At 53.5% G+C, this 57671-nt stretch carries 48 protein-coding genes, 2 tRNA genes and 1 pseudogene (1 of these 51 running past the window's edge); 18 read left to right on the top strand and 33 right to left on the bottom strand.

The genetic code is table 11. The features are described 5' to 3' along the window. The 4 genes from FKW31_RS11140 to FKW31_RS11125 all read right to left on the bottom strand — a co-directional run. A protein-coding gene (locus FKW31_RS11140) for an ATP-dependent Clp protease proteolytic subunit (protein ID WP_019088390.1) crosses the window boundary here: on the bottom strand, positions 1 to 487 show its 5' portion. Its footprint begins 176 nt before the window's first position; the window shows 487 of its 663 coding nt (coding positions 1–487); its start codon is at positions 485 to 487; its stop codon lies beyond the left edge, outside the window. A gap of 174 nt (positions 488 to 661) precedes the next feature. Continuing rightward, positions 662 to 1996: a trigger factor gene (gene tig / locus FKW31_RS11135; RefSeq protein ID WP_006116554.1), complete on the bottom strand. Its 1335-nt coding sequence runs from the start codon at positions 1994 to 1996 to the stop codon at positions 662 to 664. 88 nt (positions 1997 to 2084) lie between these two features. Continuing rightward, positions 2085 to 2169: transfer RNA gene (locus FKW31_RS11130), tRNA-Leu, on the bottom strand. 49 nt (positions 2170 to 2218) lie between these two features. Beyond that, positions 2219 to 3682, bottom strand: a complete 1464-nt coding sequence (locus FKW31_RS11125) for an NAD(P)H-hydrate dehydratase (protein WP_150178575.1) — start codon at positions 3680 to 3682, stop codon at positions 2219 to 2221. Between the two features lie 158 nt (positions 3683 to 3840). On the opposite strand from FKW31_RS11125, the gene FKW31_RS11120 reads away from it, so the two are divergent. From FKW31_RS11120 to FKW31_RS11110, 3 genes are all read left to right on the top strand, one after another. Then, positions 3841 to 4296, top strand: coding sequence for a membrane protein (locus tag FKW31_RS11120; protein WP_006116552.1), 456 nt, complete (start codon positions 3841 to 3843; stop codon positions 4294 to 4296). Between the two features lie 180 nt (positions 4297 to 4476). Further along, complete coding sequence (locus FKW31_RS11115; protein ID WP_150178574.1) at positions 4477 to 6390, top strand: DEAD/DEAH box helicase; 1914 nt, start codon at positions 4477 to 4479, stop codon at positions 6388 to 6390. A gap of 9 nt (positions 6391 to 6399) precedes the next feature. Continuing rightward, on the top strand, positions 6400 to 7698 hold the full coding sequence (locus FKW31_RS11110) for a class I SAM-dependent RNA methyltransferase (protein ID WP_150178573.1): 1299 nt from the start codon (positions 6400 to 6402) through the stop codon (positions 7696 to 7698). On the opposite strand, the gene FKW31_RS11105 is transcribed toward FKW31_RS11110, so the two are convergent. From FKW31_RS11105 to FKW31_RS11065, 9 genes are all read right to left on the bottom strand, one after another. Next, on the bottom strand, positions 7652 to 8020 hold the full coding sequence (locus FKW31_RS11105; RefSeq protein WP_063354259.1) for an iron-sulfur cluster assembly accessory protein: 369 nt from the start codon (positions 8018 to 8020) through the stop codon (positions 7652 to 7654). The genes FKW31_RS11110 and FKW31_RS11105 overlap by 47 nt on opposite strands. Positions 8021 to 8045: 25 nt before the next feature. Continuing rightward, entirely contained in the window at positions 8046 to 8534 is a 489-nt protein-coding gene (locus FKW31_RS11100; RefSeq protein WP_150178572.1) for an SUF system Fe-S cluster assembly protein, read from the bottom strand. Then, positions 8521 to 8973 (bottom strand): Fe-S cluster assembly sulfur transfer protein SufU, encoded by a 453-nt coding sequence (gene sufU / locus FKW31_RS11095; RefSeq protein WP_006116548.1) that lies wholly within the window; start codon positions 8971 to 8973, stop codon positions 8521 to 8523. Before sufU ends, FKW31_RS11100 begins: the two co-directional genes overlap by 14 nt. Then, complete coding sequence (locus tag FKW31_RS11090) at positions 8970 to 10217, bottom strand: aminotransferase class V-fold PLP-dependent enzyme (protein ID WP_150178571.1); 1248 nt, start codon at positions 10215 to 10217, stop codon at positions 8970 to 8972. The genes sufU and FKW31_RS11090 overlap by 4 nt, the downstream gene beginning before the upstream one ends. Then, positions 10217 to 11479, bottom strand: coding sequence for a Fe-S cluster assembly protein SufD (gene sufD / locus FKW31_RS11085; protein ID WP_193562073.1), 1263 nt, complete (start codon positions 11477 to 11479; stop codon positions 10217 to 10219). The genes FKW31_RS11090 and sufD overlap by 1 nt, the downstream gene beginning before the upstream one ends. A gap of 17 nt (positions 11480 to 11496) precedes the next feature. Then, the gene (sufC, locus tag FKW31_RS11080; RefSeq protein WP_006116545.1) at positions 11497 to 12267 is read right to left on the bottom strand and encodes a Fe-S cluster assembly ATPase SufC; all 771 of its coding nucleotides are present in this window, start codon (positions 12265 to 12267) and stop codon (positions 11497 to 11499) included. Between the two features lie 13 nt (positions 12268 to 12280). Beyond that, positions 12281 to 13771, bottom strand: coding sequence for a Fe-S cluster assembly protein SufB (gene sufB / locus FKW31_RS11075; protein WP_006116544.1), 1491 nt, complete (start codon positions 13769 to 13771; stop codon positions 12281 to 12283). 3 nt (positions 13772 to 13774) lie between these two features. Then, a complete protein-coding gene (locus FKW31_RS11070) occupies positions 13775 to 14239 on the bottom strand; it encodes an SUF system Fe-S cluster assembly regulator (protein ID WP_035352634.1) in 465 nt (154 codons plus the stop codon). 123 nt (positions 14240 to 14362) lie between these two features. Continuing rightward, the gene (locus FKW31_RS11065) at positions 14363 to 15727 is read right to left on the bottom strand and encodes a DUF445 domain-containing protein (protein WP_006116542.1); all 1365 of its coding nucleotides are present in this window, start codon (positions 15725 to 15727) and stop codon (positions 14363 to 14365) included. 104 nt (positions 15728 to 15831) lie between these two features. On the opposite strand from FKW31_RS11065, the gene FKW31_RS11060 reads away from it, so the two are divergent. Then, the gene (locus FKW31_RS11060; RefSeq protein WP_006116541.1) at positions 15832 to 18630 is read left to right on the top strand and encodes a phosphoenolpyruvate carboxylase; all 2799 of its coding nucleotides are present in this window, start codon (positions 15832 to 15834) and stop codon (positions 18628 to 18630) included. A gap of 46 nt (positions 18631 to 18676) precedes the next feature. Here FKW31_RS11060 and FKW31_RS11055 read toward each other — a convergent pair whose 3' ends face one another. The 5 genes from FKW31_RS11055 to FKW31_RS11030 form a co-directional block, all read right to left on the bottom strand. Continuing rightward, positions 18677 to 19702, bottom strand: a complete 1026-nt coding sequence (locus FKW31_RS11055; protein WP_150178569.1) for an alpha/beta fold hydrolase — start codon at positions 19700 to 19702, stop codon at positions 18677 to 18679. Between the two features lie 147 nt (positions 19703 to 19849). Beyond that, positions 19850 to 21937, bottom strand: coding sequence for an elongation factor G (fusA, locus tag FKW31_RS11050; protein WP_006116539.1), 2088 nt, complete (start codon positions 21935 to 21937; stop codon positions 19850 to 19852). Positions 21938 to 22165: 228 nt separating this feature from the next. Further along, the gene (gene rpmB, locus FKW31_RS11040; protein ID WP_003624085.1) at positions 22166 to 22471 is read right to left on the bottom strand and encodes a 50S ribosomal protein L28; all 306 of its coding nucleotides are present in this window, start codon (positions 22469 to 22471) and stop codon (positions 22166 to 22168) included. A gap of 117 nt (positions 22472 to 22588) precedes the next feature. Continuing rightward, entirely contained in the window at positions 22589 to 22882 is a 294-nt protein-coding gene (locus FKW31_RS11035) for a hypothetical protein (protein ID WP_035352632.1), read from the bottom strand. A 96-nt stretch (positions 22883 to 22978) separates the two neighbouring features. Beyond that, the gene (locus tag FKW31_RS11030) at positions 22979 to 24802 is read right to left on the bottom strand and encodes an ABC transporter ATP-binding protein/permease (protein WP_193561002.1); all 1824 of its coding nucleotides are present in this window, start codon (positions 24800 to 24802) and stop codon (positions 22979 to 22981) included. A 109-nt stretch (positions 24803 to 24911) separates the two neighbouring features. Between FKW31_RS11030 and FKW31_RS11025 the strand changes: the two genes are divergently transcribed. Then, positions 24912 to 25784, top strand: coding sequence for an NUDIX hydrolase family protein (locus tag FKW31_RS11025; RefSeq protein ID WP_035352626.1), 873 nt, complete (start codon positions 24912 to 24914; stop codon positions 25782 to 25784). Between the two features lie 4 nt (positions 25785 to 25788). Here FKW31_RS11025 and FKW31_RS11020 read toward each other — a convergent pair whose 3' ends face one another. Genes FKW31_RS11020 through FKW31_RS11010 form a run of 3 tightly spaced genes read right to left on the bottom strand, consistent with a single transcriptional unit; the run spans position 25789 to position 33348 of the window. Then, on the bottom strand, positions 25789 to 28779 hold the full coding sequence (locus FKW31_RS11020) for a [protein-PII] uridylyltransferase (protein ID WP_006116534.1): 2991 nt from the start codon (positions 28777 to 28779) through the stop codon (positions 25789 to 25791). Between the two features lie 5 nt (positions 28780 to 28784). Then, a complete protein-coding gene (gene mutS, locus FKW31_RS11015) occupies positions 28785 to 31433 on the bottom strand; it encodes a DNA mismatch repair protein MutS (protein WP_150178568.1) in 2649 nt (882 codons plus the stop codon). A gap of 40 nt (positions 31434 to 31473) precedes the next feature. Next, positions 31474 to 33348, bottom strand: a complete 1875-nt coding sequence (locus tag FKW31_RS11010; protein ID WP_150178567.1) for a tetratricopeptide repeat protein — start codon at positions 33346 to 33348, stop codon at positions 31474 to 31476. Positions 33349 to 33432: 84 nt separating this feature from the next. Here FKW31_RS11010 and FKW31_RS11005 point away from each other — a divergent pair, with 84 nt between their 5' ends. The 7 genes from FKW31_RS11005 to FKW31_RS10975 all read left to right on the top strand — a co-directional run bounded on the left by FKW31_RS11005 (position 33433) and on the right by FKW31_RS10975 (position 41652). After that, positions 33433 to 34938 carry a carboxypeptidase M32 gene (locus FKW31_RS11005; protein WP_150178566.1) on the top strand — a complete coding sequence of 502 codons (1506 nt, stop codon included), beginning with the start codon at positions 33433 to 33435 and terminating at the stop codon, positions 34936 to 34938. A gap of 143 nt (positions 34939 to 35081) precedes the next feature. Further along, the gene (locus FKW31_RS11000; RefSeq protein WP_150178565.1) at positions 35082 to 36233 is read left to right on the top strand and encodes an L-dopachrome tautomerase-related protein; all 1152 of its coding nucleotides are present in this window, start codon (positions 35082 to 35084) and stop codon (positions 36231 to 36233) included. Positions 36234 to 36300: 67 nt separating this feature from the next. After that, positions 36301 to 37701, top strand: coding sequence for a threonine synthase (gene thrC, locus FKW31_RS10995; RefSeq protein WP_150178564.1), 1401 nt, complete (start codon positions 36301 to 36303; stop codon positions 37699 to 37701). Between the two features lie 66 nt (positions 37702 to 37767). Continuing rightward, positions 37768 to 39033, top strand: coding sequence for a pitrilysin family protein (locus tag FKW31_RS10990; protein WP_035352617.1), 1266 nt, complete (start codon positions 37768 to 37770; stop codon positions 39031 to 39033). Further along, positions 39030 to 40370, top strand: coding sequence for a TldD/PmbA family protein (locus FKW31_RS10985; protein WP_006116527.1), 1341 nt, complete (start codon positions 39030 to 39032; stop codon positions 40368 to 40370). Before FKW31_RS10990 ends, FKW31_RS10985 begins: the two co-directional genes overlap by 4 nt. 28 nt (positions 40371 to 40398) lie before the next feature. Next, complete coding sequence (locus FKW31_RS10980; RefSeq protein ID WP_150178563.1) at positions 40399 to 41373, top strand: TIM44-like domain-containing protein; 975 nt, start codon at positions 40399 to 40401, stop codon at positions 41371 to 41373. Positions 41374 to 41460: 87 nt separating this feature from the next. Next, positions 41461 to 41652 (top strand): hypothetical protein, encoded by a 192-nt coding sequence (locus FKW31_RS10975; RefSeq protein ID WP_150178562.1) that lies wholly within the window; start codon positions 41461 to 41463, stop codon positions 41650 to 41652. A gap of 67 nt (positions 41653 to 41719) precedes the next feature. On the opposite strand, the gene FKW31_RS16565 is transcribed toward FKW31_RS10975, so the two are convergent. The 4 genes from FKW31_RS16565 to FKW31_RS10960 form a co-directional block, all read right to left on the bottom strand. Continuing rightward, positions 41720 to 41854, bottom strand: coding sequence for a hypothetical protein (locus tag FKW31_RS16565; RefSeq protein ID WP_255411703.1), 135 nt, complete (start codon positions 41852 to 41854; stop codon positions 41720 to 41722). A gap of 5 nt (positions 41855 to 41859) precedes the next feature. Further along, complete coding sequence (locus FKW31_RS10970; RefSeq protein ID WP_089179245.1) at positions 41860 to 42828, bottom strand: heme o synthase; 969 nt, start codon at positions 42826 to 42828, stop codon at positions 41860 to 41862. After that, on the bottom strand, positions 42825 to 44081 hold the full coding sequence (locus tag FKW31_RS10965) for a cbb3-type cytochrome c oxidase subunit I (RefSeq protein WP_150178561.1): 1257 nt from the start codon (positions 44079 to 44081) through the stop codon (positions 42825 to 42827). Before FKW31_RS10965 ends, FKW31_RS10970 begins: the two co-directional genes overlap by 4 nt. A 156-nt stretch (positions 44082 to 44237) precedes the next feature. Then, positions 44238 to 45035 (bottom strand): class I SAM-dependent methyltransferase, encoded by a 798-nt coding sequence (locus FKW31_RS10960; RefSeq protein ID WP_006116522.1) that lies wholly within the window; start codon positions 45033 to 45035, stop codon positions 44238 to 44240. A gap of 50 nt (positions 45036 to 45085) precedes the next feature. Here FKW31_RS10960 and FKW31_RS10955 point away from each other — a divergent pair, with 50 nt between their 5' ends. Next, positions 45086 to 45268 (top strand): hypothetical protein, encoded by a 183-nt coding sequence (locus FKW31_RS10955; RefSeq protein ID WP_006116521.1) that lies wholly within the window; start codon positions 45086 to 45088, stop codon positions 45266 to 45268. 3 nt (positions 45269 to 45271) lie between these two features. On the opposite strand, the gene gshB is transcribed toward FKW31_RS10955, so the two are convergent. The 4 genes from gshB to FKW31_RS10935 form a co-directional block, all read right to left on the bottom strand. Further along, entirely contained in the window at positions 45272 to 46267 is a 996-nt protein-coding gene (gshB, locus tag FKW31_RS10950) for a glutathione synthase (RefSeq protein WP_035352605.1), read from the bottom strand. 100 nt (positions 46268 to 46367) lie between these two features. After that, complete coding sequence (locus FKW31_RS10945) at positions 46368 to 47825, bottom strand: ArnT family glycosyltransferase (protein WP_370513057.1); 1458 nt, start codon at positions 47823 to 47825, stop codon at positions 46368 to 46370. 35 nt (positions 47826 to 47860) lie between these two features. Next, positions 47861 to 48982: a glycosyltransferase family 2 protein gene (locus FKW31_RS10940; RefSeq protein WP_089179250.1), complete on the bottom strand. Its 1122-nt coding sequence runs from the start codon at positions 48980 to 48982 to the stop codon at positions 47861 to 47863. Then, the gene (locus FKW31_RS10935) at positions 48979 to 49494 is read right to left on the bottom strand and encodes an Lrp/AsnC family transcriptional regulator (RefSeq protein WP_035352683.1); all 516 of its coding nucleotides are present in this window, start codon (positions 49492 to 49494) and stop codon (positions 48979 to 48981) included. The genes FKW31_RS10940 and FKW31_RS10935 overlap by 4 nt, the downstream gene beginning before the upstream one ends. Positions 49495 to 49674: 180 nt before the next feature. Here FKW31_RS10935 and trxB point away from each other — a divergent pair, with 180 nt between their 5' ends. The 4 genes from trxB (at position 49675) to FKW31_RS10915 (ending at position 53044) form a co-directional block, all read left to right on the top strand. After that, a complete protein-coding gene (gene trxB / locus FKW31_RS10930) occupies positions 49675 to 50622 on the top strand; it encodes a thioredoxin-disulfide reductase (RefSeq protein ID WP_006116517.1) in 948 nt (315 codons plus the stop codon). A gap of 116 nt (positions 50623 to 50738) precedes the next feature. Next, entirely contained in the window at positions 50739 to 51620 is an 882-nt protein-coding gene (locus tag FKW31_RS10925) for a LysR family transcriptional regulator (RefSeq protein ID WP_150178559.1), read from the top strand. Between the two features lie 458 nt (positions 51621 to 52078). Next, positions 52079 to 52582, top strand: coding sequence for a MucR family transcriptional regulator (locus FKW31_RS10920; protein ID WP_006116515.1), 504 nt, complete (start codon positions 52079 to 52081; stop codon positions 52580 to 52582). Between the two features lie 147 nt (positions 52583 to 52729). Then, positions 52730 to 53044 carry an integration host factor subunit beta gene (locus tag FKW31_RS10915; RefSeq protein WP_035352595.1) on the top strand — a complete coding sequence of 105 codons (315 nt, stop codon included), beginning with the start codon at positions 52730 to 52732 and terminating at the stop codon, positions 53042 to 53044. Here the strand turns inward: FKW31_RS10915 and FKW31_RS10910 are convergent. Together FKW31_RS10910 and murJ are read right to left on the bottom strand one after the other, a co-directional pair. Next, positions 53036 to 54298: a UdgX family uracil-DNA binding protein gene (locus FKW31_RS10910; RefSeq protein ID WP_150178558.1), complete on the bottom strand. Its 1263-nt coding sequence runs from the start codon at positions 54296 to 54298 to the stop codon at positions 53036 to 53038. The genes FKW31_RS10915 and FKW31_RS10910 overlap by 9 nt on opposite strands. Positions 54299 to 54326: 28 nt before the next feature. Beyond that, positions 54327 to 55877, bottom strand: a complete 1551-nt coding sequence (murJ, locus tag FKW31_RS10905; protein WP_150178557.1) for a murein biosynthesis integral membrane protein MurJ — start codon at positions 55875 to 55877, stop codon at positions 54327 to 54329. 174 nt (positions 55878 to 56051) lie between these two features. On the opposite strand from murJ, the gene FKW31_RS10900 reads away from it, so the two are divergent. Beyond that, the gene (locus FKW31_RS10900; protein ID WP_050793138.1) at positions 56052 to 57224 is read left to right on the top strand and encodes an AI-2E family transporter; all 1173 of its coding nucleotides are present in this window, start codon (positions 56052 to 56054) and stop codon (positions 57222 to 57224) included. A gap of 42 nt (positions 57225 to 57266) precedes the next feature. Here the strand turns inward: FKW31_RS10900 and FKW31_RS10895 are convergent. Together FKW31_RS10895 and FKW31_RS10890 are read right to left on the bottom strand one after the other, a co-directional pair. Continuing rightward, a tRNA-Pro gene (locus FKW31_RS10895) sits at positions 57267 to 57340 on the bottom strand. Between the two features lie 64 nt (positions 57341 to 57404). Then, a pseudogene (locus tag FKW31_RS10890) lies at positions 57405 to 57671 on the bottom strand (MerR family transcriptional regulator); the annotation flags it as partial.

The raw sequence follows: 57671 nt of genomic DNA, 5'->3' as shown, positions 1-57671 counted from the left end.
TCTGACGAATGATCAGAATTTCACGCGCCTGAATTTCGATATCACTTGCCTGACCCTGCGCGCCACCAGAAGGCTGATGCACCATAACACGCGCATTTGGCAGCGCGAAACGGCGCCCTTTTTCACCCCCAGCCAGCAACAAGGAGCCCATAGAAGCTGCCTGCCCGATGCACACTGTGCTTACGGGGCTGCGGATGTACTGCATGGTATCATAAATTGCCAAACCGGCAGAAACCACACCACCCGGGCTGTTGATGTAAAAAGAGATTTCCTTGTTCGGATTCACGCTTTCCAGATACAGAAGCTGCGCGGAAATCAAGGATGCAACCTGATCGTACACGGGACCAGTCAGGAAGATGATCCGCTCTTGAAGCAGGCGGGAATAGATATCAAACGCCCGCTCACCGCGAGAGGTCTGTTCGACCACCATCGGTACCAGCGCATTGCTGAAAATCTCAACGGGATCACGATCCCTCATACCACTCATTCCCGTATAAAAAACTGAATTAGCCCTTCCCGCCTTCCTGCGCAAACACAAGAAAGCTCAGGCACTCTGGTTCAAGATAGAGATAAAGTGGAAAGATGCCACCCCGGAAAAGAAAAACATGCCCAAAAAGAATGTCCCGCCAGTTCACACTGGCGGGACACGGCCTTTTTCTTATTAGATATTCGCTGGTGGAATATCTGAAAGTTCCTCTGGTGTGACCTCTTTATCCGTCACTTTAGCCAGTTCAATCAGGTAATCGACAACCTTGTTTTCAAAGATTGGCCCCCTGAGGGATTCTGCGGCCTGCGGATTCTTCTGGAAGAATTCGAACACCTGTTTTTCCTGACCTTGGTAGCGCATGGCTTCTGCCCGCACTGCCCGGCCCAATTCGTCCGGCGTAACCGTAATATTGTTCTTACGGCCAATTTCAGCCAGCAGCAGACCCAACTTTACGCGGCGTTCCGCAATTTTGCGGTAATCAGCGCGAAGGGTTTCTTCATCTTTGTTCTTGTCTTCGTCATCAAGCTGGCCAGACTTACGGTCTTCTTCAACGCGCGCCCAGATCTGGTTGAATTCTGCATCCACCATGCCTTCTGGCGCAGTGAAATCAGTTTTCTTTGCCAGTTCATCCAGCAGCTCACGTTTGATACGCAGACGAGAAAGCTGATCATATTCGCCTTCAATCTGCTTGCGAATCAGATCTTTGAGCTGATCAAGGCTTTCAAAGCCCATCTTCTTGGCCAGTTCATCATCAATCGGCGCATCAACTGGCTTCTTGATCTGCTTGGCTTTGATATCGAAGGTTGCTTCTTTGCCTGCCAGCTCGGTTGCGCCGTAATCTGCGGGGAAAGTTACCGTAATAACTTTTTCTTCACCCGGCTTCATGCCTTCGATCTGCTCAGCAAACCCAGGAATAAAGCCTTCACCGCCGATTTCAACGTTCACATCTTCAGCGGAACCGCCTTCGAAGGGAACACCGTCGCGCTTACCAACAAAATCGATAGCTACCACATCACCTTTGGCAACGGGGCGAACTTCTTCCACCACTTCAAAAGTGCGGCCGCGCTTAGCGATATCTTCCAGCACCTTGTTGATGGCTTCATCGCTTACGTTCGCCTTCAGGCGTGTCAGCGTGAGATCAGACAGGTCTGGCACAGCGATTTCTGGCAGAAGCTCTGCTTCAACTGTGAATTCCAGATCTTTTCCATCATCGGCCTGACCCGAAACCAGATCTACCTTAGGCTGACCAGCAGGACGGATACCGCGTTCGTCAAAAACGTTACGCAGAGCATCAGATACCGTCTGTTCCAGCACTTCTGCCCACACGCTTTCGCCGTAACGCTGCTTGGCCAGAGAAACAGGCACCTTACCCGGACGGAAGCCCGGCAGATTTAGGTTTGCTGCAACTTCCTTCAGCCGCGCATCACGCTTGCTGGCAATTTCCGCCGCTGGAACTGTTACGGTAAAACCACGCTTCAGCCCTTCGGAAAGGGTCTCGGTAACCTGCATCGGTCAGGCCTTCCTTTCGGTACAAAACTCAAACACCCGCTACGCAAAGGCCGTCGCGGACCAGGACGGGAGCATGACTAAAATAAATTGGTACGGGTGGAGGGACTTGAACCCCCACGACTTGCGTCACCAGAACCTAAATCTGGCGTGTCTACCAATTCCACCACACCCGCTCACAATGCTCACCGTCACGAGTTGGGTGGACTTAACCCAAACATTCGCTCACGGCAAGATGCCGATGTGCGAGTTCACCCTCTGTTTCTGCATATGAGCTGCTTTTTCTCGCGCAGCGCCCAAATGAAGGTCCAAATCTTCCGCCACAGGCCACGGTCCGGCTTGCCGCCCAGCCTCCCCATGCAGCCACACGCCAGCACATGCAGCCTCCCACGCTGGCATACCAGCAGCCAGCAGGGCTGAAACAACACCAGAAAGTGTATCCCCTGAACCCGCTGTGCCTAAAGCTGGAGTTGCATGGTCATTAATTGCAAGCCGTCCGTCTGGCGCTGCAATCATGGTGGAAGCCCCTTTTAGAACCACCACAGCCCCAATCTGCTGGGCCGCCTGCCGAATATGCTCTGGCGGATTACTGCCCACTGGGCCGAATACGCGGGTAAACTCCCCAACATGCGGCGTTATAACTGCAACGCCTTTAAGTTTTTCAGGGTCGCCCGCAGAAGCGCTTAAAGCACCGGCATCAGCCAGAACACTCTTTTCTGCCGCCAACAACACCGGCAGCGTGGCCTGCACTTCCGCCTCTGTTAAACCGGGGCCGCAAACCCACACGCAGCGGCGCTTGTCTTGCAACAATGTCGGCAACGGTGCCGCATCTACAATAAGGCCGGGCGCACCCAGTTTATAAGCCGCAGCACCCGCCCCAGCAGCCACACGCACCAAACCAGCACCGGCAGCGCGTGCACCGCCTGCACATAAGCGGGTTGCCCCCGGCATGGATTCGCCCGCGCAAATACTCACCACACCGCGCGTATATTTATGACTTTCAGGACCGGGAATCGGCAAATGCCACAAGCCGGGCTCATTCCGCCACGTTATTGGAGGCACCTGATCCAACGCAGTTTCTGGGATTCCGATATCTGCCAGAATCAACCGTCCCAGATATTCTCTGCCCGGATATAGTAAATGCCCCGGCTTGAACCGGCAGAACGTTACCGTCATGGCGGCCTGCGGTGCATATCCACGCACCAAGCCTGTCGCGCCATCCACACCTGAAGGCATATCAACAGCAACAATACGCCGCGCCGCTTGCAGAACTTCAAGAGGCAAACCCGTAACGTCTCTGCTCAATCCTGCACCGAAGATAGCATCAACCACCAAATCTGCCCGCGCAGATTCCTGTGCTGAAAATGGCACGCGAACACCTCGGAATCGGGCCGAGGCTTCTGCCGCAGCGCCGCCCAGCTTGGGCGCCACCATTTCCGCTACAGCCACAGGCCAACCTGCATCATGAAGATGCCGCGCAACCACGTATCCATCCCCCCCGTTATTGCCGGGGCCACACAGCACAAGCACGCGGGCTGGCTTTTCGTATCGGAAAATAGCGCGCGCCACCGCGCGACCAGCATTTTCCATCAATACGGAAACGGGCACAGTCTGCGCCGAAATATGGTCAATTTTCCCCATTTCATCAGGGGAATAAACGCTCAGAAGAGAAGGATATATTGCTGCCATACCGAGCCTCCACACATAGAGCAGACGATAATTTGTGCAAATATAGCCTCTTGCGCAGTGTCCGTCCCCTTGGCAATCAGGCAGCAGACAAGCGTTGGACGATACCCCCTTCCCCGCCCCGCGCCTTTTTCCTGCATTAACGCCAAGCGGAGTTCAGCATGCCCCATTCCATTCTCTGGAGCCTTGTTCTCACCCTCCACCTTGTCAGCATCATCTTGTGGATTGGTGGTGGTGCCTATGCCGTTATTATTTTGCGCCCGAGCCTGCGCTTACTGGATGCAACGCAGCGCAATTCTGTGCATTTGCAGACATTGGCCCGCTTTTTTAAGGTTTTAACGCACGTTATCCCCACAGCACTGATTACCGGCTGGCTGCTGATTATTCATGAAGGTGGGTTTGCAAACGCACCATGGACAACCAACCTCATGCAGCTTTTGGGCATTATCATGGCTGTGCTGTTTGTTATGATGTACACAGGGCCTTACCAGAAAGCACGGCGCTCCATCCGCCCGCAGCCTTCTGTGTTCGACTCCATCCGCTCCCGCGTGCTGCTTATTGTTGCGTTGGGCGTGCTGGCAGTGCTTTCTGCCTGCCTTGGCCATCCTTTTGCCTAAGAAACACAGTAACATTCTGCCAAAAACTTGATTTCAGGCCAAAACAGCTTTATCGGAACAAACGCCTGACCGGGTAGATACGTGAATCGGTGCCTCAGTCACTTTAGTTGAGGCACCCCGATACGGGCAGGCTCTTCAGCCAGTGCTGACAACAGACAGACCTACGGTTCCGAGAGCAGATTGACAGCTAAAACGCCCGCCTCCCCCCGCAAGACAGCAACACGTAGCCGCAAAAAAACGGCTACCCCTGCCCCTGTGAGCGCAGCAGACGCCGCAGAAGATACGGGCACGGCAACCGAAGCTCCCGCTGAAAAAGCGGTTGCAGCCGAGGCAAAACCTGCCCCCAAAAAACGTGTTGTAAGACGCCGGAAGCCAAAAGTAGAAAAAGCTGAAGAACCAGCTCCAATCGCCCCAGAACAGGCCGAAGCAACCCTAGCAACAGAAGTTCCCGCTCCCGTAGAAGCCGCGGCTTCTGCTGTTGAGGTTGTTGAGCAAGCGCCTGAAGTTGCGCCGGAACCCCCTGCGGAAAAGCAGCCTGCTCCAAAAGCCAAAGCAGAAGAAAACGCCACTCCAGAACTGGTTCCTGCTGAAAAAACCGCAGAAATTACCGTTGAAGCCGCAGAAGATACGGACTCCATCACATTTGCTGATCTGGAACTCTCCGAGCCTCTCCTACGTGCTATTTCGGACATGGGCTACACACACCCTACCCCCATTCAGGCTCAGGCTATTCCGGCCATTCTGATGGCGCGGGATGTTATGGGCGTTGCACAGACAGGAACGGGTAAGACTGCGTCCTTCACGCTACCCATGCTGGAGATTTTGGCGGATTCGCGGGCACGGGCCCGTATGCCGCGCTCCCTTATTCTGGAACCCACGCGTGAACTGGCGCTGCAGGTTGCAGAAAATTTTGTGAACTACGGCAAATACCTCAAGCTCAACCATGCTCTGCTGATTGGCGGAGAAAGCATGGCAGATCAGAAAGAAGTGCTGAACCGTGGTGTGGATGTGCTGATTGCCACCCCCGGCCGCCTGCTTGATCTGTTTGAACGCGGCGGTTTGATGCTGAACCACACCGGCATTCTGGTGATTGATGAAGCTGACCGTATGCTGGATATGGGCTTCATTCCCGATATTGAAAAAATTGTCGGGCTGTTGCCTCCTAACCGGCAAACACTGCTGTTCTCCGCCACTATGGCGCCGACCATCCGTAAGCTGGCAGATACCTTCCTGCATTCTCCCAAAGAAATTACGGTTGCACGGCAATCTTCTGTGGCCACAACCATTACAACCGGCATTGTGGTGGTGGATGAATACAGCAAGCGGGAAACGCTCCGCCAACTGTTGAAAGACCCTGCGCTACAGAATGCTATTGTGTTCTGCAATCGTAAGCGTGATGTGGATATTTTAACCAAATCGCTCGTGAAGCATGGCTTTTCAGCCGCCGCTTTACATGGCGATTTGCCCCAGTCCGTGCGCTTTTCCACGCTGGAAAAATTCAAGAACGATGAACTGAAAGTGCTTGTGTGCTCAGACGTAGCCGCACGTGGCATTGATATTGGCGGTCTTTCGCACGTCTTCAATTTTGATCTGCCCTTCCATGCAGAAGACTATGTGCACCGAATCGGACGTACTGGCCGTGCAGGGCGTGAAGGCCACGCCTACAGCATTGCAACGCCGTATGATAAAGCGCTGGCCGAAGCTATTGAAAAGCTGACAGGCAAAGAAATTCCGCGCATGGCGCTGGATGGTGTGAAGCAGCTTGAATGGTCTGATGAAAAGCGGCCACCGGCTGGGCGCGCACGCAAACCCCACACACCACAGCGTAATCGGGAACGTGAAAATCCAGCTCCTGCAGCACGCGAACAGCAGCAGCCTGAAGCCAAACTCCAGCAGACAGCACGCCCAGAACGTCAGCCTACGCGTAATACACGCCATCAGCGGGATGAAATTCCGCCCGCTCCCGGTGGTGATGTACAGGGCTTTGGCGATATGGTACCAGCGTTCATGCTGCTGCCACGCCGAAACTCTGTTAGGCCTGCCTCACCGGGCACAGATGCAACGGCTGAACGCGCCGCAGATACGCACGCCTGAACATAATCTGTGACTGAAACTTACGATACGGATGTTCTCTATCTGGCAACGCAGGGCGATGGTGCCGTGCGTACGCCAGATGGTTCTGTAGTTTACGTTCCGGAAACTCTTGCTGATGAGCATGTACGTCTGAATAAAAATTCAGATGGCAAGTGGCAGCTTGTTGAAGTTCTTCAACCTTCACCAGACCGGCAGATACCGCCCTGCTCCTTGTTTGAACGCTGCGGTGGCTGCACGCTCCAACATGTAAAGCCTGCTGCTATTTTGCAGTGGAAAATGGCTACTGTTCAACACGCTTTACAAAAGGCTGGGTTTAACAACCTTCCGGCATTTTCTGCCGAGCAGGTGCAGCCATACTCTCGCCGTAGAGCAGATCTGGCAGTAAGGCGTCAGCCTGATGGCATCATCATTGGGCTTCATGCGCGCAATAGCCACGCCGTTACAGACCTTACCACCTGTGTTGTGTTGCACCCCGACATTCTAGCGGCCCTACCCGCTTTTCGGGCCACACTCCGCAGCTTGAATGCCATTCGGCGTGAAGCCAATTTACATATCAATCTGCTGGATTCTGGGCTGGATGTTCTGTTGCAAACAGATGGGCCGCTAACTGCACCAGACCGCGTGCGTTTGGCGCAACTGGCTACAGAGCAGCGCATTCCGCGTATCAGTTGGCAGTTGATTAAAGATACAGGTCAGCCAGAAGTCGCGGCACAATCAGGCTCTGTTGTTCAGACAATTGCTTCTCACCAAATCACACCGCCACCTGGCACTTTTTTGCAGGCAACGGATGAAAGTGAGAAATATATTCAGGATGCCGTTGTAAAAAGCCTGCCCGCCAAGCTGAACCGCCGTGATATTATTACCGAGCTTTATGCTGGTTGTGGCACACTTACGTTTCCATTGGCAGAACATGCCCGCGTAAACGCTTACGAAGGCTACGCACCCGCTTTGGAAGCCCTGAAGAAAGCGACAGGCGGCACGCGAATCAGCACATTCTGTCGGGACCTAAACCATCAGCCGGTTTTGGCTAAGGAAATAGCAGCTTCCGCTGTGGTTGTGCTGGACCCCCCGCACGCAGGGGCAAAGTTGCAAATGCGCCAGATTGCTCAAGGGTTACCCACCCACATTATTTATGTAAGCTGTAACCCCGCCGCCTTGGCGCAGGATGCAAACCTGCTGGCCAAAGCTGGATATACGGTGGAAAATGTAACTGTAATTGACCAGTTTTTATGGTCTGCAGAAATTGAAGCCATTTGTAGCTTCAAACGTGAAAGCTCTCGCCGCAGCCGCAACGGCCTTTCTCGTTAGGGTTGGAAAACACAAACCCGGCCTCCAGATCACCTTCCTGATAATCCATTTCAGAACCAATCAGGTAAAGCGTAGCTTTGCGATCTACCAGCAAGGTTATGCCGTGATCTTTTACCACTTCATCACTCTCACCTGCTGTATCCACAAACTGCATGTCATATGCTTTGCCGGAGCAGCCTTTGGTGCTTACAGAAATACGTAGCAACTGGCCCGCATGTGCCGTGGCATATAAATGCTGCAACCGATCTGCCGCAGCTTGAGACACCCGCATAAGAGGAGGAAGTTCCCGCTTTGTGGGAGCAACAGCCGTTTTCTGAGACATTTTATACCCTCACCTTGTTTTCGGTTCAGAACATGTTCAGCGCGAGACGGGCTTCATCACTCATACGCGACATATCCCACGGTGGATCCCACACCACTTCCACTTCTGCAGATTTTACACCTGGCACTTTTTCCACTGCTTCTTTCACCTGCACAGGCAGTTCCTGCGCGCTGGGACAGTTGGGGGCTGTTAGTGTCATTTCAATACGCACGCGGCCATCATCATACAGATCGATTGCGTAAATCAGGCCAAGTTCATAGATGTTCACCGGAATTTCCGGGTCATGCACTGTCGCAATCGCCTCAATAACCGCATCTTCCGAAACTGCACCGGCAGACTGCGGTTTAGCGGGCTGTTCTGCCCCCTCATCCGGTGTCCAGCTTTCTACTTTTCCGGCTTCGTTTCCGGCAGGTGCATGATCAGTATGCAGCACATCGGCAGAAGCCTCTGCTGTTTTAGCTTCCTTTTCTACCCCTGGCAGAACGGGAGCATGCACGTCTTCAGACGTCGGCATGAGAAAGCGCCTCCTTTAACGCAATCCAAGGCAGTTCGGCACATCGTATCCGTGCCTTGTGAGACCGCAGAGGCTGGAAAACCTCTAACGGCCCTAATGAAGTATCCGCCGGTGCGGCAGGGGAACTTTGCCCCACCAGCATGGCAGAAAACCGACCAGATAGGCTGACAGCTTGCGCAACATCCAAACCAGAAACCTGCTGCGCCATTAAATCAGCCGCTGCTGCACAAATGGCGCATCCACGTGTGGTGTGGCGCACACTTTGGATATGGGTTGCATCCAGTGCGATATCCACCCGTGTTTTATCCCCACACATGGGATTTTTGCCTTCGCCCTGCACTGAAGGTGCTTCCAGCTTGCCCGCATATTGCGGAGCACGCGCGCGCTCTACAATCACGCGGTCATACAGGGCATCAGAATCTGGCACGGTTTGTGTCACACAAAAAATTCCCGGATACGCACCAACGTATCGGCAAGCGCGTCTATTTCTTCCTGCATGGTATAAATACCAAAGCTGGCACGTGCTGTGGCCGTTAGCCCCAAGCGACGCATAAGCGGCTCTGCACAATGGTGGCCCGCACGTACGGCAATACCGTTGCGATCCAGCAACGTGGCAATATCATGCGGGTGCACATCCGCCATGGTAAAGGAAATAACGCCTCCACGCTCTTTGGGCTGCCCAACAATGTTCAGCCCCGGAACAGTGCTCAGACGCTCCAACGCGTAGCTGGTTAAAGCCTGTTCATGCGCTGCAATGGCATCAAAACCAAACTTTTCCACCCAAGCAATTGCAGCACCAAGGCCTATAGCTTCAACAATCGCAGGCGTGCCCGCTTCAAACTTATGTGGAACATTCGCCCATGTGGATTTTTCAAATGTTACGGTGGAGATCATGTCCCCCCCGCCCATAAATGGCGGCATATCTTCCAGCAGCGCACGCCGCGCCCACAAAACACCAATGCCGGTTGGGCCATATAGCTTATGCCCGGTAAAGGTATAGAAATCTGCTCCCAAAGCCTGCACATCTGTGCGGTGGTGCACCACGGCCTGGCTGCCATCAAACAGCACCAGCGCACCGGCTGCATGCGCCATATCAGCAATCTGGCGCGCTGGTGTAATGGTGCCCAGCACGTTGGACATATGGGTAATAGCAACAAGTGCTACTTTGCCATCAGACAAAAGCTGGCCGAACGCATCCATATCCAGATCACCAGCATCGGTAATCGGGGCTATGCGCAATTCAATGCCCATACGGTCACGCAGCATCTGCCACGGCACTAGGTTGGCATGGTGTTCCATTTCGGAAATAACCACAGCCTGCCCCGGCGTAAGCAGAGAACCAAAGGAATACGCAACCAGATTAATAGCTTCTGTGCTGTTACGGGTAAAAACAATTTCTTCCCGCGAAGGTGCGTTGAGAAAGCCCGCAACCTGATCTCTAACAGCTTCATAAGCCTCGGTTGCACGTTCACTCAGCCAATACAGGCCACGGTGAATGTTGGCATACTGATGGTGCATGGTGTGCACCATAGCATTGATAACGGCATCCGGCTTTTGGGCCGAAGCGGCGCTATCCAGAAACACTAACGGGCGATCGTGCACTTTTTCCGACAGAATAGGAAACTGCTTACGAATAGCAGCCAGATCCAGCCCGGATGTGTCTATAATAGAAGGATGAGACATTACGCGGCCTTCCTTTCAGCAGAAAAACGGATTGCCAGCATGGCGCGGCAGTATTCCTGCGCTGTTTCATCTTCAATGAGGGAAAGCGCCTCATCCAGAAACGCTGCAATCAGGATCTGGCGGGCCTGTGTCTCTGGCACACCACGGCTACGCATATAAAACAGTTGGTCATCATCCAGCGCCCCCACGGTTGCCCCGTGGCTGCAACGCACATCATCCGCATAGATTTCAAGCTCAGGTTTTGCGTCAATTTCTGCGTTTTCAGAAAGCAGCAATGCCTGATTCATCTGGTAGCCATCGGTTTTCTGGGCAACCTGTTCAACCAGCACCTTGCCTTGGAAAACACCCCGCGCGTGGCCATCCAGCACATTCCGAACAGTCTGGCGGGAAGTGCAGTCCGAAGCTGCATGGGTGATAACGCTCGTGATATCCCCCACCTGATGTTCTGCAAGATTTTGCGCACCATTTACATGCAACTGAGCATGTGGTGCCTTCAACCGTGCATGCACTTCATGCCGAGACAACAAGCCACCCAAACCAAGGGCAAAGCTATTGTAAACGCCATGCCCAGCAACCTGTACATAGGTTGTGGCCAACGCTATGGCTTGCGGCCCTTCTGTCTGCAACGTGGTATGATAGAGTTTGGCTCTTTCTCCCACCGTTACTTCCATAACCGGATTATGGAAATACTGCCCAACACCTGCGCTGAGTGACAGCAAGGAAAGATGCGCACCTTCTTCCAACACCACGCTATGGCGTGGATGGAAAGAGATTACGGTATCGCCCGCTACGCCCAGAGAAATCAGGAGCACGCGCCCTGCATCTGCACCCTTTGCAACGTGCAATGTGGCACCGTCTTCCACCAAAGCCGTGTTCAGCGCCACAAGAGGATCTCTATCCGGACTGGCCTGCACATCTGATGCCAGATTGTTCTGGCTAAAAAAGGAAACATCCACACCTTCTGGCAGAAGGCTGAGATCTTTCACAAATCGGCCATTCACAAACACAATGCGTGGCACAGACTGCACCGTATCATGCTTGCCAAGCAGGTTATCCAACAGGCTTTTTGCCTGCGCTGCATCATATTGCGCTGGTGGAGCCTGAAACTCCTGCGCAGCTAATGGGCGCAGGCTGGTATATTTCCATGCCTCTATATGCCTGTCTGGCAAGCCGGTTCTGAGCAGTGCGCCAATGGCTGCTTGCCGCTCTACCCCTTCAACATCGTTCAGGCGTTGCGCGAACGAAGATAGAGGGCCGCTCATATCTTTGCTGATCGCGTTCACGCCGCCTCCGTCAGAAACTTGGTGTAGCCTTCCTGATCAATTCTCTTGGCCAGTTCTGGCCCACCAGAAAGAATAATCCGGCCTTTGGCCATAACGTGAATGCGGTCTGGCACCAGATAGTCCAGCAGCTTTTGATGATGCGTAATAACCAGTGCAGAGAAATCTGGTGAGCGCAAACGGTTCACCCCTTCCGCCACAATACGCAGGGCATCCACATCCAGCCCACTATCGGTTTCATCCAGAATGGCGAAAGAAGGCTGAAGAAGTGTCATCTGCAACACTTCATTGCGCTTTTTTTCACCACCAGAGAACCCAACGTTGACGTTACGCTTGAGCATATCCGGCGCCATGGAGAGAGACTTGGCAGCCTCACGCGCCATTTTTAGAAATGCAACGGCATCCAGTTCTTCCAACCCACGGGCACGGCGCACAGCATTTACCGCCGTGCGCAGGAAATTGGCGTTATTCACACCCGGCAATTCAATAGGAGACTGGAACGCCAGAAACAGGCCCGCAGCAGCACGTTCTTCCGGCTCCATAGCCAGCAGATCCTGCCCCTTGAAGGTAACAGATCCAGCCGTAACCTCGTAATCCTCACGCCCGGCCAGAACATAGGAAAGGGTAGATTTACCACACCCGTTCGGCCCCATAATGGCATGCACTTCACCCGGCGGAATGGTGAGATCCACACCACGGAGAATCTGCTTTTCCTGCCCATCGGCATCAATCCGGGCGCACAGACCGGAAATTTCCAAAAACTGGCTCATGTTCTGTACTCCCTTAGCCTACGCTGCCTTCAAGGCTGATCTGCAACAGTTTCTGTGCTTCCACAGCAAATTCCATGGGCAGTTCCTTAAGAACATCCCGGCAGAAACCATTTACAATCAACCCAACCGCATCTTCTTCAGACAGGCCGCGCTGGCGACAATAAAAAAGCTGATCTTCTGAAATCTTGGATGTTGTGGCTTCGTGCTCAATACGCGCTGCCATGTTCCGGCTTTCGATATACGGCACAGTATGCGCGCCGCATTCATCACCAATCAGCAGGCTATCACACTGGGTGAAGTTACGTGCGCCAGAAGCCTTGGGCTGCACACGCACCAGACCGCGATATGTGCTGTCTGAGCGCCCTGCGCTGATAGTTTTTGCAATGATGGTGGAGCGGGTATTGCGCCCGATATGAATCATCTTCGTGCCTGTATCTGCCTGCTGGCAGTTGTTGGTAACAGCCACGGAATAGAATTCACCCACAGATCCATCACCTTGCAAAATGCAGGATGGATACTTCCATGTAATGGCAGAACCTGTTTCCACCTGTGTCCATGAAATTTTGGAGCGAGCCCCACGGCACGCGCCACGCTTGGTCACAAAGTTGTAGATACCGCCGCGCCCTTCGGAATCACCGGGGTACCAGTTCTGCACCGTGGAATATTTGATGGAAGAATCTTCCATCGCCACCAGCTCCACCACTGCCGCATGTAGCTGATTTTCATCCCGCATAGGGGCTGTGCAACCTTCCAGATAGGAAACGGAAGCACCATCCTCCACCACAATCAGTGTGCGCTCAAACTGCCCTGTATTGCGCGCATTGATACGGAAGTAGGTGGAAAGCTCCATCGGGCAACGCACCCCTTTGGGCACGTACACAAAAGAGCCATCGGTAAATACTGCGGAGTTAAGGGCGGCATAGAAATTATCTGCCACCGGCACTACGCTACCCAGATATTTACGCACCAGTTCTGGATGTTCCTGCACGGCCTCAGAAATAGGGCAGAAGATCACCCCTGCTTCTTCCAAGGTTTTACGGAAAGTGGTGACAACGGAAACACTGTCAAACACCGCATCTACAGCAACAGGTGGACGCGCCGTTTCACCTTCGGGCAATTCCACACCTGCCAGCATAGCCTGCTCATGTAGGGGAATACCCAGTTTTTCGTAGGTTCTCAGAAGTTCCGGATCAACCTCATCCAGAGATTTCGGGCCTTCTTTCTTGCGCGGAGCGGCATAGTAATGTGCGTCCTGATAATCAATCGGCGGGTAAGAAACCTTGGCCCACGTAGGCTCCTTCATGGACTGCCATTTGCGGAATGCCGTCAGGCGCCATTCCAGAAGCCATTCTGGTTCGTTCTTACGCGCAGAAATCAGGCGGACGATGTCCTCATTCAACCCTTTTGGGGCGAGATCCATCTGAATATCTGTTTCAAAGCCCCACTTGTAAGTGGACTGGCCGAGCTTTTCGACCGCTTCGCGGGTTTCAGTAACTGCCGGCATGGTTCAGATCCCCTCACGTGGCATAGCAGCGCCGGGCTGCGTATTGGATCGTGGCATGTTTGAAAAACACGATGCCTTGCTGCGCATGCTTTCCAAGGAAATGCCCTCCAACGTGGTTCGTATGGCCTGATTAATGGTATCCCAGCTGCCACACAGACCGCACGACACGCCGGTATCACACTCTCCGCCATCTACACAGGCTGTAAGCGCAATCTTGCCATCTACGGCTGTAATAACACTGGCAACAGAAATATCTGCCAAATGTCTGGCAAGACGGTATCCGCCCTTTGCCCCACGCTGGGAAAGCACAAACCCATGCGCAGACAGCACCTTAAGCACCTTGGCCACTGTTGGCTCTGGCACCCCTGTAATGGCTGCAAGTGTTGGAGACGTTACAACGCCTTCCTGCTCACCCAGTTTTACCAAGATGACGATTGCATAATCCGCCAGGCGGGAAAGTTTCAGCATTATCTGCCCTTGACCCAATTAAAGACCTGAGCGGTCCTGTTTCGGATACATGGCGACACACTGCCCTTGCGTCAACCCAAAACAAGCGGACAAAAGCATCCAGCGCAAACGTGATCGGCTGCCTTATTGCGCGTTCAACCCAAATAGAAGCCGCAATACAGCAAAAAGCAGCGCCCCCACACCAAAGCCAACCAGGGTGCCGTTAAACCGGATAAACTGCAGATCCTTACCAACCCGAAGTTCCAGTTTTTCAGCTATTTCCACAGCATTCCAGCCAGAAACCACACGGGCAATAAACTCTGCCATACGTTCACGCATGAAAGGGAGCATCTTTAAAACAGTGCGGTTTACGCTATCCATAATCCGTTGCCGCATGTTCTGATCATAGCGCATCTGGGCAGCCATGCGTTCAAGCGCATCCTGCACCACGGATGCTATGCGGCCTTCTGGATCTTCCACATCTGCTTCCACCATACGCCGAAAGCGCAGCCAGATGTCTCCCCACCACCCCACAACACTTTCATGGGAAAGCACGCTCATAATGGTTTGGGAAAACTCTTTTCCCTTTTCAGGGTCTGTTTCTATGCGGTCAATCTGGCCACGCACCCAGTTGGTAAAGCCTTCACGCAGGCTAGAATTCTGTGGGTCGATTCGCTCAAGTTCCTTGGCCGCTGCCAACAAAACCTTGGTGGCAATAGATCCACCAATGGCCCAACCAAGCAAACGGCCGCCCTGTTCACGCACGCGCTCTTCAATCATCTGGCGCAGCGCGCCTTCTTTGGATTGTAACGCATCCTTGATCTGCTCAAGCAGAAAGGAGAGTACTTCCTGATGCTTGTCATCATCCACAAGGCTGCGCAGGGCACGCGCAATAATAGGTGCTAGATTACTGCCACCCAATAGCTTGGGCATAACACGGGCAACTGCATTGCTGGCGCGCCCATCTTCCAGCCTGTCCAGCATTTGGGGCAAAGAGCGTGTTATGGATTTTACCAAAGCATCCCGCGTGCCGGGATCATCCAGCATATCCGCCAAAAAAGCAGGAAGATCGACCTGCCCCAATACGCGCTCAACTTCCTTTTGGGTAAACACCTGCCCCGCAACAAACCGCCCCAGTGCGCGGCCAAGCCTATCCTTTTGTGCAGGTAAAATAGCGGTGTGCGGAATGGGCAAACCCATAGGCCGACGAAATAGCGCCACCACGGCAAACCAGTCTGCCAAGCCGCCTACAACGCCTGCCCGCGCCCCAGCCCGCAACATTTCCAGCCAGAATCCATCTCTTACCCATCCGGCGGCTGGTGCTGCATACCCCAACACCGTTACCCCAGCCATAAGGCCAACCAGCCCTGTAGCTGCATTTTTGTATCGCCGCAGTGTCTGGCGGGCAGCGAAATCCGCGTCCTGATGAGGTTGAGATGTCATATCCCACTCAATAGCACTGTGCGCAAACACCCCCAAGAGTGCGTGAGCTGGTTGCATACAAAACATAGACGTGAAAAGTTGTTCATCATTCTTTTCAAGCTATTTCGTTGTTATTTCGATTCATTCCGGCTTTATAACTGTTTTACTGCAGGAACCTTCAGGACGCCCTTATGACTATGGATAACACATCTTCTCTTTCCCGTTTGGACAGTATCCTTGCGTCCGCCACTGCTCGGCCAGATGTCGGCATAGCAGCTGAAGGCACAAATCCTGTTATGGGTATCGCGCTCCGACTGGGAGAAGCTTTTGCCAACAAGGAAATCTCACAGGCAGATATTGTAAGCCTGGTGCAAAAGCTCCGTGATGAAGCCTTTCTGGCGCGTGCCCGTAAACTGCACCGCTATGTAGGCGGTGCAACACTTGAAGCCACACAAGAAAAGCTTCGTAATGTTGCGCGTTCGGTAGCAGACACATGCCCTACTGGTTCTTTTACAGAGTATCAGGATCGCATTTCCGCCATTCAATTTGCAGCGGTTTTTACAGCACACCCTACTTTTGCCCTCAGCAACCCAGTGTACGCGGCTTTGGCAGAAAGTGCATCCCAAGCCATCCCCCCGCAGGAAGCACCGTTTTTTGAAACGCACAGACGTTCTACGCCTCCTACGCTGGAAGAAGAATTTACACTAGCTGCACAAGCCATCACCCGTGCGCGTGACGCCATGGATTTGTTAGCGACTGCTCTGCTGGAAGAAGCTGCCACCCGTTGGCCACAGGAATGGACAAGACTGAAGCCCTGCCCGGTTATTGCAACCAGTTGGGTTGGCTACGATACCGATGGCCGCACAGATATTGGATGGTGGGATACTCTACGCCTACGCCTACGTATGAAACTGTTCCAGTTGATGCGGTTGGAAAGCCAGATCATGCACGAAGGCTTACTGGCCCCGGAACTCACAGAAAAACTGCAACGGGCCATTGCCTGCGTAAAAGAACAAATTAGCGCTGTTCCTGCTGGCCCTGCCGATGCGCAAGCTGTGGCAAATTTTGCAAAACTTCTGGTTTCTCAGCGCAATACAGCACTAACACACGCCGCAGAACTAGATAGCTTGCTCGAGGCTGCCATTAATACAGCGCCGCCTTCTGCACGCATTCCACTTGCTGTTGCCCGCGCTGGGTTTGTGGCGCATGGGCTGGGATTGGCCCATACACATGTGCGGCTCAATGCCTCCCAGATTCATAACTTTGTGCGTCAGAAGCTAAACCTGCTGGATGACCCCAACAACCCGGCCCATCGCCGAGCATTGCTGAACCAGATTAACGAGGCGCTAGAAGCTGTTACGCCTGTCCCGGTGGATTTTGGCGCACTGCTGAGCGATCCTTCCAGTGCTGGCCGGTTGATGATGACCATTGCGCAAATGGTCAAATTTATCGATTCCGATACGCCTGTTCGCTTTCTGATTGCAGAAACAGAAACCGGTTACACGTTGCTCTCCGCCCTATGGGTGGCTTCCTGCTTTGGCGTGGCAGATAAAATTGAAATCTCGCCACTGTTTGAAACTGAAGATGCCCTTATGAACGGTGAGCACATTGTGGAAGAAGCCCTGCGTTCTCCCACATGGCGTGCATATATCCGTCGTATCGGCCGCATGTGCTTCCAGTTTGGATATTCCGATTCTGGGCGGTATGTCGGCCAGTTGGCAGCAACGTATCAGATAGAGCGCCTGCGCCTGCGCATTCATGATCTGCTGGTTCGATGGAATATGCAGGATATTACCGTGGTGTTTTTTGATACCCACGGTGAAAGCATAGGCCGCGGCGCGCACCCTTTCCGTATGGCAGATCGGCTGGATTACCTTTCCCCACCCCATGTGCGGGCGCGGTTTAAAGCCACAGGCATTGCCTGCCGTGAGGAAACAGCTTTTCAGGGGGGAGATGGCTATCTCCTTTTTGGTACGCCGGAACTGGCAGGCGCCACAATGGCCACCATTGCGGAAAACCTGTTTCTACCCTTACGGCAGGAAGAAGACCCTATTTATGATCAGCCCGATTTTTCGGCTGATTTCTTCTCCAGCATTAGCGAGGGCATGAAAAAACTGGTGGAAGACCCCGGTTATGCCGCGTTGCTGGGGGCTTTTGGGCCTTCCCTTATTGATAGAACCGGCTCTCGGCCACCTGCACGCCAAAGTGCAGAAAGCGCAACCCATAAGCGTATTACTCACCCCAGCCAGCTACGCGCCATTCCCAACAACGCGATCCTTCAGCAACTCGGATGGTGCGCCAACACCTTGCAAGGCTTGGGAGCAGCTGTACGCCGCCACCCGGAAACCTTTGAAACATTCCGTACATCCAGCCCGCGTTTTCATCGTGCTCTGGATTTTGCCCAACATGGTCTTGCGTGCTCGGATGACAAGGTTCTGAAAAGCGTTGTCTGTTTGCTGGACCCTGGCTTCTGGCTCGATCGCGCTACCGAGGAAAAAACATCGGCCCGTCGGAAGGCTTTTCTTTCCCTGATGCAGGATCTGGAAAAGCTAGACCTATCAGCCGAACTTCTCACTATGTTCCGCCGCATTCAGGCCGACCATCTTGCGTTAAGAGAAGCTTGGGAGCACGCACCACGCACAGAGCCTCAAATCCGGCTTCTGCATGCCATCCGCATTATGCTTATTGAGCAAATATGGCTTTTGGCATGCCGTGTGCCCTTCTTTATGCCCCGTGGGGGCTTTAACCATGATGTCATGATGCAGCATATACTGTGTCTGGATATTTCGGTTGTGCTGGAAGAGCTTGAGCATATCTTCCCCACCAGCACTGGCCCAACCAACCTTGATTTTCATGAACCACGCGGCCCGCGCGAAGAAGGTATTTACGAGCGCGAGCACAGAGACATCTTTGTGCCAATGCAACAGATGTTTGAGCTTATTCGTGAAATCAGCGTCGCCATCATGCACAATATCGGCGCTTTTGGCTGAGGTCTTTTTATAAAATAAGGGGCTGCCTTAATGGTGGCCCCGCACTTTATCTGCCCCCTAGAAAGCTCTCCACAGCCAACGTAAAGAGCTGCGGATTCTGCAAAAATGCAAAATGGCTGGTATTAGGCAGCACCAAGAGCCCTGCCCCTTCTACCGTAGCCGCCATATGCTCGGCCTGAACACGCCCCACAATACCATCATGATCTGCGGCAGCCACCCATAACGGTGCTGTTATCCGCATAAGATCTGCATCCGTCCAATTGGGTTGCCTGCTGCGCATAGTCTGCACTGTAGATTCCATATCTCCAAACCTATGTGGTGTGGAAGAAAGCTGCCTGTATTCCTGCCGGGTTCTTTCCATAAAAGATTTGTAAGCAGGAATATCTCCTGCGCGTGCGAGCAGACCATCTGGCGTGCTCCACGGTGCAAAAGCAAATATCCGACTGACACTGCTGGGGTGGCGCATACCAACGTCTAGCGCCTGCACTGCGCCATCCCCCCATCCCACCAAGGCCACGCGCCGCAGGTGTAAAAACGCCATAACTGTGAGCACATCATCGGCCAGCAAATCATACCCCAAGGGCAAAGCCCCCATTGTGCTGCGCCCATGCCCACGCATATCCATCACAATCACACGGCATCTGGCACGCAAAAGCGCACGGGCAAGGTCTCCCATATAATTGGAATTGGCCAAACCATCGTGCAATAGCATGACGGGCACACCCTCCCCCGCCGATGCATAATATAATTGGGCCTTCCCTTGTGCTGGCACCATGCCCGTATCAACAGGTAAGCCACCACTTTCAGCTTCCAGCGCCAAGGGTGTGGGCGGTAAAGCACGCCAATCATACACCCCATTGATAGGCGGCATTTTATCTACGGAAGACGATGCAAAAGCCAACGAAGGAGCCTGAGCAAAGGCTTTATGGGCAAAAAACCCCGATGCCATGCCCCCCAGCGTAAACTGCATAAGCGCACGCCGGTTTACCCGTGTTTTCTGCGCGGTCTCATCCATTGCACATTCAAACAGCTTCGGCATCTTGCTCGTCTTTCCGTTTCTTTTCTGCGCCATCACACATACCCAGCGCATGACATATTCATGCCATACCATGCCGCTTTGTATTTAGCGCACGCAACGTAATCTGGTTTTGCACAATAAAAAAGCCGCCCCCTTTACAGGGAGCGGCCTTTATATTCCGAAACCGAAAAACGGCTGAAATTACTTGGACTGAGCCATAATTTCTTCAGCAACGTTGCGCGGCACCGGATCGTAATGATGGAACTGCATGGTGAAGGAAGCGCGGCCCTTCGTCATGGAGCGCAGGTGAGAAATGTAGCCGAACATTTCTTTCAGCGGCACATAAGCACGCACCATAACGGTGGAGCCTGAGGTTTCCTGGCTCTGGATCATGCCACGACGACGGTTCAGGTCACCCACCACGTCACCAACGTGATCGTTCGGGGTAGTGATTTCCACGTCCATAATCGGTTCCAGAATAACCGGACCAGCTTTTTTCATGCCATCACGGAAGCAAGCCTTAGCCGCGATTTCGAACGCCAGAGCGGACGAGTCAACGTCATGGTACTTACCGTCAAGCAGCGTGAACTTGAAGTCCACTGTCGGGAAGCCTGCCAGCACACCAGTAGAAGACTGAACGCGAATACCCTTTTCAACGGCCGGGATGTATTCTCTGGGAACAGAACCACCAACAACCTTGTTTTCGAACAGGATACCTTCGTTACGTTCAACCGGCTGGAACTCGATCTTCACTTCAGCGAACTGACCGGAACCACCAGACTGCTTTTTATGGGTATAGGTTTCCGTATGCGGCTGCGTGATGGTTTCACGGTATGCCACCTGCGGTGCACCCACATTTGCATCCACACCATATTCACGACGCAGACGGTCGATAATGATGTCCAGATGCAGTTCGCCCATGCCGGACAGAATGGTCTGGCCTGTTTCCTGATCGGTCTTGAGCTGCAGGGAAGGATCTTCACCAGCCAGCTTCTGCAGTGCCAGTGTCATCTTTTCCACTGCGTCCTTGGTTTTCGGTTCGACGGAGATGTCGATAACCGGAACCGGGAAGGACATACGTTCCAGAACAACCGGATCTGCCGGATCTGCCAGCGTATCACCTGTCTGGGAATCTTTCAGGCCCACAAATGCAGCAATGTCACCAGCGTGCACTTCTGTCAGTTCTTCACGCTTATCAGCATGCATCTGATAGATACGGCCAATACGTTCCTTGTGGCCCTTGGTGGTGTTCAGAACCGTATCACCGGTTTTGAGCACGCCGCGATAAACGCGCACAAAGGTCAGCGTACCGTACTTATCGTTGATGATCTTAAAGGCCAGACCAGCAAACTTACCATTGGGGTCAACCGGAATGATGGGCTGGTTTTTTTCGTCGTCTTCTTCACCTTCCGGCGGAGCGCAACGAATACCTTCAACATCGTCTGGAGCTGGCAGGTAGTCGATAATGGCATCAAGCAGAGGCTGCACGCCTTTGTTCTTAAACGCCGTGCCGCACAGAACCGGACGGAATTCGCCAGAAATAGCGCCCTTTTTGATGCAGCGCTTCAGGGTTTCAACAGAAACGTCACCCTTTTCGAAGTATTCTTCCATGGCTGCATCATCCACAGCCAGAGCCGTATCCAGCAGGTTCTGGCGTGCTTCTGCAGCCTTTTCCTTCAGGTCAGCCGGAATTTCTTCATCGTGGAACTTCGCGCCAAGTTCACCGCCTTCCCAGACGATGGCCTTCATTTCCACCAGATCAACAACGCCAACAAACTTGTCTTCTGCGCCAATTGGCAGCTGAAGCGGGATAGCAACGATATCCAGCTTTTCTTTCAGCGTATCAAATGCGCGGTAGAAGTCTGCACCGGTACGATCCAGCTTGTTGATGAAGATGATCCGAGGCACCTTGTAACGGTCTGCCAGACGCCAGTTGGTTTCGGACTGCGGCTGCACACCAGCCACACCTTCAATAATGAACACGGCCCCATCGAGCACACGCAAGGAGCGGTTCACTTCAATGTTGAAGTCGATATGTCCGGGCGTATCAATAATGTTGATACGGTGGCCGTCCCACTCACAGGTCACGGCGGCGGACGTAATGGTAATACCACGCTCACGTTCCTGAGCCATGTAGTCTGTTGTGGTGTTACCTTCGTGCACTTCACCAATTTTATGGGAAACACCGGTGTAGTACAGCATACGTTCGGTCGTGGTCGTCTTACCTGCGTCAATATGCGCGGTAATACCGATATTACGAATCTTGGACAGATCGGATGTGGCGGACACGAAAACCTCCAGAAAACAGGTCAGGCGCGAATGGGAATCCCTTCGCGCCTGTGGCCGCCGCGCGCCGTATTGGCACCTGTGATGTTAAAATCTTCAGGAAACCCGGCTGCCGGAAACCGGCCGATAGACGACGATGTCTGGCACCTTGCCAGACATCTACACCGCAGAAACCGGCCCACTCCACCAAAAGAGCAGATCCGGCTCCACTGAATTAGGTAAACCCCTGAATCAGGCGCCTGCGGCTGCCTGTTTTTTGGCCTGAGCGCGCAGAACGCGGCGCTTGATGACCTGTGCTTCTTCAGGAAGCTTGCGGTTAGGCGTGCTCAGCAGGAATGCATCCAGACCGCCATTGTGTTCAATGGTGCGCAGGCCACGAGCACTTACGCGCATACGCACGGCAGAACCCAGAGTTTCGGAAACCAAGGACGCATCCTGCAGGTTCGGCAGGAAGCGACGGCGGGATTTGTTGTTAGCATGGCTGACGTTGTTTCCGGTCAGCACACCTTTGCCGGTAATCTGGCAACGACGGGACATTGTCTCATCCTTGTCTTATACAAAATAGGAACAGAGGGCCGAGACAAGCGCCCGGCGACCACATTCAGGATTGGCGCGGCTTATGGCTTAGCCACGGCTTTCAGTCAAGGGTTGTGCTCAGGCTTTCTCGTTTTCCTGCCCGGTCTGTGCCCGAACAGACGCATGCACTTCACCCGATCTAACGCTCTGAGCAGCTGAATCGAGAATGCGCAAAACGGTGTCCTTATCCATAATCTGGGCAAGAATACCTACAGAATTACCCAAAAGAGCGGATGCCACTGCCAGCGGCGGATATTTTTCACTCCGCAGATGTTCAATAGCGTGCTGAATAACCATATCGCACCGCGCCAGATCTTCGGGCACATCCATGTTCGGGCCTGCTGCGGGAGTCTGCCCTGCTGTTTCGGTCATCTCTTTTGATCCTTCATTTTTCTGCGGCCCACATTCTCTGCGGGCGCGCGATTCGTCAGACACAGCCAAGCCTTACCAGCAGGCCTCCGCCTTTTATCACGTCTCCTGCCCGCTTTCTCCCCCCTGAGCAGCCCACATGGATGCATACACCTCATTCTGGGCCAGCAGGGCTGCATGCGTGCCACGCTCAACAATATGCCCCTTGGCCATCACCAAAATTTCGTCTGCATCCACAATGGTGGACAAACGGTGGGCAATAACAAGAGTTGTGCGGCGTGCGGAAACCGTTTTAAGCGCTGCCTGTATTTCTTTTTCAGTATGTGTGTCTAACGCACTCGTGGCCTCGTCAAGCACAAGAACGCGTGGGTCTTTCAAAATCGTGCGGGCAATGGCCACTCGCTGCTTTTCTCCGCCGGACAGTTTAAGCCCGCGTTCACCCACCTGTGTTTCATACCCTTCGGGCAAGGACATGATAAAATCATGTATCTGCGCCAACTGGGCCGCATGCTGCACCTCTGCCGGTGTAGCCCCTAAGCGACCATAGGCAATGTTGTAACCAATGCTCTCGTTAAACAGCACGGTATCCTGCGGCACCACACCAATGGCGGCGCGCAAGTCTGCCTGCCGGTAATCGCGCACATCGTGCCCATCTACCAACACAGAACCCGACCACACATCGTAAAACCGAAACAACAACCGGCTGATGGTAGATTTCCCCGCCCCTGTCGTGCCTACAATGGCAACCTTACGGCCCGGCGCCACCTCAAAGCTGATACCGTGCAGAATTTCACGCTCTGGCCGGTATCCAAAATGTACATCCCTAAACGCCACCCGTGCAGGCGCAGAAACCTGCAAGCGTGTGGCTATAGGGAGAGGATGCGCAGGATCTGCAACTTCCACTTCCTCTTCCGTCAGCCCTAGCATGTGCTCCAGATCAACCAGTGCAGTGCGAATGGCGGAATAGACAGAACCCAGAAAATTCAGTGGCCCATAAAGTTGGAGCAGATACGTGTTGACCATAACAAACTCGCCAACCGTAATGCGCCCAGCCTCAATATCGTGCCCACCCAACAGCATAATAGCCGTAAGAGACAAAGCGATAATGGCTGCCTGCCCGAAATTGAGAAAGCCTAAGGAATACTGCGTTTTGCGCGCGGCCTGTTCGTAGCGCGCCTGTGCACTATCATACCTTTGGGCTTCGTGCGTTTCGTTGCCAAAATATTTTACGGTTTCGTAATTCAGCAGGCTATCTAGCGCTTTGCCTGTGGCCTCGCTGTTGGTTTCATTCATCTCACGCCGGATTCCCAACCGCCAAGATGTAAACCGCACGGTAAACAGAATGTAGGCCGCAATCATCAGCGCCATCAGCGCCACATACTGCCAATTAAAAACACGCCAGATAACCACCATCACCAACGCCGCCTGCAGGATGGTGGGGGAAATAGACATGATCATCCGCAGCAGCGTTTCCACGGCCTCTGTGCCGCGCTCAATAGCACGCGTGACCCCTCCGGTGCGCCGATCCAGATGAAAGCGCAAGGAGAGCGCATGCATATGCTCAAAACTACGGTAAGCCGCCTGCCTTGCCACTCTAAACCGGACTGGCGCAAATAAAGCATCTCGCAAATTGGTAAGGGCCGCGGAAACCAGCCGCACCAATCCGTAACAGAGAATTAAAGCCGCAGGCGCCATGGCCAGCGAGTGAGGATGCGTAAACCTATCCACCACCTGGCTGTAAACTAACGGAACACCCAACGTGGCCAGTTCGCCCCCAAGCATAACCACAAGAACCAGTACAACCCGCCAACGCAGGGCACGATTTTCCTGTGGCCACAAATATGGCAGTAAACGCGAAAGTGTGATGGAAACCGGCTTTTTAAGCGGCCCGGCAGCCGCGCGACGTGGTGGCATAACTCGCATGTGCCATGCTGGGCGCATTTTGCAACCCCGCCACACCTTGCCACCGCCTTTGCCACACCCGATAACAACCTTAAACACGCTCGGCACAGTTCAACAGGATTTTGTTTCCATGTCCCCCGACATCACGCCCTTTCTTCGGCATCTCAGGCAGTGCAACACTGCTATCATTCCTGGCAAACGTGCCCCTTTTTCTCTGGCTGGCACATCTGCCGGGTGGATTACGCCAGAACTGTTCGACAGGCTGGAAAAAGCAGGCTTGGGCAACCGCACAACAGGTTTTAACCTGCCAGACCCGAGCAAGCTGGAAGCTTTTGGTGAAGCTTTGGCGCAAGAAGGTTTTTACCGCTCCCACCACGAACTGTTTGATGTGCGAACAGATGTAGGTGAACCTGCCATTGCCCGCATTGATCGTGGAGCCTTGCCTCTTTTTGGGCTGGTGGCCACGGGCGTGCACATGAACGGGCTGGTGCGCAAAGCAGACGGTCTTTATCTGTGGACAGGACGCCGGGCTGCAAACAAGCGGCTAGACCCTTCCAAGCTAGACCACTTGGTAGCAGGCGGCGTACCTACAGGCCACACCCCGCGTGAAGCCCTGATTAAGGAAGCAGCAGAAGAAGCCAGCATTCCCCACAATCTTGTAGCTCAGGCACAGGAAACGGGGCATCTGGTTTACGCCATGGAGCGGCCAGAAGGACTAAGGCGAGATATTCTTGTTTGTTATGATCTCTACCTGCCTGAAAGCTTTGAGCCAGAAGCCGCTGATGGCGAAGTGGAATCTTTCGCGCTGTTGCCGCTAGCTAAAGTGTTTCAGATTGTGCGAGATACGGATGAGTTTAAGTTCAACGTCAATCTGGTACTGATTGATCTGTTCCTGCGCCATGGCCTGATAGATGCCAACACATTAGCAGGCCAACAGCTACGCACGGGGCTTAACCACGGTCTTTCCGCTGCCAGCCCCGGACACCACCCTGTTTCAGCCTGATTTTTCAGGCTGAATAGCGGGCATCTGCGCAAGCGCTGGCCTCGGCTTCAGCTTCCTTCAGCCCGGCCAGCAAGCGCTCACGGATTTCCTCCAGCCGTTTTTTATCCGTAATTTTCAGGCCAAACAGGTCTTTTACGTAAAAAACGTCCACTGCTCGCACACCATACGTGGTGATATGGGCAGAGGCAATTTGCAGGTTCTCACGGCTCATGGCGGCCGTAACGTCATGCAGCAGGCCAGGACGATCGCGCCCGTTGATTTCAATAACGGTGTAAGTATTGGAAATGCCGTTATCTATCACCACACGTGGCGGAACATGAATGGCCCGCATACGCATGGGCATATGGCCAAATCCGGCCCGCGCAATTTCTTCACTAATATCAATATGGCCGCTTAAGCCCTGCTCGATCAAAGATGCCAAACGGGCAAGCTTGTGTGTTTCTTCATAGGCCTGTCCAGAAGTATCCTGAATCCAGAACGTATCCAGCGCCATGCCGTGTGTCATGGTATGAATACGCGCATCCACAATGGAAGCCCCCGCCAAAGCCAAAGCCCCTGCTATTTTGGAAAACAGGCCCGGCACGTCCACTGTGTAAATGGTTACTTCCGTTACCCCACGCGCAGGCAGAGGCAGCACTTCTACCGTAAGTGGTGCATCCTTGGCATCTGCCGCCCGGATAAGCCGTGCATGGCGGCGATGTGTCTCATAGTCGAAGGAAAGCCAGTAACCAGCGTAACCCAGCCCTAAAAAGCGCTCGATATCCTTTTGGGGCACACCTTCTTCAGTGAGAATATCGGCTGTAATTTCCTTGGCATGGCGCACGCGCACATCTCGTTCCGTGGTGGCCAGACCACCGGCCAGAACTTCTGCTACACGCACATATAGCTCACGCAGCAGCGTGGCCTTCCATGCGTTCCACACGCGGGAACTCACGGCGCGCATATCCACAATAGTCAGCAGCAACAGCAGCCGCAGACGTTCTGGAGACTGCACAATGTCTGCCACATCCAAAATGGTTTTGGGGTCATCAATATCGCGCTGGAACGCTGTATGGCTCAGCAGCAGATGATGCAGCACCAACCACGAAACAGTTTCTGTTTCTTCGCCGGACATACCTAAGCGCGGGCAAAGTTCAGCCGCAATTTCTGCCCCGATTTCAGAGTGGTCTCCACCCCGGCCCTTGGCAACATCGTGCAATAGAACGGACATATACAACGCCCGTTTGGAATGCAGCCCTTTTACCAGTTCATAGGCAATGGGGATTTCATCCGCCATGCGGCCAGAAGCCACTTCATCCAGAATACGCACGGCTTCTATGGTGTGCTCATCCACCGTAAACACGTGGTACGTATCAAACTGCATCTGCCCGACAATGCGCGCCCAATCTGGAATCAGACGGCCAAAAATGCCGGTTTCGTTCAGAATATGCAGCCAGTGCGCATGCCCTGCTGGCGGATATTCCCCATAAGCGGCAGAATAGGACAAACCACTTTCTTCCACTACGGAAGGCACAGAAGCCGTTGCCGGACGACGGCGTGGTTTTTGCTCCACCGTGGATTCATCACCACACAGCAGATCAAGGAAAATACGCGCGGCTTCCGGGTTATCCCGCAGGCTGGTAGCCCGCCGCTCCCACCGGATGAGCTGATGCCGCGCCAACGGGTGCAGCGGACGGCGGCGCACACGCGCCCAATCCAGAATCTGCATCATTTTAATGGGTTCTTGATCGAAACTTACGCCACGATCAGGCAGAATCTGGCCATCCAGTAAGGTAAACCCGGCTTGCCGCATAGCTTCATCTGGCTTGGCGGCATTGGCCACCGGCCCTTGGGCCTGCCGAAGCACAGCGGGTTCTAAAACATGGGTTAACCGCATAACTTCCCGGGCTGTCAGGAAGTAGTGGCGCATAAAGCGTTCTACCCCATTTTGGCGCCCGTGCCGGGTATACCCCATGCGTGCGCCAATAACGGGCTGCATGTCAAAGGTCAGCCGTTCTTCTGCACGCCCTGCCACGTAGTGCAGATGCAAACGCACTGTCCACAAAAAGTCCCAAGACCGGCGGGCACGTGCGGCTTCCTGCTCTGTGAGCAGCCCCATCCAGATAAATTCCGGAGCCAGAAGATCTTTGACATGGCGCGTGCCAAAAGTGTTGCGACACATCCAGTACAGGGTTTGCAGATCACGCAGCCCCCCGCGCCCTTCCTTTATGTTGGGCTCTACCAGATACGGGCTATCACCAAACCGCCGGTGGCGTTCCAAACGTTCACGCCGTTTGTCATGAATAAAGCCAGCGGCACCTGCATCCACACAAGCTAGAATATAGCGGGCCTCAAACGTGGCAAAAAGGGCTGAATCCCCAGCCAACAAACGCGCATCAAGCAGCGCGGTGCGCACTGTGGTATCTTTTTTAGCTTCTTCAATACATTCATTGATTGTGCGGGTGGCATGCCCTACCTTCACACCCAGATCCCACAAGAAATATAGAACGTATTCAATAAGCGGATGTGCCCGTTCTGCACTTTCTTCCGCCACCAGAAACAGCAGATCAATATCGCTGAACGGGGCCAAAAGCCCGCGCCCATAACCACCCGTGGCGGCAATGGCAAAGCTGGGCAGCATGCCACTTTCTACAGTGCCCGCCCCAATGGTGGCGCGTACGGCCAGATCAACAATGGCACGCACCATAACATCGGTAAAAACAGCTATTTTTTTGGCTGCCCCAGCGCCTTTAAGTTCATGCCGTTCAAAACGGTTGCGTATATCCGCCTGATACCGCCCAAGATGACGGCGGAAAATGGCAACAGCATCATCCCGTTCAGGAATAACCGCATCTTCCGGTGTTGCATCTCTTAATTCCCGCGTCAGACACGCAGAAAGCATTTCTGGCGTTAGGGTTGCCAGCATGGTCATGTCGGACTGCTGCGCTGCGGCAGGCTCTACGGAAGGGGTGGGCATGAGAGGCGAGTTCTGCTCCTGAATGGGGTCTGGCGTCATAGTGTTTAGTCTGCCACTTGCGCATGTTCTTCCTGCGCTGCTTCCTTGCGCAATTCGTACAGAAGATCCAGCGCTGCGCGGGGTGTCAGACTATCCGGGTCGATTTCTATCAAACGTTTACTTAACGTATTTTGGGGCTCTGGGGGTAATGCCTTCTGCGTGTCAAACAACGGAAGAGGTTCGGGTATTGTATTTTCAGCACGTTCCAACTCTCGCAACAGGCGCCCTGCCCGATCCACCACAGCGTGCGGCACACCAGCCAGCCGTGCAACGTGTACACCCCAGCTTTTTTTGGCTGACCCTGCAAGCACTTCATGCAAAAACACAATTTGCCCCCGCCATTCCCGCACCGCCATAGTATGCAAAGAAAGCCGCGGAAGTGTATCCACCAGGCGCGAAAGTTCATGAAAATGCGTTGCAAAGATTGCACGGCAGCGCACGCTTGAATGCAAAGCCTCCAGCACAGACCATGCTATTGCCAAACCATCCAATGTGGCCGTGCCGCGCCCAATCTCGTCCACCACAACAAGAGAACGCGGGCCGGCTTGGTTAAGAATGGCGGCAGTTTCCGTCATTTCCACCATAAAAGTGGAGCGCCCGCGCGCCAGATCATCCGAAGCCCCTACGCGAGAGAAAAGCTGATCCACCACTCCGATTCGGACCCGGTCTGCCGGAACAGGGAACCCCCCTTGCGCCAGAATAACTGCTAGCGCTGTCTGGCGCAGATAGGTGGATTTACCGGCCATATTTGGCCCTGTTAGCAGCATAACGCGCTGCTGCGGTGCCAGATCACACGTATTGGGTGTAAAACGCGTGCCGGCTGGCAAGGCTGCTTCTACTACCGGGTGGCGGCATCCTTCCAACGCGAATGCGAAATCCTCCGTCACCTCTGGCCTGCACCACGTGCCACTTCCCGCAAGATCTGCACAGGATTGCAAAACATCCAGCACAGCCAATGCCTGAGCCAAAACCGGCATACTGCGTTCTGCTAGAACCTGTTCTACCAACGCGCTGAATAACTCTTTTTCACGCTGAGATGCTTTTTCTGCGGCCTCGGTTATACGGGCATCCAGCGTTGAGAGTTCTTCTGTAGCAAAACGCGCATTGCTGGCTGTGCCTTGGCGTAAGATAAGTTCTGGCTTGTCCTTCAGCTTGGCGCTGGCCGCCACGGGCACTTCCATCACGTAGCCAAGCTGCGCATGATGACGGATTTTAAGGCTGTTTAGCCCATAATGTGCAGCATACTTCGCCTGCAAGCCTGCTATCAGACGGCGTGAATCATCTCGTAACCCTCGGTATTCATCCAGTTTGGCATCATAGCCCTGCGCGATAACGCCGCCATCATCCAACCGTGCTGGAAGGTTTTCTGCCAGCGCGCTCATGAGTTCAGCCTCTAGCGCTTGCCCTCCGCCTAACCTTGTAACCGCCTGATGTAACACCGGAGGTAATGAGGCAGCAGAGGCCGTAAGAATACGTGCGGCCTCCCGCGCTACCATAAGGCCATCGCGCATGGCGGCCAGATCTCGCGGTTGCCCACGCCCAAGGGATAAGCGACCTAATGCCCGAGCAATATCCGGTGCTTTTTTGAGTGTTCCACGCAACGCCTCACGCCGCACAGAATCTTCTTTCAGCCACCACCAACCTTCCTGCCGGGCAGCAATCTGGCCTGCATGTGTAAGTGGGGCCGCCAGCCACTCTGCCAACATACGCGCACCTGCGGCACTGACCGTACGGTTTACGGCGGAAAATAGCGTGTGCTCATCCCCTCCATCCCGCGCACGCAAAATATCCAAACTGGCCCGTGTGGCCGGATCTATACCCAGAATCCCGCTTTCATTTTGTGGAACAGGATGTGCCAAACGTGGCAACTTGCCAGCCTGACTACGCTGAACGTATTCCACCGCCATGGCAGCGGCCACGCTTTCTTCATCCGTAAAAGTGCCAAAGGCTTCTATGCTGGCCACATCAAAGGCATTGGCCAAACGCTGGCGGGCCGTATCTGCGCCAGATGCCACAGTTTCCGGCGCACGGCGGGCCTCATAATCCGCCAGATTGAGAACGGCAGGTGCAAGAACTTCCGCAGGGTCCAAACGGCCTAAAAGCGCGGGAAGCCCCTTGCCTGTCAGGCTTTCAGTTTCAAATAAGCCGGTTGAAACATCAATCCACGCCGCGCCAATAACTGTATCCGCAAAGGATGCCTCAGCTTTTTTGCCTTTCCCCTGCGGCGCTGTGAGCGCCAGCGCAAGCAAAAGGTTGGAACGCCCCGGTTCCAGCAATTCATCTTCTGTTAGCGTGCCAGGGGTAATCACCCTTACAACACCACGCGCCAAAGGCCCCTTGTTTGCTGGCCTGCCTTTACGGGGTGTTTCTGTCTGCTCTGCCACCGCCACCCGGAAACCACGCCGGATCAAACGCGCAAGATAAGCTGGGGCCGCCGCCACAGGCACCCCGCACATGGGAATCGGTTCCCCCGCATGTGTGCCGCGTGCTGTTAGGGCAATATCCAGCGCGGCAGCGGCAGCCGTGGCATCATCAAAAAACAGTTCGTAAAAATCGCCCATACGGAAGAACAGCAGGGCTTCAGGATTTTCGGCCTTGAGGGTGAACCACTGCGCCATTGCCGGCGTAGCGCCTTTGGAGGAAATGCGTGTCATACCGCTATCATAAAGTGCTCTCGCACAGCGGCAACAGCCTTTAGGGCACCATATCCGTGCGTTTTTCAGCCATCTTCTGCAAAACCTGCACAACAGTGGCGATACAGGGCTGCCACGGGGCATCACCCTCGTCGGCCTGAGGCTGGCGAATAACCCTAACGGAAGGATACCACAGGCTTCGCACCTCTCCATCTGGTTGCGTAATGGTGGAACCAGCCGCCCAGCGCCAGTCTCCACCAAAGCGATCCAGCAGCAACACGGGCAGCCCGAGTAAACCACCCAAATGCGCTATCATCGTATCCACGGTTATCACCACATCCAGCCCCGCCATAATACGGAATGTGTCCAGCACATCCCCTTGCGGCAATTGTGCCATTGGAAACGGAGTTTGCTGCGCTTCCGCATTTTTTTGGAGAGACTGAAACACAATATTATTCAGCCGCCCCAATGGTTCGAGCACTTGCGGATTGATCGAACGCCTGCGATCAAACTGATACGTTGGGTTACCCGCCCAACATAGCCCGACATGCAAAGCAGATTTTTTGCCGGGTGCAGACTTTTGAACACCCACAATATCGGGCTGCCACGCAAACGGCGCTTCCATCCCCAGCACATCAGGTAGGCTCATAAGCCCGCAAGCTGCTTTAGCTTTTAAAGTGCGCTGGCTTGTACACACCGTTACATTTGGCAGGCACGCCACATCCATCTGTTGCACAAAACTGCGTATGCTTTGCGGCACATACAGCAGCACCGGAACGCGCCGCGCCGCCGGTGCAACATAACGCAGAAATTGCAATACATCGCCCAACCCTTGCTCTGCATAGAGCAACACCGGGCTTTCCTGTGGCGTACCGTCCCATTGCGGCAAGCCAGCCGCACACGCCGGAGGGGCAACAATCTGGCGACGTGCCGCAAACAATTTCCAGCCCTGAGCAAAACGACCTTCCGCTAAATACAGCACGCCGAGGTTCATCCGTGCACGAGCGGCATCCATACCTTTGCCTGCTAGGGTTTCTGCCCTGCGGAACAATGCCTCTGCCCGCTCATTCTCTCCTAAATCAGCAAGAGCCGTAGCGTAATTGAGCATCAAGCGGGCATCATTCTGCTGCAATGCACACGCAAGTTGGAGTTCTTGGGCAGCATTTTCCAACTGCCCAAGCGCCATATGCACCAGCCCCAGATTGCTGCGTGTTTCTGCCGCTTCGGGTTCTAATTGCACAGATTTTGCCAGAACGTCTCGGGCCTGCTCATAACTGCGCGTGGCAAACAACGCCGCTCCATGATTAGCCAGAGCAGGCGCAGATGTTGGCAACTCTGCGGCCACAACCCGAAAATAGGGTTCGGCTTCTGCCGCCTTGCCTGCCCCATGCAGGATCATGCCATGTAGATTTTGCGCAAACAGATTTTGTGTATCCAGCCGTAAAGCTTTGCCGGAAACCTCTATCGCTTTTTCCAACTGCCCATGGCGGGACAAAAAAGCTGCCAGCGCCAGATGGCGTTCCTGCTCCAATGGCCGCAATCTTATGGTCGTGCGCAAAGCGCGTTCGGCCTCTGCAATACGATGCTGTGCTTCCAGAACCGAGGCCATAGCATCATGCGCGCGTGGGTCTCTTGGTGATGCAAGAACAGCAACATGAATGGCTGCCCGTGCAGCCTCTATTTGCCCTTCCGCCAACAAAGCCAAACCCAACGTAATATGAAAATGCGGTTCGGCCTGTAACTGCACAGCCTTGGCCGCCAAGGCCACTGCTGCGCGGTTATCTCCACCCGCACGCGCCACACAGGCCATGCCATGCAGTGCGCCCGCATGGCCCGGATTCTGCTGCAAGCAGTTTTGCAAAACACGCAAAGCCTGTTCCGCATTACCCTGCGCCAGCAATACCAGTGCAGATTCGACCTGTGTATCTATCTGCATGGTTATAGCTAACTCCTTTTTGTCATCTGAGATGCCTCAGAAAGTGCATTCCGTGCGCGGCGTGTATGCTTTACCATATAGGCCATGAATAAAGCCTATCTTTCCCTTGAACGCCACTTTGCCCGCCTTTCCTCTCTGAATGATGCCATCGGCATACTCTGCTGGGATAAAGAGGTGATCATGCCCTCCGGCGCAGCAGAACGCCGGGCAGAAAATCTGGCAATGCTGGAAGGTCTGCGCCACGAAATTCTGACTGCTCCAGTTGTTGCCGAACTACTAGAGCAGGCAGAACCGGGTGATGATGTTTGGCGCCGCGCCAATCTGGAAGAAATGCGCCGCCTGCACGCCCACGCCACAGCCTTACCCGGAGAACTGGTGGAAGCCAGCACGCAGGCCACGGCGCGCTGCGAAATGGTATGGCGCACTGCACGCGAGAATGGTGATTTTGCAGCCATTCTTCCCACGCTTTCTGAAGTGCTACGCCTCACGCGTGAAGTTGCTTTTGCTACAGGGGAAAAGCTGGGCCTCTCCCCTTACGATGCACTGCTGGATACGTTTGACCCCGGCACCCGCCAAACAGATATAGACCCGGTTTTTACACAACTTGCTGCTGGTTTGCCTGAACTGATTGGCACAGTACTGGAAAAACAGAACAGCCTACCCGCCGCCACGCCATTGCCTGGGCCATTTTCCGTGCCGCGGCAGGAAGCTCTGGGCCGCCAGCTTATGCAGCAGCTTGGGTTTGATGTAACGCGCGGGCGGCTGGATGTCAGCACGCATCCCTTCTGCGGTGGGGCAACGCATGATGTGCGGCTGACCACCCGTTATGATGAAAATGATTTCATCCCCGCCATGATGGGTGTGCTGCATGAAACCGGCCACGCCCTATATGATATGGGCCTGCCGCCAGCATGGCTCTCTCAGCCCGTTGGGCAGGCCGGGGGCATGACGCTGCATGAAAGCCAATCGCTGCTGATGGAAATGCAGGTATGCCGTTCCAACGCTTTTGCGGGGTGGCTTGCACCCAAACTTCAGGCCGCTTTTGATGTTCCCACAACCACCGCTGGCTGGGATGCACAAAATATTCACCGGCTTCTCACCCACGTGCAGCCAGGCTTTATTCGGGTTGACGCTGATGAAGTCACGTACCCGGCTCATATTCTGGTACGTTATGAACTGGAAAAAGCACTAATTTCTGGTGATTTACCGCTGGCCGACCTGCCCTCTGCGTTTAATGAGCGCATCCATGCACTTCTGGGGCTGCATGTGCCAGATGATGGGCGCGGCTGCTTGCAGGATATTCATTGGCCGGAGGGGCTGTTCGGTTACTTCCCGTGCTACACTCTTGGCGCCCTAACAGCCGCACAACTGCGAGAAGCCGCTTGCAAACAGGTGCCGCAAATTATGCCTGCCATTGCCAAAGGTGATTTTACGCCGCTGCTGAGTTGGCTGCGTGAAAACGTGCATAGCCGTGCACGCAGCGCCTCCATGCCCCAGATTGTACAGGACGCCACAGGGCGCAAGCTGGATGCCTCGGCCTATCTGGCCCATATCCAGCGCCGTTATGTGGAACGCGCGGAAGACGCATAAGCCAACGTTTCTTTCCTTCATGCCTGAATGTGGCAGCGGGGCATCCGCCCCGCACAGAACGCGTTTGCATAAACGCCTTACAGCCCCGAGACTGCCACATTCATTTTTCACCCGTTTGCAAGATTTCTGACCGGACGCCCCTGATGAAGCATTCTTTCCTGCGTTCTGTTCTGCCGCGCCGCACGGTTTGCCGTGCCATGCTGGCGGCTGCCCTGCTCTCTCCTTTTATCGGACACTCTGCATGGGCAGTGCATATGCCCAAAGTGCCGGAACTTCCTGCGTCTGCATTGGTGCCTTTTATGCAGTCCAACCAACAGATATGGGATGCCATTCTGCCCTTGCCGGATGGACGGATGTTGCTGGAAGCCCCTGCGTGGGTTGGCAACACAGGCCCGCAATTATGGGTAAGGCAGACTGATGGCAGCCTTGCCCCATACCCAGATGCAGGCTGGAATACCCGTGAGGCCACAAACGATACCCATTTTGTAGCCCTTGCAGGCATGACACGCACCGCAGATGGCAGCATCTGGGTGTTGGATAGCGGCGTACCGAACCGTGAAAAACCACCTGTTGCGGCCCCGCGCCTGATCCAGATTGACCCAACTACCAACACTGTCACCCACACAGTGCCGATAGAAGCCAATCTGCTGCATCAGGGCAGTATTCTTTCTGGCATTGCTGTGCATGGCACCACGGCTTACGTGCCGGATTCTGGTGTGGCTGGACTGTTGCTTATTGATATTCCATCTGCATCCGGTCGGCGTTTTCTGGACCATCACCCTGCCCTTACCGCCACTAAGCCGATCCAGACCCCCACAGGCCCGCTGCTAAACGCGAATGGTCAGGCCATTGCCGTAGATACCAGCATGATTGCCGTAAGCCCGGATGGCACATGGATTGTTATGCAGCCGCCCGCAGGTTTTCTGTATCGTGTTTCCACCTCTTTGTTCACGGACCCGGACGTTACTCCGGCAGCGTTTGAAGAAGGCGTGACACAATGGTATAAAACCCCCGCTCTGGGCGGTCTGACCATTGATAATGATGGCACGCTTTACTGGTCTGATATCACCACAGGTAGCATCCTGAGTTACACAGTTGGGCGCATTCCGCGCCGGTTGGTGATGGATGAGCGCCTGAAATGGCCCACCACGCCCGGTTTGGATGGCCACGGCCATTTGTACGTAGCAGCCAGCCAGCTTGATCACAGCGTAGGGTTTGGCGCTGCAACGCCTTCTATTTCATGGCCGATTACGGTGTATCAGCTTACGCTGCCCACAACGCCTCCACCCCAATAAAGACTACAGGTTTTTCTCCTAAAAAGGACACTTCGCGGCGTTCGCCATTCAGGATATAAGTTTCTCCATGCGCTATATTTCCACACGCGGGAATGCTCCCGTCCTTTCCTTTGCCGATGTTCTGCTTACCGGTCTTGCCGAGGATGGCGGCCTGTATCTGCCCGAAACATGGCCCGAATTCTCGCTATCTGATTGGGAAAGCCTGCGTGGCCTGCCCTATCCGGAACTGGCAGCCCGTGTTCTGGCCCCGTTTGCAGCACCGGACATAGATCTGGAAACACTGCGCGACCTGTGCGCCAAGGCCTATGTCAATTTTGATCATCCAGCCATTGTGCCACTTACGCAGGTGGAAGATGGGCTGTTTGTACAAGAACTGTTCCACGGCCCCACGCTGGCATTCAAGGACATGGCCATGCAGGTGCTTGGCCAGCTTTTTGAACATGTGCTGACCCAGCGGAATGACCACGTCACCATTGTTGGCGCCACCTCTGGTGATACAGGCTCTGCCGCTATTGAAGCCTGCCGTGGGCGGGACCGTCTGTCTGTTATCATTCTGCATCCCAAAGGCCGCACCTCTGAAGTGCAGCGCCGCCAGATGACAACCGTTCTGGATTCCAACGTCACCAACCTCGCTGTTGAAGGCACGTTTGATGATTGTCAGGATCTGGTCAAAGCCCTGTTTGCTGATCTGCCTTTCCGCCGGGAAATGCATCTTTCAGCCGTCAATTCCATCAACTGGGCACGTATTGCAGCTCAGATTCCCTACTATGTTTATGCGGCTTTAAACTTTGGTGCCCCAGAGCGTGAAGTTTCCTTTGCTGTGCCTACAGGCAACTTTGGCAATATTCTTGCCGCTTGGGCCGCACGCAAAATGGGGCTGCCTATCAAGCACCTGTGCGTTGGCTCCAACCGGAATGACATTCTCACCCGGTTCCTGAACGCCAATGACATGACAATCAAAGGCGTGGTACCCAGCCTTTCCCCATCCATGGACATTCAGGTGTCTTCCAACTTTGAACGTCTGCTGTTTGAACTTCTGGGCCGTGATGCTGCTGCCTGTGCACGCATCATGACGGGCTTCCGCGCCACAGGGCATATGGATGTGCCTGAAGAAGTGTGGGAAAATGCCCGCACCGTTTTCTCTGGCCTTGCGCTGGATGATGAACAAACGGAAGCGGAAATTCGCAACCTGCACCAGCAGTCCAATTATTTAGCAGACCCACACAGCGCCATTGGTATTGCAGCTGGCCGCAAATTCCGGCAGGCTGGTGTGCCGATGATTGCAGAAGCCACAGCACATCCGGCCAAGTTCCCAGATGCCATGGTGGCGGCCACGGGTATTCACCCGGCATTGCCTGTGCATCTGGAAGATCTGTTTGAACGGGAAGAACGTTACCGCACTGTTCCGGCAACCGAAGGCGCAATTAAGGACGCTGTGCGCGCTGCGGTACTGGCAAACGCTCCCTAACACCCCACATCTTACTTTCCCGTGTCAGGCCGCCTTGCCCGGCGGCCTTTCTTTTTCAGGACAAGAATGACAGACCCCATCAACATTACCCGCCTGCCCTCCGGCTTAACTGTTGTGACAGAACGCATGGAACGGGTGGAAACAGTTTCTTTCGGGGCCTATGTGGCCACAGGCACACGCCACGAAACGGCAGAAGAAAACGGTGTTTCTCACTTTTTGGAACACATGGCCTTTAAAGGCACAACCAGCCGCTCCGCCCTGCGCATTGCCGAGGAAATCGAGAATGTTGGCGGGCACATCAATGCCTACACCGCACGGGAGCAGACTGTTTATTACGTCAAGCTTCTTAAGGAAAATCTGGGGCTGGGAGTTGATATCATTGGTGATATCCTCACCAACTCCACGTTTGATCCTGCGGAAATGGAGCGCGAACGCGGGGTTATTCTGCAAGAAATCGGACAGGCAAATGATACGCCTGACGATGTGATTTTTGATCATTTTCAGGAAACAGCTTTCCCTGACCAACCAATGGGCCGCCCAACATTGGGCACGGAAAGCCTGATCCGGGATATGAGCCGCGAAACCCTGATGCGCTATATGAAAGCGCATTACACCACAGACAACATGATTGTGGCAGCCGCTGGTAACTTGCACCATGAAGATGTGGTGCAGCGTGTGCAGCAGCATTTTGCCAACCTGTCCTCATCCTCTGCGCCGGTAACACTCTCTGCTCGTTATGGCGGCGGGGAATTCCGCCAGGTGAAGGAACTGGATCAGGCGCATGTTGTGCTGGGCTTTCCCTCCTTTGGATATGAAGACCCGGATTACTTTCCGGCTCTTCTGCTTTCCACGGTGTTGGGTGGTGGCATGTCTTCGCGCCTGTTTCAGGAAATTCGGGAAAAACGTGGACTTGTTTACTCGGTCTATTCCTTCAATGCACCGTTCACTGATGGTGGTATTTTCGGCATTTACGCAGGCACAGGCGCCAAGGAATGTGCGGAACTGGTGCCCGTAACGCTGGAAGAACTGAACAAAATTCAGCGGTATGTTACGGAAGAAGAACTGGTGCGCGCACGGGCACAGCTTAAGGCCTCGCTTTTGATGTCCCTAGAAAGTACCGGCAGCCGATGCGAACAGATTGCACGACAGTTGCAGATTTTCGGTCGGATTATTCCCACAGCCGAAACTGTCCGCAAAATTGAGGCTGTAAACGCTGGGGATATTTGCCGTGCGGCATCGCGCATCTTTACGGGCACACCCACGCTTGCGGCTCTTGGCCCGATTGAGCACATTCCTTCCTTGCAGATCATTACGGAGAAACTGGCAGCATGACGGAACAAACCCTAGACCGTATTTCTGATCTGGTTGCCCGCGCACGCAAAGCTGGGGCAGATGCGGCAGATGCCGTATTTGTCCGCAGCGTGGCGGCAGGTGCCGGTGTCCGCAATGGCGTGACAGAAGAGCTAGAACGATCTGAAACCACGGATCTGGGGCTTCGTGTTTTTGCTGGCAAAAAAAGTGCCATTCTTTCTACCACCACGCCGGAACCTTCGCGCTTTGATACGCTGATAGAACAAGCCATGGCCATGGCCCGCGTTCTGCCGGAAGATCAATACGCCGGGCTTAACCCACTAGCCCAGCAAGGCCGCTTTACCCAAAATGATCTGGAATTGGCAGATTCGGCTGAACCTACAACCGAAGAACTGTTGGCTCGTGCACGCTCTGGAGAAGAAGCAGCTCTGGGCATAAAAGGCGTGACCAACAGCGCCGGTAGCAGTGCCTCTTGTGGGCGCACAGAAGTATATCTGGTTACATCCGCCGGGTTTGCCGGAAGCTATACCCGTACGCAGCACTCCAACTCTGTATGCGTGCTGGCTGGCGCTGGTGACAGCATGCAGCGTGATTACGATTACCACGGCACAGTATGGCTGCGTGATCTGAAAGATGCGGCAGAACTGGGCAAAAGTGCCGGTGAAAAAGCCATTGCACGCCTTAACCCCATTAAACCCCGTACTGGCCGTTACCCTGTTGTGTTTCACCCGCGGGTAGCAAATAGCTTTTTGGGGCACTTTGCAGGAGCCATTACAGGCACAGCCATTGCGCGTGGTACATCCTTTTTAAAGAACAAACTGGGGCAGACTATTTTTGCCCAAAACGTAACCATTACGGATGATCCAACCCGCAAAAAAGGCCTGCGTTCTCGCCCGTTTGATGGTGAAGGCATGCAAGTTGCACCGTTGCATCTGGTAGAAAATGGCACTTTGCAAAGCTGGATTTTGGATAGCCGAAGTGCGCGCCAACTTGGGCTGCAAAGCAATGCCCATGCCTCTCGCGGAACATCTGGCCCACCCGGCCCGTCTGCCACCAATCTGTTTTTTGAACCCGGCACACTCTCTCCCACCGAACTGATGGCGGATATCAAGGAAGGCCTCTATATTACCGAGATGATGGGATCTTCCATCAATGGCCTTACCGGTGATTACAGCCGTGGTGCTTCTGGGTTTATGATTCGCGATGGCAAGATTGCAGAAGCCGCTGCCGAGTTCACCTTGGCAGGCAACCTTCTGGATATTTTTGCGTCCATTACATTAGCTCATGATCTGGACTTCCGTTTTGGCACGGACGCCCCCACATTACGTACAGATGCCCTAAGTATTGCCGGGGCATAACCTCTCTCAGCCGGAGATTATTCTTTCTGTGAAACCCCGCATTTTTGCACCTGTTCTCACTGCCTTCCTAAGCATCAGCCTTCTTGCCGGGCCTTTGACGCTGCATGCTGATGCCCGCCCCGGCCAAGGTGGCTCTATGGGTAGCCGTGGCAGCAGAACATGGAGCGCGCCCCCACCCACACCCACGGCACCTTATAGTGCGGCCCCAATGGAACGTTCCATTACGCCGCGCACCGCGCCTTCCCCTAACTATGGGCCGCAAACAGCACCGTTTGCACGTCCGGCGGCACCCTTTGCTCAGCCTGGTGTTCGGCACCCATTCCTAACCGGATTTGCTGGTGGGTTTTTGGGGGCTGGCTTGTTCGGCCTATTGAGTGGGCACGGCTTTTTTGGCGGTATGCACAGCTTCTTCAGCCTGATCGGGTTGATGATCCAGATCGCCTTTGTGGTTATGATTGTTATGTGGCTGGTGCGGCGTTTCACTGGCAACAAAAGCTCTGGTGGCAGCCATTTTGCCATGGGTTCAGGCGGGGTAGCCAATGCACCGGGTATAACGCCTGGGGCAATGCCTTCTGCCGGTGGTGGAAGTGCCTCTTTGCAGATTAATACTGCGGATTATCAGGCTTTCCAGCAAACGCTAATGGACATCCAAACAGCGTGGAACCAGCAGAATATTCCGGCCATGCAGCAAATGGCCACACCTGAAATGGTCTCTTACTTTAACGAGCAGCTTTCTACCCTTGCCAGCCAGGGGGCCCGTAATGTTGTTTCGGATGTGCATTTCATCCAAGGCGATCTGGCAGAAGCATGGCGTGAAAACGGCATGGATTTTGCAACTGTTGCCATGCGCTACAGCCTGATTGACCTTACAACCAATGCCACTGGGCAGGTTATTCAGGGCAGTTCGACCGAGCCGGTGAACATTACCGAGCTATGGACCTTTACCCGGCCTTCTCGCGGGGGGCGTTGGCTTCTTTCCGCCATACAGCAAACCCGTCAGTAAGCACTGGCATTTTGTAGCCCTGCCCTTTAACCTTAAAGGGCAGGGCTTTTTATTGCCTACCTGATACCTACCGGGGGATATGCTATTATGCTGCTGCTTGAAGTTCTGACTGCATGCAGTGTTACGTTAGCAATCTGCTTTGGTGTGTTTTTTCTGTTCTGGCAGAAACGTAAACTGGCAGAGCTGGAAGCGGATCTCATCCATTTGCGCACACAGGGCATAGATATCAGCAAAGATACGCTTCTAAACGCACAAAACCCTGCACAAAAGCAAGGCTAAGAGCTTATCTCACCGCAGCTCTATGCGCTGGGATGAGAAAGTATGGTTTGGCTTTAACAGCTAAACCTTATGGGTGAACCAAAGTTAGCCCGAACATGATACCCGCCAGCACCATCATAAACCCCAGCATGGTGCGCACACGTTCTTTTTGCCGTTTGTGCTTTTCTGTCTGCTCAAGCAGACCATCCTGCTGTGCATTCATACCACTTACACCCATGCCTGAAGGAAGTGATCTGCCAGCAGACCACAAAAAAGAAAGAACAGGTAGGCCAGAGAAAAGCGGAAGGAAATCCGGGCCGCTTTATCCCCTTTTAGGCTTACACCCTGTGCATCCTGCGGTTCCAACAACACGCGCACCGCACATGCCACAAACCCAAGGCCAAGCACCAAAGCTGTAACCGTATAAAGCCAACCGCACAGATGCATAAAGGATGGCACCAGAGAAACAGCCAGCAGTACCAGTGTGTAAATAAAGATCTGCCAACGTGTATGCCGCGCACCACGCACAACTGGCAGCATGGGAATACCTGCGCGCCCGTAGTCCTTACAGGCATACAGAGAGAGCGACCAAAAATGCGGAGGTGTCCAGAAAAAGACAATTCCGAACATTACAACAGGCAGAACGGCCATATGGCCTGTTACCGCTGCCCACCCGATCATGGGCGGGAATGCGCCAGCCGCACCGCCAATAACAATATTCTGGGGCGTGGAGCGCTTGAGCCACATTGTGTAAATAACGGCGTAAAAGAAAATAGAAAACGCCAGAATACCAGCAGCCAACGTATTGGTTGCCATCCACATCAAACACACGGAAAGGCAGGAAAGCCCTACCCCGTAAGCTAGTGCCTCGTTTTCTGGAATACGCCCACCCGGAATGGGGCGGGTGATAGTACGCTGCATTACGGCATCAATATCGCGATCATACCACATATTGATGGCACCGGCCGCACCCGAGGCCATACAGATGCAAAAGATGGTCACCAACGCCACAAAAAAATTCATGTGGCCGGGCGCGACAATCATGCCTGCCGCACCTGTAAAAACAACCAGTGAGATTACGCGTGGCTTTAATAGCTGAATCCAATCTCGCGCACGGGTGCCAACCTGATCGGCTTTAAACCGCGGACGACGTTCCGCTGTTGCTTCCAAGGAAGCTGTTGCCACGCTATCACTCATGCCCGGTATCCCTTGGAAACCTGAACAGGCATGGCCGCACAATGTGCTGTTGCCTGCTGGTTACGCCGAAAGCTCACCACCACAGCTCCAATAAAGCACAGGGCTGCCAAACCAAAAAATGCACCACTTGCCATTTGTGCACCCGGCACAAATACCAAGGCCGTAGCTACAACAGTACAGGCAAAATGCAGATACGCCATAAGCTGCGGATACCAATATCCGCACTCCTCACCACGCCACAGATAAAAACCGCCGCACACAACATACAAGGCGCCAAGCTGAAGTGCAGAATGCAGGCCATTCCCCTGCACAAGTTGTACAAGCCAACCACCAGAAACCACGCTCATAAAACCCAAGCCCCACAGCAAAGGTACACGAAGTGTGGCACGGGCATTCCATGCACCTGCCAGCCACAATACAGCCAGACAGGTGGCCGCAAAGGAACACAGAGCCAGCATGGTGCTACCCACCTGCATGGCACCAGCACTTTCCGTGCCCTGCATAAAAACGCTTTTGGTCCATGCCACAACGCCAGAAGCAGCGGCGGCAGCCATAATAAACGCAACAGGTTTTTCAGAAAACTTGCCAACGCGGGCACTAATTTCAAACACCACACCAAAGCCGGCAAGCAGCACAACTAGCCCTACTGGGCCAGCAAAGCTTTCTACATTTACCGCAGTTGCATCATGCCAATGTTTAACAATCTGCCCGGCCATAACAGGCACCGTAAGCAGCATAACAGCGGCCGCCAGCATTTCTCCCCACACAAAAGGAGAGAATGGCTTGCGTTCATCCATATCGGCGCGGCTATCAAACACAGTTGCCAACAGGGCCATGCTTGTCATCAACGTGCCTACACACCACAGCAACGTAGCGGTTTTAAGTTCAGCCCCTGTAACCGTCAGCGCGGCTCCAGCAAAGACACACAGAAAACCAGCATCATTCAACCGCGGCAGCAATACGCCCGCACGCTGCACGGCACGCGGCAGCCATAAGGAACCAAATCCCCCCAGCAAAGCCGGAACAACAACATATAAAAGCATAAGAACAGGATGGGCCTGCACAACAGCATGCCATCGGGCTGTTGCTGGCATCATGCCCATTTCAGAAAGTGTAGAAGCACCTCCGCCAGCTAATGCCGCCAGAGCAGCCAGCACCACGTAAGCAGCCCCCGTGCCGTTCCCTTTTCTGGCAACACGCATGCCATCTCCAGATGTCTCATTCTGTTGGCTCTGGTTATGGGCGACCATCATGCTCCAATTTCCAATTTCTTACTGGCATCATGCAGCCCTACGCCCTTGGCGCGTGGCATGGCATAAACCTGTTCCATCGTATTTACGTTACATACGCGCAAATACCATTTTCTGCCACGCAGAAGAAACGCCCCTGCCTTGGCAGGAGCGCACAGGTTATGCAGGCAGATTTTCTAGGGTGACCAAAGTAAACAGCCCTAATGGCGGAACAGGCTGAATAAAGGCACGCCGGATGTCTTCGGCTGGTAACAACGATTCCATTGCGAAATCAGGATGCCACCCCAAGGAGTGGGAGGCCCGGCCCAACGCATGTTCGACAGCACCACGGACACCACCGGGGGCCAGAAAATGATTTACAAACAGAATATAACCACCGGGGCGCACAACGCGCTTGAGTTCATGCAGCAACTGGCGTGGATGCGGCACCACAGAAGCCACAAACATAGCCACGGCGATATCGAAGGAAGAATCTTCAAACTTCGTATCTTCGGCATCCATTTCCAACAGGCCGTTAACGTTTGTCAGCTTATCACGCTGCACACGCTCACGCGCCTTGGCCAGCATATCGGCAGAAAGATCAATGCCGGTAATCTGCTTTTCTGCCCGGTAATGAGGCAACGCCAAGCCGGTGCCCACCCCTACTTCCAGCACATCCGTGCCGGGCAGACCGTTTACGGCTTCTACAGCACGCAAACGCCCAAACCGGGAGATGCCGCCAAAAACAACATCATACACATTTGCCCACCGACGATAGGCGGCTTTGACAGCCTCCGCATCCAGTGCCGAACGGGAAGGAGGAGGCGCGGGACTATCCCCCCCGCCGGAAGGATAATTTTGGAGAACGTCACTCATGTCCTCTCTCTGCCTGCTGGTGGACATTTCTTCAAGAGCCACAAAAGGTCTTCCTCTTCTGCACAAGGCACGCGTCACAAAAGCGCCCTTGTGTAAGGGCATATACTCCTTTTACGCTGCAACAGTGCAATAGATAGTGTTAATATAGAGCCATGTTAGAATTTCTTCTCGCCATCTTCGCCATCGCTGTCTGGATCAGTATTGGTGCCTACTATTTCCGTGAATCGATATTTCAATGGCTAGACAACCGCTTTGGAAAGGACACGCCCTTGGCTGATCTGGAAGCGGCAAGCAAACAGGACGAACCACCTGCACAGGAAAAAAGCAAAGACTGAAGATCACGCGGCGTGCAGTTTACGCTCGATGCAGTTCCAGATTGCGCCTGCGCCATTGATTCCATCAAAACGTTCCAACTCCTGAAGGCCAGTAGGAGAAGTGACGTTAATTTCTGTTAAATACTGGCCAATCACGTCTATTCCCACAAAAATCAGGCCATGATCTTTCAGAAATGGGCCAATAGCCGTGCAGATTTCACGGTCACGCGCACTGAGCCCGATCTGTTTGGCCACACCGCCTACATGCATGTTTGACCGGTGATCTTCCCCCGATGGCACACGGTTGATTGCGCCTACGGGCTCTCCGTCCACCAGAATAATACGCTTGTCTCCGGCTGTTACAGCGGGTTCATAACGCTGGATCATCAGCGGCTCGCGCGAGCGTGCAAAATGCATTTCAAGCAAAGCATTTAAATTCTGGTCATCTTCACGGATACGGAAAACGCCGCTCCCGCCATTCCCAAAAAGTGGCTTTACAATAATATCGTGCCATTTGGCTCGGAAAGCTCGAATCTGTTCGATATCCCATGTTACCAATGTTGGCGGCATCAGATCTGGAAAGTGGGTTACCAAAAGTTTTTCAGGGCTGTCACGCACCCAGCGCGGGTCATTCACCACCAAAGCTTTGCCCGGCCCAATACCATGCACGTGGTCCAGCATATGCGTAGCTGTAATATATGCCATATCAAAAGGCGGATCCTGCCGCATCAGCACCACATCCATATCACCTAATGACTGGCGCATTGGTGCACCAAATGTGGCGTGGTTTCCTTCTTCTCGCCGGACGGTCACAGGCCGCATCAAAGCCGTTACCCGAGTTTTGGAAGATTGCTCTGGTTCCGCCGCCCCTTCACCCAATGCCAGCGTATTCACCTCATACACATACAGGGCATGCCCGCGTTTCTGAGCTTCCAGCATAAGCGCAAAGGTTGAATCCCCATGGATGTTAATGTGCTCCAGAGGGTCCATCTGAACCGCAACCTGTAAGGATGATGCCATTGAGGTATGTTTCCTGTTATTCTTGGCTATAAAAACTAGAATGCAGCGTATCCTGCCTTGCCTGCCCGGTGCAAACAACACTCCGCCAGAAGCCGCGGGTCTAACGCTTATTGGTGGGCAATACCGCAGTGTCTTCCCGCACCGTAACGCCGCCTAAGCAACGCAATCTTACACGATAAACTGCGTAACTATCGGCCACATATCCCCGGCGGCTGCGTGAAATATCTGGATATTGAGAGAGAACATCAAAAAGTGCTGGGTCAGGTTGATCATGCCGCCTGTGGCTGCGCAGCAAATACCCCTCCGCTCCACATGTAGAATGTGGGAACGCAAAAAACTGCCATCTCGGTTCAACCGCCAGCACTTTGCGATTCTGGGCATAAAAAGAAAGTTCACCCGCAAGCCCATATTCATCTGCAATCAGCAGGGCATCAGGTGGAATCTGCTTTTCTACGATCTGCACAAATTCAGGCCAGCCGCCCATTTGCCGTAACGTCATATCAAAATGGGGCGAAAGATGTGCAGGAGCCCACAAAGCTTGCACAACCACAACAACAAACATGGCAGCGCCAAGCGCGCAGGCTGCTTTCCACCAGCGATACGGTACACACACAACAGACAAGGCAAGCGCTGGATACAGCACAACAGGCCAGTTTGCCTGCACGCGCGCACCTATAGCGTGCTGCAAAAAAACAGCCGCAGGCAACAAAACCATGCAGAGCAGTAATTGGGCAAATTGATCACGCAGCCTGAGCAAATATTTTATGGCCACCGCGAACAGCACAAAAATAAACGGAGATGCCAAACCAACCTGACCGCCCAGCAATTCCCCCATAAAGGTGAACATACGGGTGGGCTGCCAATCCCCTGCTCGGCCTCCTTGTTTAAGAAAGCTAACCCAGTGGTGTGTCGCATTCCACTCAACCACTGGCGCCATGCATCCCATTGCTACTACAGCGCCAAGCCAAGGCCATGGAGTGCGTAACCATTGCCTGCCTGCACGTGTTGCCAGCAACCACATACCTAAACCAGCTACAGGCAAAAGAGCCGTATATTTGCTATCAAACCCCAACCCGGCAGAGAGACCTACCAGCAACCAGAATGCTGGATGCCTGCCAGAAAGCAGATTGCTTACGCTCCACAGCAGCAGGGCCATAAAAAACACCAGAGGGGTATCTGGTGTCATGATCAGAGTGCCCAACCCCACAGCTAATGTGCTGTTTAATATAATGCCGGGTTTAAGAGCCGTTACAAACTCGTTGCCGACACTGACAGCAAACAGTTTCTGAGATTGCAGCCATTGCTGCGCGGCCTGCACCAACAAAACCGTGCCGATAGCCGCAGAAACTGGCCCCATAAAACGCAGGCCCTCAGCGGTATCACCCGCAAAAAACATGCCAATGCGCATCCACAGCGCCACCATGGGGGGGTGATCAAGATACCCCGCAGCCGGAGCCAATGCCCAGAGGCGATAATAGGCTTCATCTGGGGAAAGCGGAATCCATGCGGCCAGAATCAGCCGGAACAATGTGAGCAGCCCTAGTGCTACCAAGCACATCCATACACCACGATTGTGGTTTGAAATTTTTGCAGTCACGAGCGCCAGACAACAGTTGAAGACATGGCGTAATTCCACACCACGGCAAGAATAGCACCAGCCAAGCTTGCCTCATTCGGCATATGATTCTGGCCGTAAATCATCCGGGCAATACCCACATCCGCCAATGCCCCCACCGAACACACCAGCATGAAAAGAACAAGCCCGCGCATACACGCCCACCCACGCAAACGCCTGTCACGATACGTGAAGTTGTTATCCAAAAAGAAATTCAGAATCATGGCGGCAACAGTGCCAATGGCCTGCGCCATAGAAAAATGCGCCCCCACAAGCCGAGCGCACTGCATAACGGCAAGATTTGTGCCAACGCCCGCCAGCCCGACCATACAAAAGGCGACAAACCGCAAAGGCACCCAGCCTTTGGCAAATTTATCTAAAAGAAGTGCGCCAAACTGGAGCATAACCAATGCATCCAGCTTGCTTTCCCCCGCCACACGTGGACGGAACCCACAAGGCACCTCCTGCACGCGCAAGGGCTTGGCGGCAGAAAGCAACAAATCCAGTAAAATTTTAAAACCAGTACCAGATAAACGCGGGGCAATTGCGGCGAATGTTTCTTGCCTTAACGCAAAAAAACCGCTCATCGGGTCTGTCAGCTTTACTGGCAAAAAGCGTTGCGCAAGCCAAATGCCCCCATCAGAGAGCGCATGCCGCCACGCATTAGCCAAACCCGCATTATTGCCACCCTCTACATGCCGACTCCCAACTGCAACATCACATGTATTGTTCAGAACGGCATCTATCAGCGCGCCAAGGCGTGATTCGTCATGCTGAAGATCTCCATCCATCACCGCCACCACCTGCGCGGAAGAAGATAGCGCACCTTCAATAACTGCTGATGAAAGGCCCCGCCGCCCTATGCGGCAGATACCACGCACACGGGCATTATTTCGCGCCAGATCTCTCACACGCTGGCTTGTGTGATCGGGCGAATTATCATCTACAAAGATAACTTCCCACCGCCTGCCCGCCAGCGCCTGTTCCAGAGCTTTGACAAGAGGCGCCACATTTTCCGATTCGTTATAGCATGGCACAACCACGCTAATATCCGGCCCTCTTGCAACGGTTTCTGTTGAAACCGTTTGATGGTCTGTCACGGGGTCTGCCCTTCCTCCTCAACCTGCACCGGCACCCCCCAGCGCTCCAGACTTGTCCGGATGGTTTGCAAAGTTTGCACACGTATCACGTGCTGTGCTTCTGTGAGTTGGCGGGTCAGCAGGTTTTCATGCGCGGCATCACGCGCAATCAAACGAACCAGAAAATCGCCTCCCCCACGGATCATGTGGCATTCGCGCACTTCTGGCCATTGGGCCAGTTGCTGCTCAAAACTGCACAGAATGGCCTCTTTTTGGCTTTCCAGCCCGATCAACGCAAAAAAGGTAATGGGCCAGCCCAAAGCGGCAGCATTAGGCTCTGCATGATAGCCACGGATAATGCGTTCTTCTTCCAAACGCCGGACACGACGCAGGCACGGAGGCGCTGAAATACCGACACGGCGGGCCAGTTCCACATTGGTCATGCGGCCATCATTCTGAAGCTCTGCCACAATGCGAAGATCAACTGCGTCCAGATCTGTCACGTTTCCTGATCCATCCTGCACAAGAGGCATGCACCCCAATTCAACTCGGGCGAGTATATGCCACGCACCACATCTGGCGGCAAACACCTAAAGAGGCACACCCTTGCCCAAAACCCATGTGGCAGCCATATGCTTCCAACAGTTATATGCAGGCTGCTTCCACAATAGTGGCCTGTATGCCTGATTTCCATATGCGGGAGCGCTGCCAATATGGCTGAAACCATTACAACTGATCTGCTCGTTATTGGCGCAGGACCGGCCGGGTATACTGCTGCTATCTATGCGGCACGCGCCAACCTTTCTCCTGTTCTGGTTGCCGGGCTGCAACCAGGTGGCCAGCTCACCATTACAACGGAAGTTGAAAACTACCCCGGTTTTGCCACAGCCATCCAAGGCCCGTGGCTGATGGAACAAATGGCTGAACAAGCGCAGAATGTGGGCACACGTATTGAATACGACATTATTACATCTGTTGATTTCAAAGCGGGCTCACCATTCCTGCTCACAGGTGATTCGGGCACCATTTACAAAGCGCGTTCAGTTATTGTTGCCACAGGTGCACAGGCTCGCTGGCTAGGCCTACCAAGCGAGAAACGCTTACAAGGTGCTGGTGTTTCTGCTTGCGCCACGTGTGATGGCTTTTTCTACCGCGGGAAAAATGTGGTGGTTGTAGGCGGCGGCAATACTGCTGTTGAGGAAGCCCTGTATCTCACCCACCATGCTGCGCATGTTACCTTGGTTCACCGGCGCGATAGCTTGCGGTCTGAAAAAATTCTGCAAGACCGGCTTTTCGCAAACCCCAAGGTTTCCGTTATCTGGAACAGTGTTGTGGAAGACATTCTGTCTGATGGCTCGCCTGAAACAGTGTGTGGTGTCCGACTGAAAAATACGCAAGATGAAAGCGAACAGACCATCCCCACCGATGGCGTATTTATTGCAATCGGCCATGCCCCCAACACAGCTATCTTCCGTGATCAGCTTACGCTGGATGCTGAAGGGTATATTGAAACCACACCCGGCACCACACGCACTTCTGTACCCGGAGTCTTTGCCGCGGGGGATGTGCAGGACAAAACATATCGCCAAGCCGTAACAGCCGCAGGAACTGGCTGCATGGCAGCGCTGGATGCAGAACGCTATCTTGCTGGTTTAGCCTGATAACTTAACAGAAAACGGCTTCATCCCTTGACCAAGGGAGCCAATTCCTGCACGTAATACACCGCATAAAACACGGCTGTGTTTTTGTAACTTCATTCAATTTGCAGGAGGCATGCGTGGACTGGGACAAACTCCGGGTTTTCCATGCAGTGGCAGAAGCCGGTTCCTTTACCCACGCGGGGGATGTGCTCAACCTCAGCCAATCTGCCGTATCACGGCAGATTTCTGCGCTGGAAGACGTCCTTCAGGTTCCTCTCTTTCATCGGCACGCCCGCGGCCTGATCCTAACGGAACAGGGTGAAACACTTCATAAAACCGTGCGCGAAGTCTTTTCCAAACTGGAAATGACGCAAACACTGCTGACAGAAAGTAAGGAAAAGGCAGCCGGGCGGCTGCGCGTAACCACAACCACCGGCTTTGGTAACTGTTGGCTTATGCCGCGGCTTCATCGCTTTATGGCAGATAATCCGGAAATAGATATCTGCCTGATTTTGGAAGATAATGATCTTGATTTAGGCATGCGGGAGGCTGACGTGGCGGTGCGTATGCATGCACCCAGACAGCCAGACCTGATCCAACGCCATCTGGCGGATTTTAGCCTGCCAATTTTTGCTGCCCCGCTCTATATTGAGAAATACGGCATGCCAAAATCTCTGGAGGAAATCAAAGAACATCAATTGGTGCTGTTGGGTGAACACCATCCTCCGGTTGTGCATGTTAACTGGCTGGCGCAAGCCTGCCGCAACGATGGCAGCACGCAAATTGCTCGGCTAGAAGTTAACAGCATGGCTGCTATGGCCTCTGCTATTGCTGCGGGCTTGGGCATTGGGTCCATTCCAACTTACGCAGCAAAAGAATTTCCAGATCTGGTTCAGATCCTGCCGGAAATTACCACTCCAACTGTAGATGCTTATTTTGTTTATCCGGAAGAACTGCGCAGCTCTAAACGCGTAGCTGTTTTCCGTGATTTTCTTATGAGTGAATTAGGTATTCGGTAAATATTCTCGCATTACCAAATATCTCACAATAAAAAGCCTGCTCCCATTTTTAGGGGCGGGCTTTTTTATTTTCAGATACCACCGTCCCTCTCAACAGAAATATTCCAGTAGCTCTTATTCTTAATTTTTTCTGATAAATATGTGTAATTTTTGCTGTATCTGTCTTCCATCATAATATTTTACTTTGAACTTATGTAAAAACCAAACATTTTAGAAAATTATGGCACTGGATATTTCTTGCAACCTTAAGTGATGTTTCTGCGTTTACATAAAACGAGCACACAGCCCTAAGCAGAACAATAAACCCGAACACACGATTACAGAGAGCCGAAATATTACCGTTTGTTTATTATTTGAAATGAGCAAAACTTTCTGCATTGCTTCCAATAATGTTCTTTTATGGACAATTATGCGCTGAAATTGTGAGTTCACCATTCACAAACTACAGTTAAAGGAGTATGGAGTGCAGATATTCACACCAAATTCCTATTGGATTTATCATGAGTGAGAACCAGGACTACTCTCCCCTTCTTGATCTGGTATCAGAGATCGTTTCCGCACACGTCTCCAATAACCAGACAGACCCTGCACTTATCCCGGGCATGATCCGTGATATTTATCAGGCACTAAAAACCGCTGAACATCCGCAGAATGAGCCGGAAAAACTTCAGCCAGCAGTGCCGGTAAAGCGCTCGGTATTCCCGGATTACATTATCTGTCTGGAAGACGGGAAAAAGCTGAAGATGCTGAAGCGCCACCTACAGAGCGCTTATGGCATGACACCTGAACAATACCGTGAACGTTGGGGCCTGCCCGCAGACTACCCGATGGTAGCCCCTAACTACGCAGAGCGCCGCTCTACTCTGGCTCGTGAAATTGGCCTTGGCCGTAAAATTCATGCCGCTGGGGATGAAGAAGAACAGGGTGGCCGTGGCCGTCGCAAGAAGTCTCCTACAGCATAAATTCGTAGAAACTGACGACTAAAAAGGTCTGGCGGTATTTCTCTGGTTCATACCGTCAGACTTTTCTATCTTGACGTCTTCTTCATCATTACGGAATGTTCTGAGTATAATTATTGTACACACAACAGCCGGGTGGGAGAACTTAAGATGACCAGATCCGAGCTGATTACAGCCCTGATGCAAAAAAATCCGCATCTTCAGCTGAAAGAAGCAACACGACTTGTAAATATTGTATTTGGCACCATTACCAGCAGCCTTGCGGAAGGCAGCCGCGTAGAATTACGTGGGTTTGGTGCATTTTCTGTAAAAGAGCGTGACCCACGCGTTGGCCGCAACCCAAAAACAGGGGTGCAGGTTCAGGTTGGCAAAAAGCTCGTTCCCTTCTTTAAAACGGGCAAAGAGCTACACCAGCGCCTGAACAAGCCTGTTAGTGGTAGCAAACGCTCACGCTCCTCAGTCTGACTGCTGCGTTATAAAACTATGTGCCAGGCGTAAGTCTTCTACAAAGCGTGCATATTCCCGCGCTTTGGCCTCTTCATTCGGCAGGCGCAGCAAGTAAGACGGGTGCACCGTGACCAACCCAGAGCACTGCTCATTCAACTGGAAGATGCGAGAGCGCTCGCGCGAGATGGTAACAGGCCGCTTGAGAAGACTCTGCGCTGCTGTAACACCTAACATAACAATCAGCTTGGGTTGTACTAGCCTACGCTCTGCATCCAACCAGATTCGGCAGGCTTCGACAGACTCCTGATCTGGCTTCTGATGCAGGCGCCTGTTGTTTCTCCATGTAAAGCGGAAGTGCTTTACAGCATTTGTCACGTAAATGTGATTCCGTAAAATACCTGCTTCTTCCAGCGCCTTATCAAACACCTGCCCTGCTGGCCCAACAAATGGACGGCCTGCCAGATCTTCCTGATCTCCCGGCTGTTCCCCAACAAACATCAGAGGCGTATTTTCTACGCCTTCTCCAAAAACCGTGCGCTTGGCAGGTTGCCATAAAGAACAAGCTCTACAGTCCATGGCCTCTGCAGACAAAGACGCGAGAGAAGCCGCCTGTGCAACATCCTCTAACGTAGGCACCAGCACTGTGTTGGGATACCCCTGCCACATGCCCTGCCCGTCTGCCTGCCACATATCCGCAGAAACATGCGCGGCCTCAGCCTCACCTGCGGCAAAATGCAGTTGGTTTCCATCCCACCACATCCGCCGATAAGGTGTCATAACCTCCCATGGTTGGGCATTGCGCTCTATGCAGAAGCGTCCATTTGCTTCCACAATGTAGTTCTGCGGTGTGTATTGCAGGCTTTTACTTTGGTGTTGATTACTGAATGTCGAAAAAGCTAGGCGAAACTGCTCCGTTTCTTGTTTAACGCTCTGCACAAGCTCTCGAAGCTGCTGGATATCCGGATCTTCCCGTAAATTTTCCATATCCAGCAAGCCATGCGTGAAGCGGTAAACAACACGATATAAAAGCTCAAAACGCCTTGGATGATGCGCCTGCAATGCTTCCAACACGGCAGTTACCAACTTACGCGGAAGGTTAAGAGGCGCATCATTATCGGCGGAATCTGGCGCTTCCAGCACCCAAGGTGTTTGCCCTTTGCCCGCTACACGCCAGGTTATGCTTTCGGGGAGCACCTGTTTTTGCACATAATGGCGTGTAGCGGCCCGCCATGTTGCCAGATCCACCTGGTGCGCCAGTACAATCTCAACCATCCCCGGCTCCCTTTGTTTTTTATGCCCGTTAGCCGCGCTTACGGTTTAAGCGCCTGCGCAGCCCCGCCAGCACATCTGCCAAGTCTATAACGCCCAGCATGTGCAACATACCGGCATAAAATATGCCCCCGGCCCCTACCATAACGGTCAGCCATATTAACCGCATAAGAAAATGCGTGGGCAGCGGCAGCAAGGTTTCTATGCCAACAAGCAGCAGCGCCATAACAGCCGCCCCTAGGCCAACCCGAGCAATGCCACCCAATAGTTCTGGAGCAAGCAACAGCGCATTTTTTTGCCGAAGTAAAAAAGCCAGCACAGCCACATTTATAACAGCGGCCAAACTACTGGCCAAAGGTGGCCCCATATGAACCAGAGGCTTCATGAACAGTAGATTAAGCACAAAATTAAGCAGTAGCACGCCAATACCGATGTAAACCGGTGTGCGCGTATCCCCGCGTGCAAAAAATGCTGGAGAGAGAACTTTCACAAGCACAAAAGCGGGCAAGCCAATAGCATAAGCCCGCAAGGATTGCGCTGAAAGCAGCGCATCATGCTCGGTGAAAGATCCGTGGCCGAACAGAACAATCATGATCGGCCCTGCCAATACCAGCAAGCCAGCTACAGCCGGAAGTGTGAGCAGCAGAACATATTCAATAGACCGGTTTTGCGCTGCGTGCGCTGCATCTGTTTCTCCTGCTGCTAAATGGCGCGTGAGCACAGGCAAAAGCGTGGTACCAGCCGCCGCCCCCAAAACCCCCAAAGGCAACTGGTTAATCCGGTCCGCAAAATACATAAGGGAAACACTGCCTGCCGGAAGCAGTGTGCCAATAATGGTATCAATAGTAAGGTTAATCTGCCCAACACCACTACCGATCAGCCCCGGCACCATACGGCGCAGCAACAGGCGGATACGGGGCGTAAGGGCTGGCCACAAAGGCATTAGGCCAAAATGCGCACGCTCACACGCCCAGAACAGCAGCCCCAGTTGTGCAACGCCCGATGCCGTTACCCCCCATGCCGCAGCGTAAGCAACATTCGGCAAAAAGGGTGAAGCCAGCAGAATGGCCGCAATACCCACTACGTTGAAAGCCAGATAAGCCGCCGAGGCCACACCGAACCGGTGCAAACCATTAAGAACACCAGCCAGCAGCGCTGCCGCGCAAATCAACACCAGATAAGGAAAGGTAATACGGCTCAGACTGACGGCTAGAGCGTATCTATCCCCACTTTGTAAAAAGCCGGGAGCGATAACCTTAAGCACCTGCGGCATAAAAATTTCGCCCAGCACGCATAAAAATACCAGCCAGACCAGCATAACGCCCAAGGCCCTGCGTGCAAAAAGCTGTGCTTCCTCTTTGCCTTCTCGCGTCAGTACAGAAGAAAACAAAGGCACAAAGGCTGCGTTAAATGCACCCTCCCCAAACAAGCGCCGGAACATGTTAGGCAGACGAAATGCCACCTGATAGGCATCCTGCAATGCCCCTGCACCCATAAAAGCTGCCAGAAGTTGATCCCGAACAAGGCCAAGAACACGGCTGAGCATTGTCCAGCCGCCAACGGTAAGGAAATTTTTAAGCATGACAGGATCAGTTCTTACTACGCCGCAGGAAACTGCGCGACACTAACGAAAGTGTCAGAAAAAGATACGGAAATATGATCCTTATGCGGCATATCTGGTTATGGCATAGGCAGCGCCGCCATACCGCGATATGGTCTGATAACAAAGCTTATGCTCGCCCCCAGCATACAAAATATGCTGAAGATAAAATGTTATTGCGGAACCCCTGGGAGAACACACCAGAATATGCCCGATTCATTGCCATCACAATTTCTTCCGGATTCACCACGCTGCTCTTTTATCAAACCAAGCCAGCGTTCTCGTCGGGGGCAGGAAATGGCGCGTACAGTTCTGGCGCTGTTTATTGTGGGAGTAGCCGTTTACACTATCCAAGGCTTTTTGCCCGCATTGGCATGGGGAAGTGTTTTTGCCATTGCCACATGGCCTCTTTATACGCGCGCTTGTAATAAATGGCCCCATGCAGCCTCTGGCACGCTTCTGCCCTTGTTATTTACGGCAGCCATGGCATTGCTATTTGTTATTCCGCTTACTCTTGTAACGCTGGAAGCTGTGGGAGAAGCCCAGAGTGCACTGGAATGGCTATCTCATGCGCGCGAATATGGTGTGCCTGTACCCGATACCATTCATCGCCTACCTTTTGGAAGTGCCGCGATAAGCAAATGGTGGGAGGCGCATCTTTCAGACCCGCGTGATCTTTCTGGCATGCTGGGTAATCTGGATAGCAAGGGTGTGGCTGTTACACGCGCCGTGGGTTCGCAGGTTGCGCATCGCGCCACATTGTTCTGCTTTTCCATCCTAACCTTGTTTTTTCTGTATAAAGATGGGCTTTCCGTTATCCGCCAGTGCCGCGTGGTTTCATGCCGCGCTTTTGGTAAACGCGGAGAAAGCATCGGGCGCCAGATTGTTGCTTCCATTCACGGCTCTGTTCAAGGGCTGGTGCTGGTAGGTATTGGGGAAGGCCTGCTGCTTGGCATTATCTATGTATTTGCCCATGCCCCCCACCCTGCTTTATTTGGCGTGATTACGGCCGTGGCAGCCATGATTCCTTTTTGCGCCATGATAGCTGTCGGCTTGGTCTCTCTGCTCATTCTGGTGCAGGGTAGCTCTGTTGCCGCCATTACAACTTTTTGCATTGGCGCAGTGATTATTTTTACCGCTGACCACTTTATCCGCCCTGCCCTTATTGGCGGCAGCACCAAGCTGCCCTTCCTTTGGGTACTATTGGGTATTCTGGGCGGCGCAGAAACATGGGGGCTGATTGGCCTGTTTGTTGGGCCTGCGGCTATGGCTGCACTTAATCTGCTGTGGTGCCGGTGGGCATACGGAAACAACCCAAAAGCCAGTTAGGCTTTTGGGTTGTTCTGCAACACTGATTTTTCAGAGAAAATATCGGGCAGGCGGGATTCGAACCCACGACCCCCAGTCCCCCAGACTGATGCGCTACCAGACTGCGCTACTGCCCGTTAAGTGTGGAGTGGTGTTTAGCAGGAGGTTTTCTGCAACACAACCCACCCCTGACACAATTTTTTAAGAAACCAGCTTTTTACGGAACTCTTCTAGCTCCACCAGCACATCTGCCAGATCCTGACGTAGCTGACGGTTCTGTTCCACCAGTTCTGTCATATGCGGATGCGGCTCAATAGATGCAAATGTCACCACTGCATCTTCCATTTCTGGTGATAGATCTGCAGCACCCTCAACATTCTCAGCAACCACTTCTGGCTCTGGCTCTGGCTCTGGCTCTGGCTCTGGCTCTGGCTCTGGCTCTGGCTCTGGCTCTGGCTCTGGCTCTGG

This window comes from Acetobacter sp. DmW_136 (genome assembly GCF_008690365.1).
In the GTDB taxonomy this organism is placed as follows: domain Bacteria; phylum Pseudomonadota; class Alphaproteobacteria; order Acetobacterales; family Acetobacteraceae; genus Acetobacter; species Acetobacter oryzifermentans.
Note: the sequence above shows the minus strand (reverse complement) of the source record. Positions and strands in the feature narration are given on the sequence as shown.

Bases quoted from the DNA above. Each gene is read 5' to 3' on its own strand.
- FKW31_RS10975 (WP_150178562.1), top strand. From the start codon at position 41,461: ATGCTGCTGCTTGAAGTTCTGACTGCATGCAGTGTTACGTTAGCAATC.
- FKW31_RS11120 (WP_006116552.1), top strand. From the start codon at position 3,841: ATGCCCCATTCCATTCTCTGGAGCCTTGTTCTCACCCTCCACCTTGTC.
- FKW31_RS11020 (WP_006116534.1), bottom strand. From the start codon at position 28,779: ATGACGCCAGACCCCATTCAGGAGCAGAACTCGCCTCTCATGCCCACC.
- FKW31_RS10900 (WP_050793138.1), top strand. From the start codon at position 56,052: ATGCTGAAGATAAAATGTTATTGCGGAACCCCTGGGAGAACACACCAG.
- thrC (WP_150178564.1), top strand. From the start codon at position 36,301: ATGCGCTATATTTCCACACGCGGGAATGCTCCCGTCCTTTCCTTTGCC.
- mutS (WP_150178568.1), bottom strand. From the start codon at position 31,433: ATGACACGCATTTCCTCCAAAGGCGCTACGCCGGCAATGGCGCAGTGG.
- FKW31_RS10990 (WP_035352617.1), top strand. From the start codon at position 37,768: ATGACAGACCCCATCAACATTACCCGCCTGCCCTCCGGCTTAACTGTT.
- FKW31_RS10945 (WP_370513057.1), bottom strand. From the start codon at position 47,825: ATGTGCTTGGTAGCACTAGGGCTGCTCACATTGTTCCGGCTGATTCTG.
- FKW31_RS10955 (WP_006116521.1), top strand. From the start codon at position 45,086: ATGTTAGAATTTCTTCTCGCCATCTTCGCCATCGCTGTCTGGATCAGT.
- FKW31_RS10935 (WP_035352683.1), bottom strand. From the start codon at position 49,494: ATGCCTCTTGTGCAGGATGGATCAGGAAACGTGACAGATCTGGACGCA.
- murJ (WP_150178557.1), bottom strand. From the start codon at position 55,877: ATGCTTAAAAATTTCCTTACCGTTGGCGGCTGGACAATGCTCAGCCGT.
- FKW31_RS11035 (WP_035352632.1), bottom strand. From the start codon at position 22,882: ATGACCGAAACAGCAGGGCAGACTCCCGCAGCAGGCCCGAACATGGAT.
- FKW31_RS11070 (WP_035352634.1), bottom strand. From the start codon at position 14,239: ATGCTGAAACTTTCCCGCCTGGCGGATTATGCAATCGTCATCTTGGTA.
- gshB (WP_035352605.1), bottom strand. From the start codon at position 46,267: ATGGCATCATCCTTACAGGTTGCGGTTCAGATGGACCCTCTGGAGCAC.
- sufB (WP_006116544.1), bottom strand. From the start codon at position 13,771: ATGCCGGCAGTTACTGAAACCCGCGAAGCGGTCGAAAAGCTCGGCCAG.
- FKW31_RS11060 (WP_006116541.1), top strand. From the start codon at position 15,832: ATGACTATGGATAACACATCTTCTCTTTCCCGTTTGGACAGTATCCTT.
- FKW31_RS11065 (WP_006116542.1), bottom strand. From the start codon at position 15,727: ATGTTTTGTATGCAACCAGCTCACGCACTCTTGGGGGTGTTTGCGCAC.
- trxB (WP_006116517.1), top strand. From the start codon at position 49,675: ATGGCTGAAACCATTACAACTGATCTGCTCGTTATTGGCGCAGGACCG.
- FKW31_RS11005 (WP_150178566.1), top strand. From the start codon at position 33,433: ATGAATAAAGCCTATCTTTCCCTTGAACGCCACTTTGCCCGCCTTTCC.
- FKW31_RS11030 (WP_193561002.1), bottom strand. From the start codon at position 24,802: ATGCGAGTTATGCCACCACGTCGCGCGGCTGCCGGGCCGCTTAAAAAG.
- FKW31_RS11100 (WP_150178572.1), bottom strand. From the start codon at position 8,534: ATGCCGACGTCTGAAGACGTGCATGCTCCCGTTCTGCCAGGGGTAGAA.
- FKW31_RS10915 (WP_035352595.1), top strand. From the start codon at position 52,730: ATGACCAGATCCGAGCTGATTACAGCCCTGATGCAAAAAAATCCGCAT.
- FKW31_RS11000 (WP_150178565.1), top strand. From the start codon at position 35,082: ATGAAGCATTCTTTCCTGCGTTCTGTTCTGCCGCGCCGCACGGTTTGC.
- FKW31_RS11055 (WP_150178569.1), bottom strand. From the start codon at position 19,702: ATGGCGCAGAAAAGAAACGGAAAGACGAGCAAGATGCCGAAGCTGTTT.
- FKW31_RS11010 (WP_150178567.1), bottom strand. From the start codon at position 33,348: ATGCAGATAGATACACAGGTCGAATCTGCACTGGTATTGCTGGCGCAG.
- FKW31_RS10960 (WP_006116522.1), bottom strand. From the start codon at position 45,035: ATGCCCTTACACAAGGGCGCTTTTGTGACGCGTGCCTTGTGCAGAAGA.
- FKW31_RS11125 (WP_150178575.1), bottom strand. From the start codon at position 3,682: ATGGCAGCAATATATCCTTCTCTTCTGAGCGTTTATTCCCCTGATGAA.
- FKW31_RS11105 (WP_063354259.1), bottom strand. From the start codon at position 8,020: ATGTCTCAGAAAACGGCTGTTGCTCCCACAAAGCGGGAACTTCCTCCT.
- FKW31_RS10985 (WP_006116527.1), top strand. From the start codon at position 39,030: ATGACGGAACAAACCCTAGACCGTATTTCTGATCTGGTTGCCCGCGCA.
- sufD (WP_193562073.1), bottom strand. From the start codon at position 11,479: ATGAGCGGCCCTCTATCTTCGTTCGCGCAACGCCTGAACGATGTTGAA.
- rpmB (WP_003624085.1), bottom strand. From the start codon at position 22,471: ATGTCCCGTCGTTGCCAGATTACCGGCAAAGGTGTGCTGACCGGAAAC.
- tig (WP_006116554.1), bottom strand. From the start codon at position 1,996: ATGCAGGTTACCGAGACCCTTTCCGAAGGGCTGAAGCGTGGTTTTACC.
- FKW31_RS10965 (WP_150178561.1), bottom strand. From the start codon at position 44,081: ATGATGGTCGCCCATAACCAGAGCCAACAGAATGAGACATCTGGAGAT.
- FKW31_RS16565 (WP_255411703.1), bottom strand. From the start codon at position 41,854: ATGAATGCACAGCAGGATGGTCTGCTTGAGCAGACAGAAAAGCACAAA.
- sufC (WP_006116545.1), bottom strand. From the start codon at position 12,267: ATGAGCCAGTTTTTGGAAATTTCCGGTCTGTGCGCCCGGATTGATGCC.
- FKW31_RS11025 (WP_035352626.1), top strand. From the start codon at position 24,912: ATGTCCCCCGACATCACGCCCTTTCTTCGGCATCTCAGGCAGTGCAAC.
- FKW31_RS10910 (WP_150178558.1), bottom strand. From the start codon at position 54,298: ATGGTTGAGATTGTACTGGCGCACCAGGTGGATCTGGCAACATGGCGG.
- FKW31_RS10920 (WP_006116515.1), top strand. From the start codon at position 52,079: ATGGAGTGCAGATATTCACACCAAATTCCTATTGGATTTATCATGAGT.
- FKW31_RS10970 (WP_089179245.1), bottom strand. From the start codon at position 42,828: ATGAGTGATAGCGTGGCAACAGCTTCCTTGGAAGCAACAGCGGAACGT.
- FKW31_RS11090 (WP_150178571.1), bottom strand. From the start codon at position 10,217: ATGTCTCATCCTTCTATTATAGACACATCCGGGCTGGATCTGGCTGCT.